The organism is Paenibacillus solisilvae (assembly GCF_042656405.1).
In the GTDB taxonomy this organism is placed as follows: Bacteria; Bacillota; Bacilli; order Paenibacillales; family Paenibacillaceae; genus Paenibacillus_Z; species Paenibacillus_Z solisilvae.
This window is the reverse complement of the sequence record NZ_JBHSOW010000116.1, coordinates 1-43,914: the sequence shown is the minus strand read 5'-3', so window position 1 is coordinate 43,914 and position 43,914 is coordinate 1. Positions and strand designations below refer to the sequence as shown.

Genomic DNA, 43,914 nt, shown 5'->3' with positions numbered 1-43,914 from the left:
CGAAAAAAGCTATTACGAGCAACTCCAGGTTTCATAAAGTTGTGTCTACTATATTGACATAAGCTCAAAACTGCTTATCTAAGTGGAAATATCCAGTATAGATCCCGCAATAGCAGGATTCACTGCGAATAGCTGTATATTTTCCAGTATAGCCCCACAGTCTGCAGCCCTGACAGCAGGCAGCTTCCAGCGTTCTTACGCCAAAACAGGCAGCAGGCAGCCTCCAGCGTTCTTACGCCAAAACCGATAGCAGGCAGCTTCCAGCGTTCTTACGCCAAAACAGCTGACTACAGCACGGCTGCCTGGCACCACCAATCACGGATAAATCCCTTCAGCGGCTTTTTTCCAAGGCAGATACAGGGTGAACCTGCTCCGGCGCGAAGTGTGGCACGGGGAGCTGCGCGATCCGAACACATGGCAGTGCCCCCGGATTGAACCGGCCGCGTCCACGTCTGCTGCGGATTCTCGAACCACTTTGCGGGAACCCCCTGCTCGACATGCCTTGTTTCATGAAAAAAAGCTCCGAGCCTGGGAATATCCCCTGCTTGGAGCTAACTGAACGACTTCGTTCCTAAACACGTCCTGCGGCAAAGGTTAGAAGTAACCGCTCACCTGCTCGATAATTCGAAGCACAATACCGATTAAGAACCCGCATAACGCACCGTTGACACGAATCCACTGCAGGTCCTGGCCCACCTTATCTTCGATCAGCTCTACTAATTGATCATTATCCAGCCGATCTATATTTTCCTTTACGAATGTCCCGATCTTATCATGATTGCGTTCAATCATCGTACTTACCTGCTGCTTCATCCATTGCTCCGCTTCCATGAGCAGGTCCTGGTTCTCCTCCAAACGGTCAATGAAGCGCTCGATGACAGGCCAGACCGTATCCGAGAACGATTCGGACTGGATAAATTCCACGCCCTTCTCGCGCCAAGCCTCGATCATCCCGGCAATTTTCTCGTCCAGCTGAAGCGAGTCCAACAAGCCATCGCGGATGGCATCCAGTTGCCCCGTCTCTGTCAGGCGTTCTACCAGCTGGCTTAATCCGCTGCGCAAACCGTTGATTAGAGCGACACGCTGCTCGGTGTAAGGAACCTTAAGCTCTGCAATCTTTGTCAGAAGGAAGCCCTGAATCATCGTGCCGAGCTTATCCTCATCCAAATATCCAATGAATGCATTGACTGCAAACTGCATAAGCCCGCCTAAGTTCAAGCCCTTAAGAAGCTGCATGGCTGTGACGCCCAGCTGCCGGCGAAGCTCATCCGTTCTCGCCCAGGTCTGCGCACGCTCCAGAAGCAAATCGAAGATCCGCTCATCCGTTCCGTCCTCTGCCGCTTTATGGATCAGCTGGTGCAGCAGTGCACCCAGATCTATACGCTGAACAGCGCCGCGAATTTCACCCGACACGAGCGGAACGACCTTGTCTGTATCAATTCCCCGCAGCGCTTGCTCCAGATAGTAAGGCAGCCTCTCACTGTAGACAGTAGACTTCAGCGCATTGCGGACTGCCGGCAGCAGCTGCGCCGCCAGCTCTATCTGCGACAGCTTCTCAATGATGCTTTCCTTGGCCAGCAGTCGATTCTGAACGACCGCCACAATCCCTTCCGACATCTTCTTGCGATTACGCGGCAGGAGTGCGGTATGCGGAATAGGTATGCCAAGCGGATGCCGGAATAAGGCGGTCACTGCGAACCAGTCCGCCAAGCCGCCGATAACTCCGGCCTCGAATCCGGAATGGAGAAGGCCGGAAGCCCCGCCTGGGAAAGGCAGTGTTGCCGCGAATCCTGCCGCCATTACCGCTAACGATCCGCCTGCAAGCCGTCTATTTTTTTTTGCTGAAGTTGTAGTTGCCATGTTATCCCTCCGTTATCGCTACTTACACCATACCACTTCGCGGTAATCTTATCAAAATAATAGCCCTGCAGACTCTCACGCCGTGTTCAAGGCAGCCGGAAGCAGAGCCGCGGTGCATTCCAGACGCATGATGATCGTTAAAAAAGCTTGGTTCCGTTCTTCCTGAGCGGAGCCAAGCTTTTTCTATTTTCGCATGAACTATTCATAATAAGATAATTCGCTCATGATAATTGCCGATACCCGGTCTTCCTTGACGACAAATTCAAGCACCCATTTATTCTTCTTATCGATATAGCCATGGAACGAAATGTTCCCCTGCTCTCTCGTGTAATAGGAATCTCCATATTTGGCGGCAACATCCTCCATGCGGTCTCCAACCTTTACCTGCTTCGCGGTTGCTGCCTGCGGCCCGAAGGAATAACCTATGATTCTATCATCACGTGACGTATATTGATAATCCTCATACATAATTAGAAAATCCCTATTGCCCTGGTTGAGCGTACGCTCCGGTTTCCCCAGCTTGTCCACCAGGCTCTTCTCCGTAACACCCAAAGCGACAGTTCCGCCTTTCTCCATGGTCAAATCCGTGCTCTCCACGGTATCCACAAAAGATAACGGCGTTGATTGCGGCTTCGAGCTGCAAGCAGAAAGCATCAGAGTAAAGCCTACAAGCGTGATAAGCGTAATTAATGCTAATTTCCTCACGGTATTTCTCCTTCTAAGCCAAAATGATCATTATATAACAATACCATGACCGCAGCGGCATTAACAAATAACGAATAGTCCGCTTTCCTTCCACAAACAAACAACAAAACAACAGCCCAACCTTAACGGTCAGCCTGCTGTTCATCGATCCCTATGTGTCCCATGCTTTACTGGGATGCTTAAGCTTGAGACTTCTCCCCATCCGGTTCGTACTCATAGGCAATGACCACGATATTGCCCGACGTCTGCTTTTGCAAATCTTGCTCGAACTGCTGCAGTTGGTTCACTAAATCCCCGTTCAGCTCTGCTGGCTTATAGCTCATTTGCTTCCCCTCCATTCTCCTCAGCCTACATGTCAGTTACTCTAAGTTTGCACACTTCGAGCAGTGTCTATACAGCGGAATCTGGGAGGAATATCAGTTTTATGTATTCAAGCATGCATGAGCTGCCATCTCTTCGCAGAATCTCTTCGATCCGCGTTACCGCTTATCTCCAATGTCCCGAAGCCCTTCTAGGGTCTCTTTGTAGACCTTCACCAAAGCCTGGACCCTCGTAAAATCTGTATCCTCCGGACCATAACCGTCCATAAACATCCGATGCAGGATCTCCTGAAAAAAAGCAACCCGCTGCTGCACCTGATCCAGTTCCAGATTAAGCACATCATTAAAACTGTGCGCCTCAATAAAATCCGTCATCTCATCCGAAGGCCCGTGATCCGGTTCCGGTTTACGCTCAGTCCGGATACGCCTCCGCTCCTGCGGGGACTGCATATCGATCGAAGTCCGCAGCTCAGATAGCGGGATATTCTCTCTGGCCAGCATGACATGATAATCTTTATTTTTGAAAAGCTCCGCAATGACGAGGCTGCACATATCTTTATTTTGCAATAGAATGCCATCGAAAGGATGCAGCGTCCATACCCCTTGATTGAGAAATAAGTTGAAGGTAAACCAAGCACTGCCGTACTGATACTGAATATTGATCTTGGAATCATCCATGATCTCAAATGTAAACTCCACCATGCGTATACGGCCCCCTTTTAACCATATTATTCCTCTAATTCTATCAAATTGAGAATGGTTAGGATAGGCCGGAGGCGCTCATTGCAACAAAAAACCCCGAAGATCCGGGGCTGGCTCAAGTCATCCGTTAATCATTCAATTCCGCGATCGTCTCTGCTCTCTCACTGCTGGCTACCACCATAAGCACAATTATCAGACATCCCAAAATCACAGGAAGAATCATGGGCGACCCTCACTTTGGCGATGAATACTTTACCATAATTTATGAGGGAGCGGTGCCAGATATGAGTGCAGGACGACCTTTTATTTCAAAATCTCGCTCATTTCGCTCGCTACCGCCGATTGTGGAATGGCCGCTGCCGGTTTAGCCGCTTCATTCAGTCCGAGCCGGCTGCTCATCTGCGCATTAATCGTCGTCATTTTATTCGTGTAATCATTACAGCTGTCAATGATTTTGCGATTCGACTGCTCCGAGGAGTCGATAGCCGCCATCAGATCGGCAATGGCTGTATTGACGGACTCCAGTGACATGGCCGGCTTCGACAACAGCTCATTCGTTTTTTCCGTTGTCGTGCGAAGCAGGCGGGCATTTTCCTTGAATTGATCCTCGATCGTCTTGTTCGTCGCATCAACCGCTGCAATGACCTTCTCCTGATCATTAAGCGCCATCGCAATCATGGCTGAAACCGTAATCAGATTCGCCGTTTTATCGACGGCATTGTTAACGGAATCAATCAATTTATCATTATTGTCGTTAATGATATCCGTTGCGGCAATCGCTTGGTTATACAGCATGATCATTTCGGTCATGGATTGGATCCGCGTGACCACTTTCCTTAACCCCCGCTCCAGGTGAGCCTTGCGCGTCTCATTCTCAGGCTTGGCAATCTCCACCTCAAAGAGATCCTTCAGCTTATTGCCAAGGGCAATTTTCGTCTGCAGCGTATAAATCTCTTCGATGGAGGCGCGTTTGAGCTGCCTCATGTTCACAATATTTTCTTCGAGATGGTCCTTCCCGTCTCTTAGACCCGTAAGGATCGCATCCACGTTCGTGCGGACGGATTGATATTTGTAAATATAGTTCTTGAGCGGACTCTTGCGAAGGAGCTTGCCGAAGAAGTTGACGTTCTTGCTCTGCTGCAGGCTCTCGCACTCATCGCGCAGCTTCAGAATCATGTTCGACACTTCAGCACGGTTGCCCGTCATGAGATCATTGACGGGACGATCCAGCATTTTGAGCGTTTGTCCGGCCTTCTCCTGCGTCTTCATGCCGAGCTTGCCGATTTCGTCCATAAGCGGATCGAGCGTCATCGTATCGGTATTCGCAACCTTTTGAATGAGCTGGGTGGCTTCCTGCACGACCTTTTGCTCATCCTCTTGCTTCAACTGCACCAATTGAACCGCCATATCGAATCACTCCTGCCCTTATTATTGGGATACGTTAGTATTCGGAACTGCTGTAACGCTGGTGAATAAGTTCCGCCTTCATTTGAAGCTCAAGCAAGTCCTTGTGCTCAATGGTGGACACGATGTCAGAGATCTTCGCATCCACATCCCTCAGCCCGTTTAACAACGTTCTGCGGTTCTTGGTCTTCGCTTCCCCGCTTAGTCGCAGAAACGGATTAATGAATCCATTCAAATCTTTCAAAATCAGTCTTCTAACCGTATGATTAACATCTGCGTTATTAAGCTCCTGAAGCGGTGGTATGACCCTGTGCAAACGCGCGAATAAAGCCAGGGATTTCTCCACAATTTCATTATCCAGCGAATTCTGCTGGCCTTCAGATATCATCATATCCTCCAACACATTCAAATACTCCACAACCGGGGCAAATTCCGGATGAATCTCGGATTGACGGCTGGAGGTTGGTTTGCCGGAGCTGCCCCCGTTCTCAGCACCTGGCTTGTCCGTTTGAAACGGGGCAGACGACGCGCTTGTTTGAACATCTGCCAATTGTTGAGCCTTGGCAGCAGGCGCAGCTTGCGGTGCATTAGCAGAATTAGACGCAGCAGCAGCAGCAGGCTGATCCAGCTGTGATTTCTTCTTCGAAGGTATGAAGCTGCCGATCGCAGCGCCAACGACTGGCATCACTAATGAGACAAGCTCAGGCACCACCGGACTGGTTATGACGGCAATAAGATAGCCAATTGCAGCGGCTACTACCATCTTCGTACGAAAAATCACTGGCCATAACCCCCTTAAGACATTAACTTTATTCGGCATGCAATCGATGCAGATTATATCGCAAACTCTATTCCCATTATAAACATACAGCGCTTACTAGTATTGTAGAAATTCAAAGAAGCCGTGTCAAATAAAGAAAAAAGTGTGCTGCGCTGAATACATGAGGCAGCGCAAGGATTGCTCATATTAATCTCACTTCCAAGCAGCAGACAAGCTGTTGTCTCAGCCTCGTTCCCTCGCGCATAACTACAACCTCCTGCCGGCTATAGTGGATTTTTCCACTTATTTTCGATTAATCGCCTCTATTTGACGAGCTAAACTGGATTTTTCCACTTAAAAAATCACTATTGTGCTTCAAAAGCCCTTTTCAGGCTCATTTAGGTGCAATAATCCAGTATAGCTATCCAAACAGTAATAATATGGTTTTTATACTGGATCAAATCCACTATAGCCGACGGGTTTTGGATTTGTCCTCTTAAAAAAGAAAAAACGGCTTACGCCGTTTCATCTCCACTATGCTTCCGAGTATGTGATTGCAATTGCCTGTTAGCTCCTGCTTCTACTCTGTCCTTGCATTTACTCTGTTCATCCTCATTGCCCTGCACTGTTCTTTCTCGATTCGTACTCTGACCTTTCTTATACTCTGTTCATCCTCTATGCTCTGCACTGTTCTTGCTTTTACTCTGTTCATCCTCTATGCACTGTTCTTTCTCGATTCGCACTCTCAGTTCTTACTCTTACCCTGTTCATCTTCCTCTTCCACTTACCCTTGCAGCATAAGCTGGTTAAGCTGCCTTACAGCGTTTTAGCTGTTTCTGCGGCTGTTCTCATCTTCATCGGCTGCTCAATATGGCTGGCCAATATGCCGTATTCAGGCGTTTGCGGAGCAACCTTGCCGCCAAGCGCCAGCTTTACCGCCAAATATGGGAAGTTAACACCCGATAAACAGGTAACGTGCAGGCCGCCGGACATCCGCGGATTTATTTCCAGCAGCTTTGGCGTATCCCCGCTATATTTCATCTGAATGTTGAAGTTATAAGGAATCCGGTACGTTTGTGCGACTCGCTTAGCGATTTCGAGCAGCTCCGGCTTGTCATCGAGCAGACGAAGACGGCCTCCCGCCTTACGGCGAGGAACAGCAGCAAGCAAATTGCCTTCCGCATCTGACAGACAGTCAATGCTGTATTCGAACCCTTCCAGCAGCTCCATGACCATCACATCCTGGAATGTTTCCTGACTGGAGAGAACCTTATAAGCCTCGTCAAAAGAAATCCATTTGGTCACATGGCCAAACAGCTCCTGAAGCGGATTACGGTTATTATCAATAATGCGGAAGCCAAGGCCGCCTTCCGAATTCGTCGGCTTGAAGCACACGCGAAGGCCGCGTCCAGTTAAATCCTCATAAGCCTTCTTGAAATCCGCCGCATTATTCACTACATGATACGCAGGCACTGTCATAATGCCGGTCTCTGCTACAGATTCATAGAATTTATCCTTCTCCATCAGCTTCTCCAGCAGCTCGGTATCCCGGCAGACGATCACTTTCGTCCCAATAGCATCGAATAGATGCACATGCTTAGAGATGTGGAACATCCGCAGACGCGGGATAAACACATCGATCTGGTGACGACGGCAGAACTCCACGCACCACTCGACGTATTCCAAGCCCTGCAGCGCAGGCTCAACCTCCGCATGGTCGCAGCCCTGCAGGGACATATGACGAGGATCCGGATGAGTGCCGTAAATTTCGAACTGAACGCCGTCCTCATTATTGCGGATGGCATTCATGTAGTGGAAAGCAACGGAGAACCAGCGGTTAAAATAAATTTTCATCTTCTTCATCTCGATACATCCTCCAGCGCTCTAGTATCTCTGTACACCTCGTGTACATAACCCAATATTTCATCCGCCGCAAAAACGCCGGAATGCTTCGTAAACCGATAGGCTGTACAGGAAGGATTACGCTGCTGCTCGTTGTACAGCTCTCCATGCCTTGGCGCGATCGCATAATCAGCAGCATCCAATAGGCATCTATCTAGGATAGAGTCTCCCGACGCAATAAGCGGAAGCCCAGGATGCATGCTGCGGATATGCTCAATCGCCTCCCGCTTGTTTACAGCAGCAGGCACGAGGTAGATCTTCCGGCCCTGAATCGAAACTTCCCAACCGAGAGCCCGAGCAATCTCTGCTTTCTCAAGCACGGCTTCGAGAGGCATCCGGTCACGCTGAATCACAAAAGCGAAGAACAGCTCATCACAGAACCGCTCGCCGACTACCCATTCCTCATTCATAATGGGGTCAAAAATCGCTCTTGCCTCTTGTGCGGATGCAGCACCCTGCTGCACCTTCCTGCGGATCCCGCGATTCCACAGCTCATCCACGATCCCGTTCACCATAATATTGCCGCCATTGCTCATGATTGCATATGCAGGGCGAATGGCGCCTTGAAATAAATGGATCCGTTCATATTGCTTGATCGTTCTCGTTGTGACGGGCACGAATATAGCGTCCGTCTGAAGCCTGCTTAAGAGCGACAACGCTTCTTGAGAGATATAAGATAAGGTTTTGCCCTCTGCCTGCTCAGCCGCGATGAGACCTGGCGAATCTGCCGGCACGCCCATCGAGCGAGTCGAATAAATCAACGTTTGGTCCAAATCACTTGCATAAATCATTCCGTTTCCCTCCCCAGCGGTTTGATGATGCCGCAGCAGGAATAAGTGAGTCCCGGAAAGACTTCAACCGGTACACTGCGATCATTAGCAAGCATTAGAATATGCGTTAAATTCGGATTATCCAGCCGGTCAACGAGTATTTTCCAAGGAACTCTCCGCAGCAGCACCCTCGTCGTTTCCCCAACACCCGGCTTGACCAGGTTCACGTCATCGATACCATAGAAAGTCTGAATGGCTTTAATATCCTGCAAGCCTTTCCATGTCACTGGCTCTGGATTTACCAGCATTCCATTGGCAATCTCCCGGGCTTCTTCGGTAAGTGCAAAATAATTCGAGACAATCTGGTTGACAAACAGATTCGATACATCCAGCGGCAGCCATTCCCGATAGAACTTCGCCCCATGAAAATCATCCGGACCGATCAAATCATCCCGCAGCACCGTTCTGCTCATCAGACCCGATACGGTAGAATTCAAGCAAGCGCTCGGAATCAAGAAATCCTCGCGCGTTCCGTAGGTTTCGCAGCAATGTCCCGGATCGGCCAATACGGCCAAATCATCATTCAGCCTAATGCCGTACTGGGCTTCGAAACTCTCGCATGCCTCATTCAGTACGCCGCGAATAGCCCCCTTACCCGTCCAGCCGTCTACGAATTGGAGCGGTGCATCTACGCCATGCCGCTGAAGCATATACAGCAATGCATTCTCGTCGATGCCTTTACCGCGGATAATCGAGATGCTGTAATGAGGCACGGTTACTTTATATTTCATTTCAATGTAGCGCTTGATCAGAATCCCAATTGGCGTGCCCGCCCTGGCAAGCGACACCAATACGACATTCAGGCCTCTATTACTTACAATCAGCTCAGCAGCCACAGCCGCAGCACGGGCGACTTTGGAAGCGGAATGAACAAGCGTATCATGAAACAGTTGAATATAGTCTTCCGTAGGCTGGTACTCAACAGGAAGCATCTCTGAATAATGCGTGCCGGATTGAATCGCTTCTTCTCTGTCCTCGGTCGGTCTCTCCAGCTGTACCTGACTTAAATCCTTCAGCAGGAAAGTTACATCAGTTGGCGGATAGCTGCCTAAAGGCTCGGGAGCTGCTATAGCTTTTTTGCGAATACGTTCCAATAACGCTTCATTCATGCGTTCAGCACCTTCCAATCATGTCGCTTGCCGGTAAAGAATATCAAATGAACATTAACCTTAGCCAGCTTCTTAACGAGATTAATGAATGGCTCAGCCCTCTCTGGCGGCACATCTCGCTCGAATAAAATAAAAATGTCTTCGTATTGATCCGGATCGACGTTATAAACAAAGTTACGTGTGCCCGGATCATCCGGTGAAGGGTAGCCATACCCGCTTTGTATGCCATATTCAGGCCCGCGGCTTGGGTGAATAGGGCTTCTGGTTGTGGACTGATAGACCACATTCCCGCCCATTTCCGCTGCAATTCGCATAGGAACATACATAAATTCGCCTGTTCCCATAACAAGTGTATGTGAATCCTCACGCGTACGCATTCCCCGAAGTCTCCGGGCAATCTCGGTTATCTGAACGGCCGCCGCTGCATTGTCCTGCGACCTCATTCCGAATCGTCCGGTAGCCAGCAAATATGGAGAGTCATTTAATTGTCCGGCCGAATCGACAGAAGCGGCCTCAATGGATGGGAAGATCTCCCCCATATGCAAGACATTCACTCGTGCATCGCCGCGTCCATCCGGCAGCGCTGTGTCCGATGGCTTCAACTCGACTGCGCCTTCTATACTCATGCTGCCCTTCAACAGACAAAGCGGCTTAATCGCAATACCAAGCTCCGCTTCCAGCGCTGCATAAGCCGCTTCATCCTGCTCCGTGCGCCAATCCAGCAGACTTGCCACAAAGTACGTGCTGCGCGGAAATTTCGCCTGCATATCGCGAATGATATTAAGCGACGTCTTCCCGGTCGTCATTTCATCATCTACCAGTACGACGATTTCCTCGCCTGTCAGCAAGCCGGAATGCCTTGCGTAACAGCGGTGGGCAACCGCATGGGAATGCTCCTCATCGAAGTTAATGACAGATGTCAGAGCAGGCAGATCCTCTCTGGTCGTATGGATATACGCTGCCTGATCGGCAAACACCTCGTATACGCTGTGTCCGAGCGCCGTAGCCGTTTCGGCAAATCCGATAAACTGCAGCGGCACGGGCGATGACAGCTGTGCATGGATAATCTTCTTATAGGCTTCTTCCGCAAGCTCCGGATTACGCAGCCCCTGAATAGCCTGCTCCAGCAGCGCATCTGTCTGTGCTTGATACTCGCGCCCTATCAATTCCCGATATAACAGAAGCGCCAGAGAGGCACCGCTAAGCATCGAGGTATAAGGATGAACGGGGATATGCTTGCCCAGCACCTTGCTCACGAATAGAAAAGATCGTTTCTTGTTAATGCGGGCAGCCATCGAGAATAAGACATCAAGGGGCAGATTGAAAGGATTATAGGTCGGTGTAACGGTAACCTGCAGATTACCCAGAATAGGAAACGTATGCTTGTGCGTGCTCGGGCAAGAGTCCGATAAAGTGCTGTTGTTCATGTAACACCCCGTAGATTTTCGACCTGAAAAGGATCCTGTTGGCCCAATTCAAATGCGGTTTTATTTCATTCATTTTGTTGGCATACTCACTCTTCATCACGCCGCGCAAACCATCATTATTGATGACAATGCTCATGGCATCCACATATTCCTCATGCGTGACCGCATAGAGGGCGTGAACGGGTTTAATATGTGTCGGATGGATGATCGTTTTTCCGATAATCCCGTTTTCCTTATCCAGAATGACCTCGCGGATGAGCCCATCCAAGGCATTCGTTATATACTTCGTTCTCAGATCACGTCCAGGCTTGCCCAGCGCCTCCTCGAACGGTGTTAATCGTAGTTGTGGTTTAAGCACTCTCTCCCGGTTCGAGAAATATTCCCACACCGGTCCTGAGATGACATGTCCGGAATCGACGCGTCCGAAGATATTAATAATATCAGCTATGCAATCACGTATAGGCGCTATATCATAAATCGTGCTGTCCGGGCTGCGTCTGAGGCCAAATAAGCTGGAGAAGTCCGTCGCACCGATTCTAACATTCAGAACGTACTGGCGGTACGTTTCTAATATTTTTTTAATCCCAATGAGAGATTCGACTCTGCTCTCCCGGTAGATGACAGAGGCGCTTTCCAATATAGGAAGTCCGTATAAGACGGAAGCAGATGCCGCTCTGTGTTTGTTATAATGCTCGATTTCATGGAAATACGCCCAGCCGTTCTCTTCTGTGAACTTAGGCAGTACAAAGCCGGTAATGAGTGAATTCGTTTCTTCCATCTGTGAGATCATCCGCTTCAATTGATCTACTGAGCGAACCCGGATAAAGAGCAGCGGAACATGATCCTTCGACAGCTCTCCGGTCACCACATGATACTCAATCCGGTCCAGCTGCTGAATCAGCGTCTCCTCCGCAAGCTCGATCTGAAGATCGCCGACAGCGTCTTCCAAGTCAATTACGATAGAGGCTAGTCCTTCATGCTTTCGGTTCAATACATCTTCTGCTATTGTCTCTCTAGTAGCCGGCATATACAAGGCCGCTCCAATAGCGTGGGCAAGCAAATCTTTCTCGGTATGGTTATTAAAATCGATAGGAGGAGAGAAAAATAGGTGTTCCGTTTCTTCTTGTGTTAAATAATCAAATTGTTTCATTGCTTTCTCCTCCTTTTCCCCTATGCATCTCTCTATTGTTCACGCTTTACACTATCTTAATAACCCGCCAGAGAGACGAAATCCCTCCTTGATAGAAACCTTCGGGGTAGCTTTCGCGAAGGCAGCTGGAGGGATTTCATCTTGTCTCTATCTAGGTGAATTCATGCATGTTTTAAACTTCTTTACCTGCTTGATTCTTCTTGCGAACCGAGCTGTAGACGATTGTTCCGACAAACACAACAATCAAGATGATGAAGAAAATAATGTTCGATAAGTGGAAGCCGAAGGCGCCACCAAGCATCTTAGCAGCAATAAGCGCGATCAGCAGGAACGCTGTTTTCTCAAGCTCCGGCACCTTCTCGATCAGCTTGAGGAAGACCTGCGCCACACCACGCATCATAAGGACGCCTAGAATACCGCCGAGGAACAACACCCATACTTCGTCGCTCAGACCGAAAGCAGCAACTACGCTATCGATACTGAATGCGATGTCCATTAATTCTACCATCAGTACAGTTTTCCAGAAAGAAGCGCCCTTGTTCTCGGCTTCTCCTTCTTCGCCGCCCTTGAACAGCCCTTTGTATGCGATGTAGAACAAATACAAGGCGCCAAGCACTTTAATTAACGTGAATTTTACGAGGAAGGTTCCAAGTCCAATCGCAATGAACCTGAAAACATAAGCACCGAGAAGTCCATAGAAAAGTGCCTTCTTCTGCTGATCTTTCGGCAAATGTCGAACCATAACGGCCAGAACGAGCGCGTTATCCGCGGATAACAGCCCTTCCAGCAGCACCAAGCTGCCGATAATACCCCAGCTAACCGGATCCTGCATCGTTGCAACGATTTCACTCCAAGAGAAGAAGTGACCGTAGTTCTCCACGATGCTTGATAGAAAATCGCTAAACCAACCCATAGAAAAATGCCTCCACGACTACGTCTATTTACTTCCGGCCACCCAGCGCATGCCAAATCCATACGCCTGGTCGATTTCTTTGTGGCCGCTGTAGAATTCTACCAGCCTTTCAATACTGAACGTTTCGTTGTTCACATTACGAATCAGCGCAATGGCGCACATCCGTTTGCGATTGTCATGCTCGTTCATGTTCACGACAATATCCGGTCCGCCATTTTGCTTCAGGGTAACAACACCATCGGCTTCCGACCAATTGGTCACCCCTTGATAGATAAAAGTGAAGACAAGAATCCGTTCAATCTCCGCCAGCTTACTGCCGTTGATGCGGAGGTTCTCGCCGCTCTTCACTGAGCCTGTGCGATCATCACCATCAAGCGCAATATAAGGCGCACGTGTTAAGGAACCAAATGAATCGCCGAGGGCTTGTACAACCCCTTTTTGCCCATTTTTCAGCTCAAATAGACAGGCCAGATCCAGGTCCACCGTCTTGCTGCCGCGGCTGAAAAACCCGCCGGACTTCGCCTGCTTCTGATTCCAGTTGAGGTTAATCAGGATCTCTCCAAGACCGCCGGCCGACTTCTTCAGATTAATGCTGTCGCCCTTCTTCTTCAGTTCAATCTTCGTCAGATTGAGCTGAATTGGAGCAGCAGGCGCTGCTGGAGGAGTCGGTGCAGGTGTTGGTACGGGCTGCGGTTTAGGCGGTGCTTCTGTGGCTGCAGCTGCCTCGGACTGTTCCGGTTCATTCATTACATCAAGACCGAAATTCCCGCATAACGCTTGAAGACCGCCGGCAAAGCCTGCTCCGACCGCATTGAACTTCCATTCCCCATTGTATTTATATAACTCTCCTACAACGATTGCCGTTTCAACGGAGAAGCTGTTGCCCAGATCATACCGGAGCACTTCCTGGCCGGTTGAGTCATTCATGAATCGAATGAATGCGCGCTGCACTTGTCCAAAGCTTTGCCCGCGTTTCTCGCCATCATAAATCGTTAACGTAAAAGCGAACTTCTCCACTTGATCAGGAACTCTCGGCAGGGAAAGCTTAAACTGCTTCTTATCGGTTCCCGATTCTACATTCTTATACTCAATGAACGGTGTTAACGGATTATTATAGAAAATAAGATCTTCGTCTCTTGCAACTTTACCGCTCGCACCAAGCAGAAAAGCGGATGTATCTAGTTCTATAGAGGATGAGGACTCCCAGCCGATTCCGATCGTAAGACCTGTAAGACCCGGATTAGCTTTCGTCAAATCTGCTTTCTGCCCTTTGACAACCACATGACTCATTCTTTGTCACCCTTTACGCTCATGATGAAGCGCATTATTGCGCATCGAGACCATAGTTTTTGCAGAGCGCACTCAGACCGCCTGCGAATCCGCTTCCGACAGCTTGGAACTTCCAATCCGCGCCATTACGGTAAAACTCGCAGAATACAACTGCTGTTTCAGTCGAGAATTCCTCGCCAAGGTCAAACCGGAGCACTTCACGGTCCGTCACCGAATCAACTACGCGTACGAATGCATTGGATACTTGTCCGAAGTTCTGCCCGCGAGCTTGATAATCGTAGATCGTTACGGTAATCCCGATCCGGTGAATGTGAGCAGGAATTTTGCTGAAATCGACAACGATTTGCTCATCGTCCCCATCGCCTTCACCTGTCCGGTTATCGCCGGTATGAATGACGGAGCCGGACCCGCCGTTCCGATTGTTGTAGAAAACAAAATCATCGGCGCCTTTAGCCTTTCCATCCTCGTGAAGAAGAAAAGCTGAAGCATCCAGGTCAAAATCATTGCCGCCGCTGTATTTATTCGTATCCCAGCCCAAACCGACCATAACTTTAGTTAAACCAGGATTCGTCTTCGTCAGATCGATGCGCTGTCCTTTAGAAAGGCTGATTGTCATGGGACATACCTACTCTCCGGTCATTTTGGGTATATATAGAGTATGGATAAGGCCACCACGAATGGCGGCCTTGAGGGAAAGCTATTAGTTAACGCCGTAATCGCGGCATAGACCAGCGAGGCCGTCTTTGTAGCCGCTTCCGATTGCGTTGAATTTCCATTCACCGCTGTTGCGGTACAATTCGCCGACAACAACGCCTGTCTCAATAGAGAAGTCTTCGCCGAGGTCAAAACGAATGATTTCTTCGCTGTTCACATCATTCACGATGCGCACATATGCACGGGAAACTTGTCCGAAATTTTGGTTGCGCTCAGTTGCTTCGTAGATTGTGATTGTGAATGCAATCTTTTCTACATTAGCTGGAACAGTAGCCAGCTCGATTTTGATTTGCTCATCGTCCCCGTCTCCATCGCCTGTACGGTTATCGCCTGTGTGAACAACCGATCCGTTCTCGTTCTGCGGGTTGTTGAAGAATACGAAGTTCTTTTCGCCCTCCACTTTGCCTGCTGCGTTCGTCAAGAACAGCGAAACGTCGAGGTCAAAATCTTTACCGCCATCGTATTTATTCGTATCCCAGCCCAAACCGACTGTGATTTTGGACAAACCTGGATTTGTTTTTGTCAAATCAACCTTTTGACCTTTGGATAAATTAATCGCCATTATTAAAAACCTCCCAATTTATAATTGAACAATGGACTTACTTATACTGTTCCGCCAATTGATTAATATGCGAGGAATGCGTCCCCTCACCGATTGCCGAAAACTTCCATTCTCCGTTATGACGGTAAAGCTCGCCGCAAACAAGAGCTGTTTTGCCGGCGTAGCTTTCAGTCAGATTGAATTTAATCAATTCGCTGCTGTTAGAACCGTTAAGGATACGGATGTACGCCGACTGGATCATGCCGAAGTCCTGCTTACGGTTCACGCAATCATAAATATTAACGACTACCAGGATTTTGTGGACGTCCTGAGGCAGATTAACCAAATCGATTTCGATTTGCTCGTCATCGCCCGCGCCTTCGCCCGTTACATTATCGCCGGAATGCACAACCGCACCGTTAGGACTCTTCTTATTATGAAAGCAAACCACGTTCTTATCGTCCGTTAGTTTGCTGTTCTCATTAAGTAGAAGTGCTGAAGCATCACAATCTATATTCGCTTGCTTCTTGCCGCCGAAGAACCCGCGTGATTGTTGAACTGGATCCCAACCTAAACCAACTACGACCTTAGTCAGCCCTGCATTGCCTTTGGTTAAGTCGATTTTCTGACCCTTAACCAGATTTATTGTAGACATTGATTCTTCACCTCCTCTCAAGTAGTTACATGCTTTTACAAAATATACGGTATGGGCGGGAAAACGTTTCAAAAGAATTAAATTATAATTTTTTCCAAAAATTCAAATTGGATTATAGGCTGAACTCGCCGGGATTCAGATTAAGCGCGCTGCAGATATTACGCACAACTGCTTTCTCTTGATCATCAAAATCCCCGTCAGCCGCGCCAATCGCACTGCATACGCCAACGATAAGGCGTCCAACTTCCGGTTTGCTGCTGAATTTGGAAATGGATTTAAGCGCTTCTTGTTTACCGATCTCCGGTGAAAATTCGAAATTCGACACATAATGATTAAACTGGTTGATGACTTGCGTCATATCGAATACCTTAAGCTCTTCGCTAAGGTTCATGTATCCGGCCATTTTATTTTTCTCAGAAGCATCAATCTTGCCGTCGGCAAATGCAACAAGAGCACAGCCCGCAACAATCGCATCCATGAAATCCTTATTTTTGAACTTTTTCACTTGATCCGTAAGTCCTTTTTTCGTGCTGTTCAGCCAATTTTTGAAGTTACTCATTGTTATTGCCTCCTGCGGTTCATTTTGTGTAGTGCTTTACTCACAATAAATTTACTATACCCCAATAAATAGCAAGATTCTACAAATCACACGAAAGTTTAATGATTATTTAAAACCCTTGCTGTCTGTTACAATAGAATAAATGCTGGAAAAGGAGAATTCAATTTATGGCACAGTATATCCGTTTGGAAACGGATCAAGATTTTGAAGAAGCGTTGGAACGCCGCTCCATTCTGCGAGTTTTTAAGGATGATCATATCGTTGATTCCGGCTGCACGCTTGTCCGGTTCGACAATGAACTTGTCGTTTGCCAATCAAGTGTAAGCGAAGTTTCTTATCACTCGCGCAGGGAATGCGAATTTTTTGGCATGCGAAAAAGATAGCCCTTATATGTTTAACCATAAATGTTAAACTTAACACCTCAACATGAAACAGTTTGCAGTCAAGCCTATCTCTCCAAACGAAAAAAGACACCTAAACGGTGTCTTCTGTCTATCCCACTAGGGCATCTATTTCACTTTTGAGCAGCAGGTATCGGTGTACGCTTCTCATAATGGGAACTTTGGTAAGTCCGTTCTTATCTACATAGACTTTCATTTGGTCTTTGGACAGCCCGAGCAGCATTCCTGCTTCAGTCAACGTCAATACAACCTCATTGCTCGTCGCATTAAACGTTTTCTTTGCTTTTTGATTCCAATCCTGAAATGTTTGCATAAATAAGTTGTAACCATCCTTATTCTTCAGTCGTGTACTTCTATTATAACATGGACTAGGGTTCAAATAAGCAAATCACTGAAAATTTCACAAAAAAGACGCTGACTTGGCAAGTCAGCGCTTGTGAACCGGTTTGTTACGGTAGATCAATCAACATAAAAGTAGCGCCTTCGCCGGTTTGGATATCCAGCTTGGCCGCATCTGTAATCCTCGCTGCATCCCGCCTCGCCAGCTCTGCTTCACCGTTTAGCTTAACACTGCCTGCAATGACGAATACATAGATTTTGCGATCTGGCCCTTGCTCGAATGTAAGATTCCTTCCGGCTTCCAGCTCCGATAAATATAACGTAAGATCCTGATTGATAAAGGTTACGCCCTCTGCCTGCATCCTGCTTGAGACAACAGGCAGCAGATCATTCTTCATTGCTTGCGGATCGTATGCCCGCTGCTCGTACGAAGGCGTTAACCCTCTTTCATTGGGAAGAAACCACAGCTGCAGCACATTGGCAATCTCGTCTTCGGAGATATTCACTTCCGAATGCAGAATGCCGGTCCCTGCTGTCATTCGCTGAACCTCACCCGGACGCAGCACTTCTTTGCCGCCCGTGTTATCCTCATGCTGCAATAGCCCCTTCAAGGCTACAGTGACAATTTCCATGTCTCTGTGGGGATGGGTTCCGAAGCCCTTCTTCGGATGAATATAATCATCATTAAATACGCGCAGCGGGCCAAAATTCATGTTATCCGGATCGTTGAATTCACCGAAAGAGAAGCTTAGATTGGCCTGCAGCCAGCCATGATCTGCTGAATATCTGGAATCTGCCGGGTAAATCTTAATCATCTTACCCCTCCGCTCACATTTTATTTATTACTCACTTTATGTAAGTATAATAGTGTGATATATTTAGTGTGTCAAGCTGCAGCAAAAACTTAAGGCGCATGCTTCCGATGCGAGAGGCGTATGCTTCCGATGCGAGTTTTTGTTCTCAAGAAGTATTCATGTATGTATCACAAAAACTAAGCGTATGTTTCCGATGCGAGTTTTTGTTCTCAAGAAGTATTCATGTATGTATCACAAAAACTTTTAGGAGGTACCCTATGGACCACTTTTACATTCGGCATTCTGTCGGGAGCTCGCTCTTATTCGATTCCAAGAAGCATGACGGCAGCTATTCCATCGAGCCGGCAGGCGAGGATGGGTACACCTTTATCATTCACAGTGCCGATGATGCTTTGGCAGAACTGCTGCTTCTCCATTGTAATGAGCTTAATCTGTTCGTCGTTCCCCAGGAAAATCCTCATCAGAAAATCTGGTATTACTCCACGGACGGCCTGGTCGAATTTGATAAAGCCGCACAACAAATCATCATAAGAACTGACCGCCAATTAGGTTATTCTGTCTAGAAATCGGCGGTTCAGGAGGAGCGGAGTATTCAGCCTATGCCCCGCCCGTCCACTGCCAACTAGTGCCAGCCCCAGAAAAAACCATCCCGCTCCCACGCTGCTCTTCCGCCATGCAGCTTTTTAAACGCTTTCTTTACTTCTTTATCAATCGCTTGATTCCCGTTATCATTCACATAAATGAAGGCTTCTCCGAAATTTTCGATAATATGTGAGACCGCCTTGCTTTGATGAAGGATGCCTGCATTTTTGACCTCATTATACATCCACTCTGCGACATCGTTTGCCGTAAACGCCATGACTGTGTCCTCCTTCATGATCCTAAGAGACTATGCAGTAAGAGCATAACGTAAATGATAGCGGGGATACAAATGAATTCCGTTTCATGAAGCGGCACATTGACGACAAATCGGATAACGTGTTGTAAATTAAATAAGAGGGTGTCCCGTCAGGTCTTAATGGACCGTTAAGGGGCACCCTCATCTGTATCACTGATCAAAATAATTTACATTATTATAATATTGCTCTGTATAATCCGTTTCTTCCATTCCGCTCGCTTTAACCGGTTGATTCCTCCAATTCCGCTTCTTCGGATTCTTCCGAATGTGCGGCTGCGGCTGGTTTCTCCACGGATTATTCCGATTCAGCAGCAGCGGCTGATTCTTCCACCGCTTCTTCAGCTTCTTCGGCTTCTACTGCTTCTACTGCTTCTACTGCTTCATCCTCTTCCGTTTCTTCTGTTTCCGTGGACTCTTCTACAGCTTCTTCATCAGTGCTTTCTTCAATGGTTTCTTCTGGTACGGCCTCTTCAGTAGAATCATCAGAAACGTCCTCCGTGCTCTCCAGAACAACTTCCTCCTCTTGGCTCATAGTTCTCACCTCCTAGGTATCGAATACTATAATTGTAGCGCTTTCATAAAAGGATTCAAGAGTGTAAAATGTCGAAATCAGACTAACTCTAAATATATTTTCAGCGCTCCGGTTTCCGTACAGCGGCTCCGCATCTCACCGCCCCGGTCTTACCAGACCTGATTTAGAGACTGCTTGAAGCTTCCATCAGCTCCATGACCGGACACCTATAATTGAAGAAGACAGGCTTCTTCCTACCCGTATCAAACTCATTCTAGATCGATTCTCAGACAAATTCCGGGACTGCTGCAGCCCACCCTTACCCGATGAAATCTTGACACAATCAAAAAGGTAGGCTATATTTGAAAAAACGAACAGGTATTCGGTTACTTACGATGGAAGCACCCGTAAGAGAAGGCGTAAACTCGCCTTTCTTGCTGGTGCTTTTTTTTGTTGTCTGCCGATGCTTTGTTTGCGAGGAGGTTACCTATTATGAGAAAGATCACTGTTAGACGCTTAACCATTCTGCTCCTGGCTGTGCTTGCAGGAATCGCCGTCCCGACTTCCATTCTGGCCGCTTCAATGGAATTCACTTCTACAATTAAGACGGCATGGGACAAGACGCTCGCCAAATCTGACAGCACAATGAAAGCCGGTTTAAATGTGCTGTATTCGGATTTCACAGCCTTGAAGGTATCGGATCAGACTGCCGACGGACAGATCAAAACCATCCATTACGCTAATGAACAGGCGGAGCTTGAGCTGCGCAAACAAATTAAGCTGATAGACGCTGCCAAGCTTCAGCAGCTGGAGCAGCAGGTACAGGCCGCGCGAGATCGCTACAAGCCGCTGTTTGAGACTTACAACTCGGTTAATCAACAAATTACCGCCGCTAGATTGTTGAAGGATAAACGCCTTAATGCCTTTCTCCGATCACAGGCGGACGGTTTGAAGATTGCTGTACAGCTGGCACGACAAGATATTAAAGTGAAGGAGGACGCTCTGAAAGCAGCCAAAGCTCTAGCTTCTCAGAAGATCAAGAAGCTGCGGGACGTATTAGCTGGTGCTGATCCGCTGGAAATTGAGATCCGCGCGCAGAAAAGTGCCGTCAGCTCCTCGAAGAAACAGGCATCCACTTCCTGGACAACCTTTACCCAAACAGTGAGGAAATTAGATGCCTCCGGCACTTATCAGACATTCTCATCTGTGATCAGGTATAATCGCCAAATCACTGCTCAGAAGCAGAACATCCAGACGCTGGAGAAGCGGATCAGCGATATAATCGCCAAAGCAAAAAAACAGCTGGCCGGGTAAGACACTCCATACATCCTCATTCCGTCATTTGGGTATAAGGTAATGGTTGACTGGTGACGCTACTTGAATGATTTCTACCAGCTGCATTACAGGAGGCTATGATGATTGTGAGTAATACAGAAGATACCCGAATATTCATCGCTGTGCCGCTCCCAGACGAGTTGAAAAAGTGGATGGCCGGATGGGCTGAGACGTTGAAGCAGGCGCTGCCGTCATTTCGCAAATGGGTATACGCAGAGGATTATCACATTACGCTGCAATTTCTCGGGGACATACCTAAGAGCCAAGTCCCGCATCTGGCAAAAGCACTCCAAGATGAGCTGGTCTCTCGTCGGACGCACGATGCTTCCTTTGAGCTGAGTGTCGGTGCACTCGGTCTGTTTGGCCGGCCCTCCAGCCCAAGCATATTATGGGCAGGTATTGGCGGCGATACGAACCGGCTGGATGAGCTGCATACTATCGTTTCCAAGGCATTGACTCCACTAGGATTTCCGCCGGAGAAACGTCCCTTTAACCCTCATCTTACGCTTGCGCGCAAATATGAAGGCACTGTTCCTTTTGATGCCGCGCATTGGATTGGGGGACAAGCGCCTGTCACCGTTTCCGGCGAGCCGCTCCGCTTCCAGGTGCGGGAAATTGTCCTGTATGCCAGTCACCTTGGGCGCCTGCCGATGTACGAGCCTGTTGAACATGTTGCCTTGTGAACGATATAAAGGGCAATTCCTCCGCAGCCGGCAGCCGCTTTCTGGAATTGCCCATTCTTTTCTATCCGTCTAATTGGCGCTGCTTTCAGTCTGGCCGCAGCTTATCGGCTGCCTGTTAATAGCTTTTGCTCGTCAACTGATCCAAGCGCTTGAATTCATAACCTTGACTGCGCGCTGCATCAATAATTTGACCCAGCGCTTCGGCATTATCCTTAGATACGGTATGCAGAAGTATAACAGCGCCAGGATGAAGCTGCTTGATGACGCTGTCGTAAGCATACTGCCGGCCTCGCTGCGCCTTCGTATCCCAGTCTTTATAAGCCACTGACCAGAACACGCTGGTATAGCCCTGCGCCTTGCTGACAGCAAGGACATGATCACTGAAGATCCCCCGCGGCGGACGAAGATATTCCATCTGCTGCTGACCCGTTATCTGAGCTGCTCCGTCCTTGACCTTCGACAGCTCGTTTGCGATCTGGCCGCTGGAGATCACGCTCATATCCGGGTGGCTCCAGGAATGGTTGCCTATGAGATGGCCTTCTGCCGCCATCCGTTTAACCAAGTCTGGCTGGTCTTTAATATAGTGGCCGGTTACAAAGAATATTGCAGGGACCTTCTTTTCCTTCAGTACATCCAGCACCTTCGGTGTGAAGCCATTCTCATAACCATTATCGAAGGTTAGATAAAGCTCCTTCTTGGTGGTATCCCCCAGAAAGATTGCCTGATGCCTCTCCAGAATTCCCTTAAACCCCTCTTCGTTAATAGAAGGGCGTGACCCGCCAACGCTCTTCTTAAAGCCAAAATGATACGCGCCGCCAGGCGAAGCGGCTGCCGAAGCCGCTGCTGTATTCCCCGCTGTCATTAAAATCACTGCTGCGCTAATGAATGCTATCCATACCTGCCGTTGTCTTTGTCGTTTCAATTCCTCATTCGTCCCCTGCCCTGCAGCCCCGTTCATGGCTGTTTCTATGTTATTTACAGGGGTATTATGTCACGCCCGCCAGAAAATATGCCCCAAGAAAATGCCTTTTCTGTCATTTCTGCTCCTATTTAACCGGCTCCCGCCCTTACCTCTTAAAGGCACATAGGTCCGATTTCGAACTCAGAGACTGCCAGAGTCTCTGCACTCAGCTCAGACTCATAAGGCTTCCAAGCTGCAAGCTGCTCGGATTGCCCCTCACGGATACGGATGCAGTCAAAGGCCGGGAACTGCACAACAGCCTCCCGCAATCGTAGCCGGCCGGGATATACAAGCCGTCGGCGTGCTGGAATATGCCAAGCAGCACAACATCTCCATTCCGGAGGAGCTGGCTTTAGTCAGCTTCGAGAATTCCGCGCTTGCACACAAATATGGCATCACTTCGATCACTACGAATCTGTACGAAATCGGTAAAGAAGTCGCCAAGGTGCTGTTTAAGCTGCTGAATCGCAAAAAGGATCGGCCGACTCAAAATATTGTCATCCCTTCAGAGCTCGTTATCCGAAGCAGCTGCGGATCGAACAAATCAACCGATTGAACGAACTGATTACTGCGTATACAGCAGCTGCTCAAACCACAATAAAGGCATTCCACAACCGACAAAGGTTTGGGATGCCTTTTTTACTTCAAGGAATCCCTCAAGCTTTAGCGGAGATCTTGTTAATCAATGGCATTGGATCTGTAACGCCATTTTTCAATTCCCAGCCGCTCTGCAGCAGCGTCAGAAGGATGCCTTAGGCCTGCCCTTTTTGGCGGTTTTTCGCCTTGCTCCCGCGTAAAAACACTTTGTTTATCGAATCAACACTTCCTTTGTCAGCCGTGCAGGTAGTTGCTTTGGAACAGCGAATATCCATAGCATGATAACCGAATTGGAGGTATCGATATGAGTTTGTTGAAAACAAGGGATGCAGCGGATTTGCTTGGTGTCAGTCAAACCACCATTAAACGTTGGGCTTCCACTTTTCCGGATTTCTTCCAAAAAGACCGTGCCGGCCACTATATATTCTCGGAGCAGGAAATCGGCCTGCTCATTCATATTAAAGACCGCATCGATCACGGCGAAACCCTGGATCACATCGCTCTAGCGAGCAGCAGTCAAACGCCCGAGACTTCCGCTGAAAAGCCCGAAGCACTTGTATCTGCTGTACCGATGGAAGATATGCTGTCGCGAATCGAGCTGGTCGAACGTTCGCTTGATCATAAAGCGGATGAAGTCGTCTCGATGCAGCTGCTCCAGCACCGCGAGGAGCTCGAGGAGCTCCGCCATATGATCGAGCAGCTGGCCGCCTCCATGGAAACGATGTATGTACCGGGCAATCGTTCGATCTCGGCCCAGGACGAGATTCATCCTCTAGCTGCGGCCAAGCTGCAGGCCCCGCCGAAGAAACGCGGTCTATTGCGCTCTTTTTTCTCGCTGCTGTAACCGGCCTCCAACCGAAACAGGAATCACTCAAGAGGTCAATAACGGCCGCAAATAGTATTGAATCACCCTGACATGACCACTCTGCCGTGCATAGTTTAACTTAAAAGCGCACAGCACGAGAAAGAGTGGGATGAGAGATGGTCACAACCAAGAAAGCACTAATAAACGCTAAAAAGAAGAGAACCGCCAAATCCAAAGCCAACATTAGAAAAACATTTTCCACTGGTATTTTAAGACGAAACCCTGCTGCAGTATACGCCCTGGTTGATGTTCTTAATCTCGGGTCAGCAACAGCCAATGACATTGCCGTTCAAGTGTTCGACTGGTCAAGCGGCGTAGCCGTCCCGCTGCCTGTTGTGCCTTGCAATACGCCGATCTGCAAAGTGACGTTATTCTCAGGCCGCTCCACCTTCTTATATGCCGACGTCTCAAAGGTTGAATTTAAATACGAGGTCCGTATCACCCGCTTGGCGGCGAACAAGAATGTCATCCTAAACGTTACCGGGGTGTCCGGGACACCGTTCACCCCTCAAGCGGGAGGGACGGTGCTCCAGCATAGCCTTGTGGAAGTTAAACGGAAACGGTAAGCAGATATGGAACCGATGCCGCTTTAGAAAGGGAGCTGTGCGCTAGTTGCGCAGCTCCTTTTCCGGCTCCAGTCATGTTATGCTGGAATCGTATCGCACTTTTTCTATATCAATCTCGATCTCTTTTGAAAGGATGGGTTAGGAATGAACATTTCTCTGTTCCGGGCGGCAGAAGCCGGTAAGACAGAAGAGGTTCTGCAGCTTATTGCACAAGGAGCTGATATAAACGAGCGGGATTCGCGCGGACGCACTCCGCTAATGGCCGCCGTTCATGGGAATAAGCCTGCAGCTGTACAAGCCATTATTAATGCGGGAGCAGACATTAACCTGCAGGACAACCGGCAGGATAACCCGCTGCTGTATGCCGGGGCGGAAGGTTTGCTTGAGATTCTGCAAATTCTGATTCGGGCAGGCGCCGATACAAGGATAACCAATCGTTTCGGGGGGACCGCTCTTATTCCAGCTGCAGACCGGGGACATGTGGACAATATACGGGTACTGCTCGAACAGTCCGATGTCGACATTGATCATATTAATAACCTCGGATGGACCGCCCTGCTGGAAGCTGTCTTATTAGGCAATGGCGGCACCAAGCATCAGGAAATCGTAAGCCTTCTGCTTAAACATGGAGCTGACCGGAATATCGCAGATTATGATGGAACCACTCCATTGAAACATGCGCAGCAGCGGGGATTTAGAGAGATTGAGAACCTATTACGAAGTGTTCAGGCCCAATAAACTGCACAATTGAATACTTCACCCTATAGAGGGAAACCCATACATATACAAAGAAAAGGACATATGATCTACATGATGACTGTAGAACGTATGTCCTCTTTATATCCCGCACTCCTGTGCGAGAGAAGTCCGCGGTAAACGCCGGTTACAGCTGTGTGACTGCTTCGTTCGGTTTGTCTGCACCCTCAGTGAGCATAGCGCCCTTCCACTTGAGATAAAGCTCATAGGCTGATCCGCTATCCAGCAGATGTTTGCATGTATATAATCCTTCCTCAACCGAATCTACGCGATCGCTCAGACGAAGTCTCACTGCAGCATTGAGGAGGACTTGATTCATGTAAGCAAGGTGGCCGCCGCCCTGCAGCACTGCCTCCGTAACTTCAATATGCCTTACAGGCGTCCATTCTCCTGCTGTTTCCGGGAGCTGCGTATCTAAGCCGTAGGTTTCAGGATCAATGACATGAAGCCGCGCTTCTCCGTCTTCGACAATATACGCCCGAGTCGGCCGTTCGATGAAAATATCCTCTGAGCCTTCGGCCCCTTGAACGATCAGCGCTTTGCGGTAATTCAGCTTCACAAGCAGCTTTGCCATCCGCTCAAATACTGTATTATGATAAACGCCATACACGAGATACGGGGAGTTGGAATAGTCGACCAGCTTCTCAGCTGTATTCAGTACAGTGCGCATGCCAAGCTCTTCCCGAATCGCCCGGAGCTCCTTGAGCGGCGGACACCATTGCTCTGCAGGCACGAATAAGACCCCTGTCCCCGATGCTGCCCGGATCACCTGCTCACGTGAGAGCTTCTCCGCGTCAATGCCCATTGCGCCCAGCAAATCATGCAGGGTTATACCCCATTTGGGAGGAAGCGACGCCATACCATGAAGCGTTGTCGGCAGACCGGCAGCCGCTAGCAGAAAGGCAGTCGCGAACGTTGCGTAGAACGATTTCTTGCGCCCGTCATAAGGCCCAGCGCAGTCTATTCCCTGCTGGAACGATGCACGATACGCTTGTTTGCGGCAAATTTCAACAAAGGCTTCCATCTCTTCGACGCTCTCCATCTTAATCCGTTCCGCCATCAGGAAGGCGCCGATCTGTGCCTGGCTGGCCTTCTGATTCACAATCAGGTCAGCCGCCAGCAGCGCTTCTTCATAGGTCAAATCGCGGGCGCCTCGTTTCCCCCGTCCGACCTCTTTCATTAATTCTATAATCATCATAAGGCCCCCTTATTTTTGCTCTTGGAGCAGCTGATAGACTTTTACAATGGACGTCGCAACATCAACCATTCTTTTCCGGTCATTCATGGCCTGCTTGCGCAGAAGCTCATATGCCTCAGCCTCGGAAACATTTTTGATTTTACTCAAAATGCCCTTCGCCATATCGATCCACTTCCGCTCTTCAAGTCTCGCCTCCAGCTGCTTACGCTCATTTTGCCACTGCATCCGCTCCATACATTGCTTGGATCCGAAATGCAAAGCCCAATTCAGCTCCTGCTCGCTCATGGATGGCGTCAATATGCCGTCAATCGGTAAATCCTCTTCACAGAACGCCGCAGACATCCCTGCCGTGGAGGCACTGCACCACCAGAGCATCGGCACTCGCTTCCACCTCAGCAGCTTGCTGGCCCAAACCTTGATTTCACCAAGCGGCAAATCAAGAATGATGCCGTCTGCTTCGTCGATTAACTGTTTTGCTTGTTCTTCTATGCTAGCTTGATAGATGTAATAGCCGTTAGCTTCCAGAATAGTTTCAGGTGATTGCGTCTCAGACTCTTGATCCGGGGGACGGGACGCAGGCGGGGACGCCTGATTATCGATCACTAACAAAGAACGCATATTGAAGCGCTCCCTCCTATTCAACTTTTCGCTCACATGTCGTTGTGAATATTTATAGCATATGTTAGGTTTGGTTGTCGATAAGCAAGATGATCCATATATAATGTTAGATATCTTGACATGAACCTTCATAACCATGTATATTTACATTAACGAATCCATTTCCTATCCTTAGGATCCGTATTCGCGGCAATTCAATATCATCACGGATACAACGGTGTATTCGTTTGAACCGGCAATGAAGCCTGTTTTGACTTACGAAGGAGCGTAGTCTGCCCTTTGGAGCAAAACGGGCTTTTTCTGATTTTAAATAGCAGAACGTTTAAAGATTGAAGGGAGAGAAACAACTATGACAACTCCAAAAAAGCTGGTGCTTATTGGTAATGGTATGGCGGGGGTTCGCACACTCGAGCATCTGCTGAAGCTAGCTCCAGGCGCTTATGAAATTACGATTTTCGGCGCAGAGCCTCATCCCAATTATAACCGAATTATGCTTTCCTCCGTTCTGGTCGGCGGTGCCGATCTGAATGAAATCGTCATTAATGATTGGAATTGGTACAAGGAAAACAACATTACGCTGCATACGGGTCATACAGTAACGAAGATTGATACCGCCCGTAAACGAGTCATTACGAATCTCGGACTGGAAGCCGATTACGATTCCGTTATCATAGCAACAGGCTCTAACCCGTTCATGCTCCCAATCCCTGGCGCTGACAAGACTGGCGTCATCGCATTCCGCGATATTAAAGATTGTGAAACGATGATCGAAACCTCGAAATCCTACAAGAAAGCGGCCGTTATCGGCGGCGGCCTGCTGGGTCTGGAAGCTGCCAGGGGCCTGCTCCATCTGGGGATGGAAGTTACGGTTATTCACAAACATGATTATTTGATGGAACGCCAGCTCGATGAAGCAGCTTCCAGAATGCTGCAGCGCGAGCTTGAAGGACAAGGGATGAAGTTCCTGCTTAATAAGCATTCCGCCTCCATTACAGGAAGACGCCGGGTCAACGCTTTGCAATTCACAGATGGCAGCGAGCTCGCAGCGGATCTGGTCGTTATGGCAGTCGGCATCCGGCCGAATATTGCACTGGCCAAAGCTTCCGGGGTGGATATCAACCTTGGCATTGTCGTTGATGATTATATGCGCACGAATATCCCGGATATATTCGCAGTTGGAGAATGCGTGGAGCATCAAGGTATCGCTTATGGGCTCGTCGCACCTTTATATGAGCAAGGCGCTGTACTTGCCAAGCTTCTGGCCGGAGTCGAAACGGCTGGTTATGCAGGCTCGGTTACTTCAACGAAGCTTAAAGTATCCGGGGTGGATGTTTTCTCAGCGGGCTACTTCCGTGAAAAGCCCGGAACTCGCGCCCTGCGCATTCAAGATGACCTTGCAGGCACGTACAAGAAGATCGTTATCCAGGACGGTAAACTTGTCGGCGCTGTATTGTTCGGAGACACCACCGACGGTGCAGAATTATTCGCTACGATTAAGAAAGGCGAATCGGTTGCAGGCAAAGAGAAGGAGCTGCTGCTCGGAATCTCCTCCGATCTGCTCGGACAATCAGGCGGCGGCAACCGGCTGGAATCTATGCCGGATGATGAGATTGTGTGCGGCTGCAACGGCGTCTCCAAAGCGACCATCGCTGAGGCTATTCAGGCTAAAGGCTGCGTGACCGTAGGACAAATCAAATCCTGCACGAAAGCTTCGGCTTCCTGCGGCGGCTGTAAACCGGTAGTCGAAGGACTTCTGACACTCTATGCCGGAGATGCAGTAGGCGAACCGGTTAAAGAAGGCATCTGCGGCTGCACCACTCTGAGCAGAGATGAAATCGTGGAAGAAATTAAGCGCATGAAGCTCATGACCGTCAAAGAAGTCATGCATGTGCTCGACTGGGATAATAAAGACGGCTGTTCCAAATGCCGCCCTTCCCTCAACTACTACCTCGGCATGCTGTATCCAGAGGAGTATATCGATGAGAATGAATCACGCTTCACGAATGAGCGTTATCATGCGAATATCCAGAAGGATGGCACCTATTCGGTCGTCCCACGTATTTACGGCGGCGTGACATCCCCTGCTGATCTTAAGAAAATAGCCGAGGTTGCGGAGAAATACGACGTTCCGATGGTGAAATTCACCGGCGGGCAGCGGCTCGATCTGCTGGGTGTGAAGAAAGAGGATTTGCCTAAAATTTGGGAAGATCTCGATATGCCTTCCGGCCATGCTTACGGCAAGACATTAAGAACGGTGAAAACCTGCGTCGGCTCAACCTTCTGCCGGTTCGGCACACAGGATGCAATCAGTATGGGCATCAAGCTCGAGAAAGCTTTTGAGCGCTTGAATACCCCGGCCAAAGTCAAGCTTGCTGTATCCGGTTGTCCGCGCAACTGTGCCGAAGCCACGATAAAAGATTTTGGCGTCGTTGCTATTGACGGCGGTTGGGAACTCTATGTAGCCGGTAATGGCGGCGTTAAAGTAAGAGCCTGCGATTTGCTCGGCACAGTCAAGACAGAGGACGAGGTCATGGAATGGGCCAGCGCCTACCTTCAATATTACCGCGAGAATGCGCAGTGGAATGAACGGACCGCGAACTGGCTGGAGCGAGTCGGTCTGGATTCCATTAAGAAAGCATTGGAGAAGCAGGAGGATCGCTTAGCGCTGGTAGCCCGTATTGAGAAGACGCTCAGCCTAACGACAGATCCATGGAAAGAAATCGTTGAAAATGATCACCTGCGTAAAAATTTCGAGCCGATCCCAAGCGCGCAAGCACAAACTGTTTAACCTATAAAGCCTATTAAGGAAGGGTGCATCTATATGACAAAGCTGCTGGTGGGCAAGCTGTCCGACATCGATGAAAGAGGCTCACGCACCTTTCGTGTGCAAGACCTGGATATTGCCGTATTTAAGCTGGAGGATGGAAGCATCCTGGCCATTGAGAACCGCTGTCCGCATAAGGGCGGCACATTATCGGAGGGAATGGTGTGCGGCAAGATTGTGCACTGCCCTCTGCATGATTGGAGAATCGACCTGCATACCGGCCTTGTCAATGAACCTGATGACGGCTGTGTGACCACGTTTGAGACTGAAGTTGACCGCGAGAGCGGCTCCATCTACCTGACGATCTAAAGGGGACCTGGACATGGACTACGTGAAACCGGCCGAAGTACTAGAAACGATGATTGAGACCGGAACTTCCAAGGCGAACCTGAATGCTTTCCAACTGCTGATCCGCGCTATTCTCGGAGGCGCAATTCTTGCTTTTGCAACAACACTTGCATTTACAGCCGTTACTCAGACTTCGATTGGTCTTACTGGTGCAATTATTTTTCCCGTCGGCTTTGTTATTATCGTTCTTCTTGGACTAGAGCTCGTTACGGGCAGCTTCGCACTTATTCCATTATCCGTCCTGGAACGAAAGACATCTCTTGGACGTATGCTTGCCAATTATGGCTGGGTAATCATAGGTCATCTCATCGGGTGTGCATTGTATGCCATTCTCTACGACTTGACTGTGACCAAGATGGGAACGGATATGCAGAATCCACTCGCCAAGATGCTGATACAGGTCAGCGAAGCCAAAACATTGGGCTATAAGAAACTGGGCTTCGACGGCATGGTTCTGGTATTCATAAAAGCCATTCTGTGCAACTGGATGGTAACACTGGGCGTAGTCATGGCGATGACTTCCAAGTCCACCTCCGGCAAAATCCTTGCCATGTGGCTTCCTGTTCTTACCTTCTTCGCGCAGGGCTTCGAACATGCCGTTGTGAATATGTTTGTTATACCGGCAGGCATGCTGCTTGGCGCTATTGTAACTATGTCCGATTGGTGGCTGTGGAATCAAATTCCTGTACTCGTCGGCAATTTAGTAGGCGGAGCCTTATTCACCGGCATATTGTTCTACTTCTCGCAAAAGACATTCAAACGTTCGGCGGCAGCACATGTACACACAGGGGCGAAGGATGTTCTTACTCCCGTGCCTGCTGAGAGAAGAGGTCTATAATGAGAATCGCGGCAGGTACGGTTTATATTGTCGGCGCAGGTCCGGGTGATCCTGAACTCATTACTGTCAAAGCGATGCGGCGTATTCAGTCCGCAGATGTCGTTCTCTATGACCGGCTGGCCAACGCTGAATTGCTCGGCTATGCCCGTCAGGATGCCGAGCTGGTCTACTGCGGCAAAGCTCCTCATGCACACGCCATGCCGCAGGAGCAGATCAACGAGACGTTGATCGCTTATGCGCTGGAAGGCAAGAACGTTGTAAGACTAAAGGGCGGCGACCCCTTCGTATTCGGCCGCGGCGGCGAAGAAGCCATGGCCCTTGCCGCAAAAGGGATTGCCTATGAGATTGTGCCGGGCATCACTTCAGCGATCGGCGCTGCTGCCGCCGCTGGAATTCCAGTGACACACCGTGACTATGCCTCCTCATTCGCCTGTGTGACAGGCAGCCGCTGTCATGGCGACAAATCCCCGGTTCGCTGGGATTTACTCGCTCACAGCGTGGATACACTGGCCATTTATATGGGCGTAAGCCAGCTTGGTCATATCCGCGAGGAGCTGCTGAAGCATGGCAAGTCAGCGGCGACGCCTGCAGCTCTAATTGAGCGGGGCACAACAGCTCAGCAGCGTACGATTATCGGAACGCTCGATAATATCCATAAGCTTGCCGTCACCATGAAGCTCAGCAATCCTGCACTCATTATTATTGGCGAGGTTGTACGGGTTCGTGAGCATCTGCTTGCCGCAGAGCAGCAGGCCGTACAGTTAATCGGATGAGATCACGTGATATCATTCATAATCAAAAAGCGCTCCCCGCATTAGCCGGCTCAGCCGTGCGGGGAGCGCTTTTTTAATTGTGGAAAGTTAATGAAAGCAAGCCTGCATGGTCCAAACTTCCATAGAAATTACAGTAAGACTGCCATCCCCGTATACCTGAAGCCCTAAGGAATCCGGACGGCTCAGATAGGCCCTTGTGGTTAAACTCTTTAGCCCATTGGCATAGGCTTCAATCATGGAACGATCCAAATAAACATGAAGCCTCAGGCTTTCACCGCCGAGTTCTAATTTCCCGCCCATCGGATTGGAAACGTTTCCAATTGTACAGTATGTATTCAACAATAGATTAATCGTCCGTTAACAACGTCCGGAAGTACCGCTCCCGATTATTCAGAAAATCCCGGGTCAGATTATAATGATCGGTAGCTTCATAGTCAATCTCGCTGATCTCCCGTTCCGTGAACTGCAGAATCTTTGCCCCGGGGTAACCCATTAATATCGGAGAATGCGTGGCTATAATGAATTGGGCTTGTCCCTGCTGCTCCAGCTCCCAGATGATCCGGAGAAAGGCCAGCTGGTTCTGCGGTGAAAGAGCGGACTCCGGCTCATCCAGAATATAAATGCCTTTGTTCATGAACCGGTTGGTGAAGAACGTAAGAAACCCCTGCCCATGCGACCGTTCGTTCAGGGATATGCCGCCATAAGGATCGTAGGCGGAAGGTCCGACATCCCTGGCCAGCTCATCAATGTAGTTCGCAAAGGTATCGAAGGTTTCCGCCCGGAAATAGAAGCCGTTCTTCACCTTAGGAAGCCAGGAAAGCTTCATGATGGATGCAAGCGAGAGATCATCCTTCTCTCTGGCAACGAGCAGATCCCGGCCGCCGACAATGCTGAAGCCGCATGAAGCGCCGATCGCCTCCAGCAGCGTCGACTTGCCCGTACCATTATCCCCGATAAAGAAGGTCACATTGGAGCTGAACGTATACGTTTCCAGATTCCTCAAGGGTGCAAGATTAAACGGAAAGCTGTTCTGCTCTTCTTCCGCTACCTGCGACCATTCCAGATCAAATTTCTTTAAGAATGGCATATATACCTCCCTACAGCCGAACGAGCACTCTTCCCTTCGACTGTCCTGCTAAGATTATAGGCACATAATCCTTCACCTGTTCGAGCGAAATCTCCTCATGCAGGTTCTCTTCCAGCGATGGTTTGAGCGTATTCGCAATACGCTGCCATACCTGCTCTCTTCTTGCCATCGGAGCCATAACGGAATCGATTCCGATCAGCCGGACAGCCCGGAGAATAAAAGGGAATACCGAGGTGTCCACATCCGTTCCTCCCGTTAACCCGCTCGCTGCAACGACGCCTCCATATTGAATGCCCGGCAAAATGGAAGCTAAAGTCAGACCGCCGACACAGTCAACGGCACCCGCCCAGCGCTGTTTGTCCAAGCTGCGGATGCGGCCGCTCAGCAGTTCATCCCGCGCGATTACCTGAGCCGCGCCCAATCGGAGAAGCTCCTCCCTCATGTCTGCTTTGCCGGTACTTGCAATCACTTCATAACCGAGCTTCGCCAGCATCGACACCGCCATGCTCCCTACACCGCCTGTTGCCCCTGTAACCAGAATAGGGCCGCTTCCCGGCTTAATTCCATTTTCCTCAATCTCCATGACTGACAATGCCGCTGTGAAGCCCGCTGTGCCGACAAGCATCGCTTCCTTGAGGGATAAGCCGGCGGGCAGCTTCAATGCCCATTCCGCCGGAACGCGGGCGATCTCGCTGAACCCCCCGTAATGACTTACCCCAAGCCCGTAGCTCGTGACGATCACCTCATCCCCTGCTTGAAACCTGTCGTTTTGGCTGCTAATAACCGTACCTGCCAAATCAATTCCGGGAATGAACGGATAATTCCTCACAATATTCCCATCCGCCTTACAGGCTAGAGCATCTTTATAATTCACGCTGGAGTATGCGACCTGGATGACAAGCTCGCCGCCTGGCAGGTCATTCAAATGAATCTGACGGGTGTGTATAGCGACTTCAGCCTCATTGCCCGCCTTATCCACGAACAGTGCCCTGAAAGAATTCATCGTTATTATGACCTCCTTAAATTTCCGTTCTATAAGCAGTAGTTCTGGATTCATGCTGTTGCAACTATCATAAACCTTGAACGGCCTAAATGCGAATAGCCGTCGACGGCACGCACTGCCCCACACCGCGCGCAAGGAGGTTCGCGTGGTATAAAAAGGTGGCCTTCATACCGCTCATTCTTCAGGGAACGTTCAAATCCATTTCATCTCTCTTTAAGGTACGGCGTTTACAATAGAGCCATAAGCCAATTCAAGCTTAGTATGAAATGAGGGATTTACCATGAATGCCAAACGAGTGTTTATCATCGGGACAATGGCGGCTGCGATTTCATTTGGCAGCGGAATCGGTTCCGCAAAGACGAGCGCAGATCCACTTGACCGCTCTAACACCATCTATATCGCACAGACAGGCGAGAAATCAGAGGTTCCTACCGATGATCTGCAGCAATTGCTCGGAGTATCGTCGGATCAGGAGATCTATGACGCGCTATATGAGGGAAAATCATTGGCTGACATAGCCAGCGCTAATCATACGGACGTCCAGCATGTCATCGATCTGCAGATCGGAGAATTAACTGCGCAGCTGGATGAACGGCTTGCAAGCGGAAGCCTTTCCCAAACGGACTATGACCTGCAAAAGTCAGAGCTCACGGAACTCATTACAGCCAGCACCTATGCCACGCATGATAAGGCTTAGCTCTGCCTTTACGGCGGCGAAAAACTCCAATCCATGTTGATTAGCGAAGTATTCGCGAGCCGTGGATCGGAGTTTTTTAACATGCTTACATTCACCGCACACTCGCTAAATCTGCATTTAACAGTTGTTTGTTTATAGTAATATGGTATGGCTGGTCTGGTGCTCCCCGTTAATAACTGCCGTTAATATCAATTTCAATTTCATCGTAATACACCCAGCGGCTGCAATGTTCACGGGCTCCGTTATGATCGGCTTAGGTCTAATCAGCATTCTAGCGGCAGGGCAATGGTCCTCCTCGCGAGCCGCGAAAATGAAGCCGGAAATCGCTTCATAAGTGGTCCCGAACAGCGAAGAGCTGAGCCCTCCCCGAAAGGCGGCCCAGCTCTTCGCTGTTCCTGATTCCAATATCGGGGATGCTCCCCGGTATCCAATAACCGGCGGAGCATCCCCATTATTCTTGGACTTATTTAAGCGCTCTAAGACCCAGAGCAAGCGAACCTGCCAGACCGGCATTGTCGCCAAGACCTGGCGGTACGATGTAATCAGCGATACCATCCATCAGAGACTGCGCACTGATGTATCCGTTTAAGTTCTTCTTCACTTCCTCATGAATGAGCGGGAACAGCTGCTTCTGGTGCATAACACCGCCGCCGAGAATGATTTTCTTCGGCGAAATCAGCAGTATCGCATTGGCAACAGCCTGTCCGATATAGAAAGCTTCCATCGCCCATGCCGGATGATCCGGAGTCAGCTCGCTTCCTTTAACCTTCCATCTGCCTTCCAGCGCCGGGCCCGCGGCCGCACCCTCCAGACAATCTCCATGATAAGGACAACATCCTTCGTATGTGTCCTCAGGGTGACGTCTGACCAGCACATGTCCGCCCTCTGGATGAACTAAGCCGTGAACCAGCTTTCCTTCTACAAATACACCGACTCCGACGCCTGTACCGATGGTGTAATACAGACAGCTGTCGAGTCCTTTAGCCGCACCCCAGGTTGCTTCCCCGAGAGCAGCCGCGTTCACGTCCGTGTCCCAGCCAAATGGAACATCGAATACTTTCTTCAGCTCCGGAATGAACGGATAATTGCCCCAGCCCGGCTTTGGCGTTGTCGTTACATAGCCATACTGCGGGCTTGCCTGATTGATATTGATCGGGCCGAACGAACCAACCCCAATGGCCTCAACCTGCTTGTCCTTGAAGTAATCAATGACCTGAGCCAATGTCTTCTCCGGCTGCTCTGTCGGGAAGCTCACCCGATCGTGGATGACTCCCTCTTCATTGCCAATCCCGCATACAAACTTCGTTCCCCCAGCTTCAACTGCTCCGATAATCATTATTGGTCCTCCTAAAAGTTTTTTGCACATTCAGTGAATACTTCTTCGCCAGCAAAAAACTCGCTTCGGAAGCATATGCCTGGTTTTTTGCACATTCAGTGAATACTTCTTCGCCAGCAAAAAACTCGCTTCGGAAGCATTCGCCTCGTTTTTGCGTGGCTCAACCCATAAACCTAAATATACTTCAAATCCGCTCCTCAAGCCAAGACCAAATCGCCTGAAGCGTTAACCATTGGTTGGATAAGCCATGCGAATTGATGAACGGCTCCTGCTCGCGAAAATAATCCGGGTGGCCTCCGATTATCGGTACGCCGCAGGCCGCCTGCGGCGCATACTTATCCACCGACCAGGAGGGAAGCCATTGGTTATTCGCTGTCCAGCCGCCGAAAGTTCCAAGGCGGGAGATCCGGTCGGCGGTTTTAACCGAGGAACCTCTGCCGGGGGCTGCTTCGTCGGCTGCAGCGTACACATACAGAACCGAATGGCGGAGCTCCTGCCGGATGCGGAATTTAGGTGATCCGATCAACACACTCGGACTCGGCATGCCGCCCTCCCGTTCAAGCTGCATGCCGGCGGCATGCACAGCAGCCACACCACCGCCGCTGTGTCCAATCCATATCGTCCGGCCTCTATCCGCATGTCCAGACCGCTGCCTCGCCTGAACAGCCTCGATGGCACGCTTGCCCCCAATGGAGCGACCGTACCGCGATACGCCAAGCCGCAGATCATGGCCGATTTCCCGAAGCTGAGGGATGACCCTGCGGCTCCAATCCCCATATGGGAATAGCAGCTCCGAGTGAACGCTTGCGGCCTTCTTCTCTATCATACGGTGTAGAGCGAGCCGAAAGCTATCCATGAAATGAGGGGCTGTCGCAAGACCGCTCAACAGATACATCGAAACATGTTCATTGCCCATCCTGCTTAGCCTTATCCTTCCCATGCCCCTTATCAAAATCAATCGCTGACAAGATTCTCTCCATGTCGCTTGGATGACTGCTGCGCAGCCACTTCACAAGCAGCGGCGGATTCACATCGCTTAGCGAAGCTATTGCCAGCTTCTGATGCATGGATACCGAGCCTTCCGCGCTTCCGATCAGCTTCATCCCATACGAGTCAGCGGCGGACTCGGCTTGCCGCGATACCAGATTCGAAACCGGCAGACTTACGAAAGAAAACACCGCAATCAAGAGCAGAATCAAAGGCAAGGCCGCCATATCGGATAAGCTGCGGATGCCCCATCCGGCTCCCCGCCGTCTCACCATCCAGCTGTACAGAAAGCCGCCGGCTGCGAGCAGCATCAGTGAAGAACCCACAGCGCCAACCGCACTCCATTCCAGATGGTGCATCTCGTAATGCCCCATCTCATGCGCCATAATCATCATAATTTCCTTATCAGTCAGCTGCTTAAGCGTCGTATCCCACAGCACAATGCGAAGCGAGGAGCCAATGCCATTCACATAAGCATTCATCGCATTGGTCTTGGATGACATATCCACCTCGTAGACACGGTCCGCCGATATGCCCGCCTTTGCTGCAAGATCAAGAATACGGTGCTCCAGTACCGGATCCGATAAACGGGAATAGTGGTTATAAAGCGGATCAATTACAACAGGCTGTATGTACATCATGAACACAATGAAGGGGATGGAAATCAACCACAGCTTAAGCCACCAACGGCCGCCCCGCGAAATCATCCAGAAGGCCGCAGCCGATACCGCAAGCACCGTGACATAGCCGACTCCGAACGCAACCAGCTTATCCCGGATCCAGCCAAGCACAGGCTGAGTCGATATCCCGTAAGCCTTCGATAGGCTGTAGCCGGCAATGCGTAAAGGCAAATAAAGCAGAAACGACGCTGCCTGAACAAGAAGAACGAAGATCGGAAACCGGATATAGATCGGCAGCCTCGTCCGCTCGAGTGCATCCCTCCAATTCCGCGCTAATCCGCCAGCGAGCAGAAATACGTAAATGAGCCATTCCCATGGCCCGCTCATAAAGAAAATCCAATTACTCAGGGCGTTTAATGTTTCGCTATCCTTCAGCTGAGCCGGCGTGAAGAAGGCTGCCGGATCTGCGGGTGTGCCTGAGTATGCAGCCGGCACCGCGTTTGGCGATGTATACCAGGCGTAAGCCGCCATTACCAACGCGTAGCCTATGAGCAGAAGAATGTATTTCGGCATATTTGAACGCTTATCCAGGGTCATGGCATCGTCTCCTAGTTTTCCAATGATGGTTCTCTTATTATAATACAAACAGAAACCCACCGGCAGGGCATGCCTGCTTGGTGGGTTGTTCGTCAGCAGGTACGAGAGCCATGGAGCAGACCTGAGATCCAGCGGTTTTAACGTAGATCCGGATCACCTTTGGGGTTGCCGGATTAGATGCTTAACGCTATTAAATGACCTCCCGCTCATCATTGCCAGGCAGCTCCGGGAACGGGGCATGCGGCTCAGCCTGATACCAGAATGTCGTGGAAGCAATATCGCTCTGCTGAGGCAAATAACGTCCTCCCGAGCGCCATCCAAGATCCTGAATCGTCACCTTGAGGTCGCTGTCAAACCGGATCGGGTCCATCACATGCCAGCGGTACATGCCGAAGCGCTGCTGGCTGCGGTACAGCCCGTCCGGCTTGATGAGCTGATGCATGCCTAGGAAGGCAGTCGAGTACGTCTGGTACTGTCCCTGCGGCTGCTCCCAGTTCCAGGCCCCGCCAAAATAATCCTCCGTCCCCGTTCCGCAGATGGTCGGAAATTCACCGTCTCCATCCAAGTAAAACTTCACTTCCCCTTCTCCCCACCAGCCGGTATTGTTAACCTGCCAAGCCAGATAAGTGCCTACATAATGGCCTTTACCTTTTACCCCGTCAAGTAAGGTGTGGACATCTTTATATGGGACGGGATTGCTCCTTCTCCACTGTGCATGGAAATAAGCCATATCATTTGGAACCTCGGTTAGCGTGTAGTCCACTTGATAATACAGAACCCCTTTATCATTGGCCGTATTCGTCATCGTAAAACGGGCGGACCTGCGGAAAGGCATCTGCCAGTAGCTGTTCATGCCGCCTGCCGGATTCACGGACACCGGGAAGGAGTTGACGTTGCTCCGCTCCTGCCAGCCGTTGCAGAAGAAATCGCCTACAGGCACCTCGACGGACGGCTCCGTTTCATCATCCCAATAGATGCGCAGAATAAATTGCCGCCATAAGTTTGGCGCGGTTGTTAACCATATATGCTGAATGGCACCCGACCCGGTAATCTCTGCCATCGTAAAGGTGGCGCCCGCCTCAATCTCTACGGAAGGCGACACCTTCCAGCCGATGCCCAGATCCCGCGCGCACCCTGCACCTGTTCCTTCCTCCGCCATCCCGCCTTTGCCTTTCTCCCCCGTGAAGTTCTCGGCACTGATTGATCTTGTCTTCGCATCCGATAGTCTTCCCAAATTACCAAGTCCCATATTAAGCCCGTTAAAGCTGCTCATGTTCATTCTCCTCTTCTTATTCAAGAATGGTTGGCCATTGTTCGCTGCTGCACCTAACTATGTAAACGATTGCAGATATTCGAAGTGAAAGACTTTCGCGCAGCAAGGCTGGAGCAGAACCGATCCTTGTATGGACCGTTTCAGATGAGCGAATCCGTAAAGCTACAGATCCTTGTTGCCGTCGATATATTTAAGATTAAACTGGAATACATCAATGGTCCACTTTCCGTCCGACTCGATCAGATGCAGGTTGTACGTGCCCACAAACGTTCTAACGTTCTGGCCTGTGGGGTTCGGGAAATAGTGGCTTGCTATTCCGTAGCAGAAAACATCGGCCCCGCTTCCAGAGAAATCCACGATATAATTGCCTACCTGATGATGAATGGCTTGAAGCTTGGCTAACCCTTCCTCCCAGTCTTGTATAATTGAATCCGCGCTTACGACACTTGGCTCGCCGGCTCCCATGGAGCTCATATCGAAACGCAGCTCCGGCGTGAACAGCCCCCTGACCTTGTCCCAATCCCGCTCATCCGTAAATATAAACAGCTGATTCACGACTCTAATAATCCGTTCCTGATCCGTCATGGCATCCCCACTCCTATATTCATTTTTATGTCAGGGATATTCTACCATGCATCTTCATGCGCGAATACTGCATTTATGAAGAAGGTCATTGTGAAAGCAAGTAAATTCCTTTAATATCAGCATTATCACTATCCTTACAAATGTGGGCCGACAAAAACAAGAGGTGTACGCATGACTTCAACCATTTATCAGCATTTTTATACCATAATCACCCTGCTTAACATTCCGCTTGCGATCGCGGTTATTTTCCTGGAACGGCGTAATGTCGGCGTAACCTGGGCATGGCTTATGGTCCTGCTGTTTCTTCCCGTCGTCGGATTCGGGGTCTACCTGATATTTGGCCAAAATCTGAGCAAGAAGAAGCTTTATCACATTAACAAACGCACGCTGAAGGCGATGAGTGAGCTTATTGAAGCCCAGCGTAAGCAGTTCCGCGAGCATAAAATCATCTATCATGATCCAGCGATAGAGGATTATCAGGAACTCATTTATATGAACCTCACGAGCGGCTTTGCCTTATACTCGCAAAACAATGCAATCGATATCTACACAAACGGTAATGACAAGTTTGACGACCTGTTCCGTGATATTGAAGCAGCCACGCAGCATATTCATCTCATGTACTATATCGTTCAGCCGGACATACTCGGGAACCGGCTCGTCGATCTGCTCACGGCCAAAGCGCAGCAGGGCGTTACGGTTCGTTTCCTGTACGATGATATAGGCAGCACGCATCTGCCGCGTCATTTCTTCGACCGGCTCAAGAAAGCCGGCGGCGAGGTAGCTGCTTTCTTCCCTTCCCGGATTCCTTATCTGAATTTTCGCGTTAATTACCGCAATCACCGGAAGCTCGCCATCATCGATGGAACAGTCGGTTATATCGGCGGGATTAATGTCGGCGACGAATATTTGGGGCTTAACAAGCGGTTCGGCTACTGGCGGGATTCGCATTTGCGGATCAAAGGCTATGCCGTTCAGCAGATGCAGGCGCATTTCATGATGGACTGGAATCTGGCTTCTCATGCCAAAATTAACCGTGACATGGATGAGCTGTTCCCCATTGTAGAGGACTGCGGACAGGCGGGTATCCAGATCGTATCCAGCGGGCCCGACCAGGCGATGGAGCAAATCAAAAACGCTTATATTAAAATGATTAACTCGGCTAAAGAAAGCATCTACATCCAGACCCCTTATTTTATCCCGGACGAAAGCTTGCTGAATGCGCTGAAGCTAGCCGTTCTCTCCGGCATCGACGTGCGGATCATGCTCCCAGCCAAGCCTGATCATAAGATGGTGTACTGGGCTTCATATTCCTACTTGGGGGACTTGCTCAAAGAGGGGATGCGGTGTTATCTGTACGAGAAAGGTTTTCTTCATGCGAAAATGATTGTCGTGGACGGGAAAGTCGCCTCCATCGGAACGGCCAACTTCGATATCCGCAGCTTCAAGCTCAATTTTGAAATCAATGCGATCATGTATGATTCGGAAACCGCCTGCATCTTGAAACGGGTATTCGAGACGGATATGGAGAACAGCGCGGAGCTCACTTATGAGGCTTATACAACCAGGTCCCTCTTCCAGCGCTTCAAGGAATCCTGTACCAGACTGCTCTCACCGATTCTTTAACGCTATGAATAGAGCGCTCCCGAGCAGCTAATGAGCTGCCGGGGAGCACTCTATTCATAAACCAGGCAGACAAATTTCAACGGTCGTCCCCTCGTCTACCTTACTCTCAATACTCATTCGTCCCTTATGGGAAGCGATAATTTTCCTTACAATCATCATGCCGAGGCCATTGCCATCGGGCTTAGTGGTATGAAACGGCTCTCCGATTTGCCGCAGCACCTTATCCGTCATTCCTTCGCCGTTGTCGCTGATCCGAATGCGCTGGAAGGGGCCCGGAGCCGTATCTGCGTCTATTTCGATCGTCCCCCCGAAAGGCATGGCTTCCATCGCATTTTTCAAAATGTTAAGGAACATCTGCTTAATCTGATTCCGGTCGCACCTGATGACCAGGCTTTCTTGGAAGTTGCTGTTAATGATAATCCCGTTCATCGTGGCTTGAAAATCAAACACATGCAGAACCTCCTGCAGAATAGCCAGGCACTGTTCTTCTTTGAACACCACACTCTGCGGCTTCCCTAAAATCATAAACTCGCTCACAATGAGATTCATACGGTCCAGCTCAGACATCATCGTCGAATAATAATCAGGCCTGATCTGCTTGCCGGATAGCTGCATCATGCCCTTCACCGTCGTGAGCGGATTTCGGACCTCATGGGCGATACTTACCGCCAGTTGACCGGCGAAGATCAGCTTCTCCGTATTGCGAAGCATGGCCTCCGTCGATTTGATCTCTGTGATATCTCGCAGGCTGGCTACGGCACGATTAATCACCTGGTCGAACCCGCGTATCGGCACCACATCGAGGATATAGTACCGCGGCTGATCATGCTTCCGAATACAGATCTCAACCCCGATACATGCTTCATCCTTCACAAGGACGCGTTCAAAATAAGCACCAACCGTTTCCAGCTCATACACCGATGAGTCGACATAACTTGCCTTATCCCAACTATCCGCTTGAAGGATCGCTAAGCAAGTATCATTAATCTCAATGATCGATCCCGTCTCATCCGTTACGATAACGCCATAATAATTCGTTTCAAGCAGCACATGATTGAGGATTTGAAGCTGCAAATTTTGTCTGCGCAGCAAGAGCTCCCTCTGGGCGGAATCCGCTATCGTGCTTAAGAGCGCAATTAAATGAGGATGAGCAAACCCGATATCCGTCATGAATGAAATCGTCCCTGCGACCCGCCGCCCGTCTTCCCAATAGAAAGGGACTGTACAGCAGGCAAGTCTGGAAAGCATGTGATAATAATGATCCTCACCGATAAGCTCGAAAGGCCGCCCGTAACGCAAACACATCATAACGGAGTTAATCTCGTTCTCATCAATCATGGATACACCTTCAACGATACCAAGCTCGTTAACGGCATCTAATATGGAGGGGTCTCCCTGGAAAGCGAGGATATTGCCTTGATCATCCGAAATTCCAATAAGAAAGGGGGACCCCGGCACAGAGGTTAGAAATTTATCCACAAAGAACTGCAGAATACTGATAAATTCTCTGTATTTCACGAGTTTGTCAGCCAGTTCTTCAGCTGTTATTCTGTGCTTCTGAGGAAGCGGCATAGCAGGATCTACGCTCCGGCCTTGAAGCTGCTGCTTAGCTTCTAAAATCCAAGTTTTTTCCATTTGTTCTATACCTTCTAACCTTCATGTTTGGGGTGATATACAAATCTTGGCGGGATTGTTATTTTCAATGATAACAATCTTAACATGGATTATCCATACCTGAAGTATAGAACTTATCACTTTTTAGTCATCCAAATGTTTCAAATGGCTAAATGCCGGCAGCTTATTTTAGACTGACTGGATAACGATACTGGAAAATCAGCCTGCCTGCACAAAAAAAGCCGACCTCACAAGTGATATTATCCCCTTCAAGTAGACACTCAGAAAAAAACCTTATGGTACCATAAGGAATGAGTGAACT

Annotated in this window: 50 protein-coding genes; 14 read left to right on the top strand and 36 right to left on the bottom strand. The window is 49.5% G+C overall.

All coding sequences use genetic code 11. The features are described from left to right. Nucleotides 1-315: 315 nt before the first annotated feature. The 18 genes from ACFPYJ_RS29410 to ACFPYJ_RS29325 all read right to left on the bottom strand — a co-directional run bounded on the left by ACFPYJ_RS29410 (nucleotide 316) and on the right by ACFPYJ_RS29325 (nucleotide 16,841). Nucleotides 316-474: a hypothetical protein gene (locus ACFPYJ_RS29410; RefSeq protein WP_379191815.1), complete on the bottom strand. Its 159-nt coding sequence runs from the start codon at nucleotides 472-474 to the stop codon at nucleotides 316-318. 120 nt (nucleotides 475-594) lie between these two features. After that, a complete protein-coding gene (locus tag ACFPYJ_RS29405) occupies nucleotides 595-1,860 on the bottom strand; it encodes a DUF445 domain-containing protein (RefSeq protein WP_379191814.1) in 1,266 nt (421 codons plus the stop codon). 198 nt (nucleotides 1,861-2,058) lie between these two features. Then, a complete protein-coding gene (locus tag ACFPYJ_RS29400) occupies nucleotides 2,059-2,565 on the bottom strand; it encodes a YajG family lipoprotein (RefSeq protein ID WP_379191813.1) in 507 nt (168 codons plus the stop codon). 179 nt (nucleotides 2,566-2,744) lie between these two features. Beyond that, nucleotides 2,745-2,888 carry a hypothetical protein gene (locus tag ACFPYJ_RS29395; RefSeq protein ID WP_379191812.1) on the bottom strand — a complete coding sequence of 48 codons (144 nt, stop codon included), beginning with the start codon at nucleotides 2,886-2,888 and terminating at the stop codon, nucleotides 2,745-2,747. A 156-nt stretch (nucleotides 2,889-3,044) separates the two neighbouring features. Further along, on the bottom strand, nucleotides 3,045-3,587 hold the full coding sequence (locus ACFPYJ_RS29390) for a hypothetical protein (protein WP_379191811.1): 543 nt from the start codon (nucleotides 3,585-3,587) through the stop codon (nucleotides 3,045-3,047). A gap of 303 nt (nucleotides 3,588-3,890) precedes the next feature. Continuing rightward, the gene (locus tag ACFPYJ_RS29385; RefSeq protein ID WP_379191810.1) at nucleotides 3,891-4,994 is read right to left on the bottom strand and encodes a toxic anion resistance protein; all 1,104 of its coding nucleotides are present in this window, start codon (nucleotides 4,992-4,994) and stop codon (nucleotides 3,891-3,893) included. A 34-nt stretch (nucleotides 4,995-5,028) separates the two neighbouring features. After that, nucleotides 5,029-5,772, bottom strand: a complete 744-nt coding sequence (locus ACFPYJ_RS29380; protein WP_379191809.1) for a hypothetical protein — start codon at nucleotides 5,770-5,772, stop codon at nucleotides 5,029-5,031. A gap of 795 nt (nucleotides 5,773-6,567) precedes the next feature. Then, nucleotides 6,568-7,614 (bottom strand): ATP-grasp domain-containing protein, encoded by a 1,047-nt coding sequence (locus ACFPYJ_RS29375; RefSeq protein ID WP_379191808.1) that lies wholly within the window; start codon nucleotides 7,612-7,614, stop codon nucleotides 6,568-6,570. Continuing rightward, on the bottom strand, nucleotides 7,611-8,444 hold the full coding sequence (locus tag ACFPYJ_RS29370; RefSeq protein WP_379191807.1) for an HAD family hydrolase: 834 nt from the start codon (nucleotides 8,442-8,444) through the stop codon (nucleotides 7,611-7,613). Before ACFPYJ_RS29370 ends, ACFPYJ_RS29375 begins: the two co-directional genes overlap by 4 nt. Further along, complete coding sequence (locus ACFPYJ_RS29365; RefSeq protein WP_379191806.1) at nucleotides 8,441-9,592, bottom strand: cysteine protease StiP family protein; 1,152 nt, start codon at nucleotides 9,590-9,592, stop codon at nucleotides 8,441-8,443. Before ACFPYJ_RS29365 ends, ACFPYJ_RS29370 begins: the two co-directional genes overlap by 4 nt. Then, a complete protein-coding gene (locus tag ACFPYJ_RS29360; RefSeq protein WP_379191805.1) occupies nucleotides 9,589-11,019 on the bottom strand; it encodes a phosphoribosyltransferase family protein in 1,431 nt (476 codons plus the stop codon). Before ACFPYJ_RS29360 ends, ACFPYJ_RS29365 begins: the two co-directional genes overlap by 4 nt. Next, the gene (locus tag ACFPYJ_RS29355; RefSeq protein ID WP_379191804.1) at nucleotides 10,952-12,169 is read right to left on the bottom strand and encodes an HpcH/HpaI aldolase/citrate lyase family protein; all 1,218 of its coding nucleotides are present in this window, start codon (nucleotides 12,167-12,169) and stop codon (nucleotides 10,952-10,954) included. The genes ACFPYJ_RS29360 and ACFPYJ_RS29355 overlap by 68 nt, the downstream gene beginning before the upstream one ends. A 172-nt stretch (nucleotides 12,170-12,341) precedes the next feature. Continuing rightward, nucleotides 12,342-13,082 (bottom strand): TerC family protein, encoded by a 741-nt coding sequence (locus ACFPYJ_RS29350; RefSeq protein WP_379191803.1) that lies wholly within the window; start codon nucleotides 13,080-13,082, stop codon nucleotides 12,342-12,344. Nucleotides 13,083-13,106: 24 nt separating this feature from the next. After that, nucleotides 13,107-14,372, bottom strand: coding sequence for a TerD family protein (locus tag ACFPYJ_RS29345; RefSeq protein ID WP_379191802.1), 1,266 nt, complete (start codon nucleotides 14,370-14,372; stop codon nucleotides 13,107-13,109). A 34-nt stretch (nucleotides 14,373-14,406) separates the two neighbouring features. Then, entirely contained in the window at nucleotides 14,407-14,988 is a 582-nt protein-coding gene (locus ACFPYJ_RS29340) for a TerD family protein (RefSeq protein WP_379191801.1), read from the bottom strand. Between the two features lie 84 nt (nucleotides 14,989-15,072). Then, a complete protein-coding gene (locus ACFPYJ_RS29335; RefSeq protein WP_379191800.1) occupies nucleotides 15,073-15,648 on the bottom strand; it encodes a TerD family protein in 576 nt (191 codons plus the stop codon). A 37-nt stretch (nucleotides 15,649-15,685) separates the two neighbouring features. Further along, complete coding sequence (locus ACFPYJ_RS29330) at nucleotides 15,686-16,282, bottom strand: TerD family protein (protein WP_379191799.1); 597 nt, start codon at nucleotides 16,280-16,282, stop codon at nucleotides 15,686-15,688. Nucleotides 16,283-16,394: 112 nt separating this feature from the next. Further along, on the bottom strand, nucleotides 16,395-16,841 hold the full coding sequence (locus ACFPYJ_RS29325; RefSeq protein WP_379191798.1) for a tellurite resistance TerB family protein: 447 nt from the start codon (nucleotides 16,839-16,841) through the stop codon (nucleotides 16,395-16,397). Between the two features lie 167 nt (nucleotides 16,842-17,008). Here ACFPYJ_RS29325 and ACFPYJ_RS29320 point away from each other — a divergent pair, with 167 nt between their 5' ends. Continuing rightward, entirely contained in the window at nucleotides 17,009-17,224 is a 216-nt protein-coding gene (locus ACFPYJ_RS29320) for a hypothetical protein (protein WP_379191797.1), read from the top strand. 109 nt (nucleotides 17,225-17,333) lie between these two features. On the opposite strand, the gene ACFPYJ_RS29315 is transcribed toward ACFPYJ_RS29320, so the two are convergent. Then, nucleotides 17,334-17,555: a DNA-binding protein gene (locus tag ACFPYJ_RS29315; protein ID WP_379191796.1), complete on the bottom strand. Its 222-nt coding sequence runs from the start codon at nucleotides 17,553-17,555 to the stop codon at nucleotides 17,334-17,336. 136 nt (nucleotides 17,556-17,691) lie between these two features. Next, nucleotides 17,692-18,396: a pirin family protein gene (locus ACFPYJ_RS29310; protein ID WP_379191795.1), complete on the bottom strand. Its 705-nt coding sequence runs from the start codon at nucleotides 18,394-18,396 to the stop codon at nucleotides 17,692-17,694. A gap of 257 nt (nucleotides 18,397-18,653) precedes the next feature. Between ACFPYJ_RS29310 and ACFPYJ_RS29305 the strand changes: the two genes are divergently transcribed. Next, nucleotides 18,654-18,959 carry a hypothetical protein gene (locus ACFPYJ_RS29305; RefSeq protein WP_379191794.1) on the top strand — a complete coding sequence of 102 codons (306 nt, stop codon included), beginning with the start codon at nucleotides 18,654-18,656 and terminating at the stop codon, nucleotides 18,957-18,959. A 59-nt stretch (nucleotides 18,960-19,018) separates the two neighbouring features. On the opposite strand, the gene ACFPYJ_RS29300 is transcribed toward ACFPYJ_RS29305, so the two are convergent. After that, nucleotides 19,019-19,255, bottom strand: coding sequence for a DUF6953 family protein (locus ACFPYJ_RS29300; protein WP_379191793.1), 237 nt, complete (start codon nucleotides 19,253-19,255; stop codon nucleotides 19,019-19,021). Nucleotides 19,256-19,589: 334 nt separating this feature from the next. Then, nucleotides 19,590-19,826, bottom strand: a complete 237-nt coding sequence (locus tag ACFPYJ_RS29295) for a hypothetical protein (RefSeq protein WP_379191792.1) — start codon at nucleotides 19,824-19,826, stop codon at nucleotides 19,590-19,592. A gap of 471 nt (nucleotides 19,827-20,297) precedes the next feature. On the opposite strand from ACFPYJ_RS29295, the gene ACFPYJ_RS29290 reads away from it, so the two are divergent. Continuing rightward, nucleotides 20,298-21,119: a hypothetical protein gene (locus tag ACFPYJ_RS29290; RefSeq protein WP_379191791.1), complete on the top strand. Its 822-nt coding sequence runs from the start codon at nucleotides 20,298-20,300 to the stop codon at nucleotides 21,117-21,119. Between the two features lie 107 nt (nucleotides 21,120-21,226). Continuing rightward, entirely contained in the window at nucleotides 21,227-21,823 is a 597-nt protein-coding gene (thpR, locus tag ACFPYJ_RS29285; RefSeq protein WP_379191790.1) for an RNA 2',3'-cyclic phosphodiesterase, read from the top strand. A 115-nt stretch (nucleotides 21,824-21,938) separates the two neighbouring features. Here thpR and pdaA read toward each other — a convergent pair whose 3' ends face one another. Together pdaA and ACFPYJ_RS29275 are read right to left on the bottom strand one after the other, a co-directional pair. Beyond that, nucleotides 21,939-22,685 carry a delta-lactam-biosynthetic de-N-acetylase gene (gene pdaA / locus ACFPYJ_RS29280; protein WP_379191817.1) on the bottom strand — a complete coding sequence of 249 codons (747 nt, stop codon included), beginning with the start codon at nucleotides 22,683-22,685 and terminating at the stop codon, nucleotides 21,939-21,941. Nucleotides 22,686-22,897: 212 nt separating this feature from the next. Next, a complete protein-coding gene (locus tag ACFPYJ_RS29275) occupies nucleotides 22,898-23,038 on the bottom strand; it encodes a hypothetical protein (RefSeq protein ID WP_379191789.1) in 141 nt (46 codons plus the stop codon). Between ACFPYJ_RS29275 and ACFPYJ_RS29270 the strand changes: the two genes are divergently transcribed. From ACFPYJ_RS29270 to ACFPYJ_RS29255, 4 genes are all read left to right on the top strand, one after another. After that, nucleotides 22,978-23,340: a substrate-binding domain-containing protein gene (locus tag ACFPYJ_RS29270; protein ID WP_379191816.1), complete on the top strand. Its 363-nt coding sequence runs from the start codon at nucleotides 22,978-22,980 to the stop codon at nucleotides 23,338-23,340. The genes ACFPYJ_RS29275 and ACFPYJ_RS29270 overlap by 61 nt on opposite strands. Nucleotides 23,341-23,685: 345 nt before the next feature. Further along, complete coding sequence (locus tag ACFPYJ_RS29265) at nucleotides 23,686-24,225, top strand: MerR family transcriptional regulator (RefSeq protein WP_379191788.1); 540 nt, start codon at nucleotides 23,686-23,688, stop codon at nucleotides 24,223-24,225. A gap of 137 nt (nucleotides 24,226-24,362) precedes the next feature. Further along, entirely contained in the window at nucleotides 24,363-24,812 is a 450-nt protein-coding gene (locus ACFPYJ_RS29260) for a hypothetical protein (protein WP_379191787.1), read from the top strand. Nucleotides 24,813-24,956: 144 nt separating this feature from the next. Next, nucleotides 24,957-25,550 (top strand): ankyrin repeat domain-containing protein, encoded by a 594-nt coding sequence (locus ACFPYJ_RS29255; protein WP_379191786.1) that lies wholly within the window; start codon nucleotides 24,957-24,959, stop codon nucleotides 25,548-25,550. A 145-nt stretch (nucleotides 25,551-25,695) separates the two neighbouring features. Here ACFPYJ_RS29255 and ACFPYJ_RS29250 read toward each other — a convergent pair whose 3' ends face one another. Then, the gene (locus tag ACFPYJ_RS29250) at nucleotides 25,696-26,766 is read right to left on the bottom strand and encodes an anthranilate phosphoribosyltransferase (RefSeq protein ID WP_379191785.1); all 1,071 of its coding nucleotides are present in this window, start codon (nucleotides 26,764-26,766) and stop codon (nucleotides 25,696-25,698) included. Nucleotides 26,767-26,775: 9 nt separating this feature from the next. After that, the gene (locus ACFPYJ_RS29245; protein ID WP_379191784.1) at nucleotides 26,776-27,384 is read right to left on the bottom strand and encodes an ANTAR domain-containing response regulator; all 609 of its coding nucleotides are present in this window, start codon (nucleotides 27,382-27,384) and stop codon (nucleotides 26,776-26,778) included. Between the two features lie 349 nt (nucleotides 27,385-27,733). Here ACFPYJ_RS29245 and nirB point away from each other — a divergent pair, with 349 nt between their 5' ends. Genes nirB through cobA form a run of 4 tightly spaced genes read left to right on the top strand, consistent with a single transcriptional unit; the run spans nucleotide 27,734 to nucleotide 32,167 of the window. Next, entirely contained in the window at nucleotides 27,734-30,172 is a 2,439-nt protein-coding gene (nirB, locus tag ACFPYJ_RS29240) for a nitrite reductase large subunit NirB (protein ID WP_379191783.1), read from the top strand. Nucleotides 30,173-30,205: 33 nt separating this feature from the next. Then, nucleotides 30,206-30,517 carry a nitrite reductase small subunit NirD gene (gene nirD / locus ACFPYJ_RS29235; protein ID WP_379191782.1) on the top strand — a complete coding sequence of 104 codons (312 nt, stop codon included), beginning with the start codon at nucleotides 30,206-30,208 and terminating at the stop codon, nucleotides 30,515-30,517. Nucleotides 30,518-30,530: 13 nt separating this feature from the next. After that, entirely contained in the window at nucleotides 30,531-31,394 is an 864-nt protein-coding gene (locus tag ACFPYJ_RS29230; protein WP_379191781.1) for a formate/nitrite transporter family protein, read from the top strand. Further along, nucleotides 31,394-32,167, top strand: coding sequence for a uroporphyrinogen-III C-methyltransferase (gene cobA / locus ACFPYJ_RS29225; RefSeq protein ID WP_379191780.1), 774 nt, complete (start codon nucleotides 31,394-31,396; stop codon nucleotides 32,165-32,167). Before ACFPYJ_RS29230 ends, cobA begins: the two co-directional genes overlap by 1 nt. Nucleotides 32,168-32,254: 87 nt before the next feature. Here the strand turns inward: cobA and ACFPYJ_RS29220 are convergent, their stop codons facing one another. From ACFPYJ_RS29220 to ACFPYJ_RS29210, 3 genes are read right to left on the bottom strand one after another with little or no spacing between them, the layout of a single operon-like run. Next, on the bottom strand, nucleotides 32,255-32,509 hold the full coding sequence (locus ACFPYJ_RS29220) for a GH32 C-terminal domain-containing protein (protein WP_379191779.1): 255 nt from the start codon (nucleotides 32,507-32,509) through the stop codon (nucleotides 32,255-32,257). Between the two features lie 4 nt (nucleotides 32,510-32,513). Beyond that, nucleotides 32,514-33,254, bottom strand: a complete 741-nt coding sequence (locus ACFPYJ_RS29215) for an AAA family ATPase (RefSeq protein ID WP_379191778.1) — start codon at nucleotides 33,252-33,254, stop codon at nucleotides 32,514-32,516. Between the two features lie 10 nt (nucleotides 33,255-33,264). Beyond that, nucleotides 33,265-34,257 (bottom strand): oxidoreductase, encoded by a 993-nt coding sequence (locus ACFPYJ_RS29210; RefSeq protein ID WP_379191777.1) that lies wholly within the window; start codon nucleotides 34,255-34,257, stop codon nucleotides 33,265-33,267. 280 nt (nucleotides 34,258-34,537) lie between these two features. Here ACFPYJ_RS29210 and ACFPYJ_RS29205 point away from each other — a divergent pair, with 280 nt between their 5' ends. Continuing rightward, nucleotides 34,538-34,954 carry a hypothetical protein gene (locus tag ACFPYJ_RS29205; protein WP_379191776.1) on the top strand — a complete coding sequence of 139 codons (417 nt, stop codon included), beginning with the start codon at nucleotides 34,538-34,540 and terminating at the stop codon, nucleotides 34,952-34,954. A 132-nt stretch (nucleotides 34,955-35,086) separates the two neighbouring features. Here the strand turns inward: ACFPYJ_RS29205 and ACFPYJ_RS29200 are convergent, their stop codons facing one another. The 6 genes from ACFPYJ_RS29200 to ACFPYJ_RS29175 form a co-directional block, all read right to left on the bottom strand. Beyond that, entirely contained in the window at nucleotides 35,087-35,359 is a 273-nt protein-coding gene (locus ACFPYJ_RS29200) for a hypothetical protein (protein ID WP_379191774.1), read from the bottom strand. A 58-nt stretch (nucleotides 35,360-35,417) separates the two neighbouring features. After that, nucleotides 35,418-36,290, bottom strand: coding sequence for an ROK family protein (locus ACFPYJ_RS29195; RefSeq protein WP_379191773.1), 873 nt, complete (start codon nucleotides 36,288-36,290; stop codon nucleotides 35,418-35,420). Between the two features lie 184 nt (nucleotides 36,291-36,474). Continuing rightward, nucleotides 36,475-37,206, bottom strand: a complete 732-nt coding sequence (locus ACFPYJ_RS29190; RefSeq protein WP_379191771.1) for a hypothetical protein — start codon at nucleotides 37,204-37,206, stop codon at nucleotides 36,475-36,477. After that, entirely contained in the window at nucleotides 37,196-38,494 is a 1,299-nt protein-coding gene (locus tag ACFPYJ_RS29185) for a M48 family metallopeptidase (protein WP_379191770.1), read from the bottom strand. Before ACFPYJ_RS29185 ends, ACFPYJ_RS29190 begins: the two co-directional genes overlap by 11 nt. A 190-nt stretch (nucleotides 38,495-38,684) precedes the next feature. Continuing rightward, nucleotides 38,685-39,767 carry a glycoside hydrolase family 172 protein gene (locus ACFPYJ_RS29180; RefSeq protein ID WP_379191769.1) on the bottom strand — a complete coding sequence of 361 codons (1,083 nt, stop codon included), beginning with the start codon at nucleotides 39,765-39,767 and terminating at the stop codon, nucleotides 38,685-38,687. 162 nt (nucleotides 39,768-39,929) lie between these two features. After that, on the bottom strand, nucleotides 39,930-40,352 hold the full coding sequence (locus ACFPYJ_RS29175; RefSeq protein ID WP_379191768.1) for a nuclear transport factor 2 family protein: 423 nt from the start codon (nucleotides 40,350-40,352) through the stop codon (nucleotides 39,930-39,932). Nucleotides 40,353-40,523: 171 nt separating this feature from the next. On the opposite strand from ACFPYJ_RS29175, the gene cls reads away from it, so the two are divergent. Then, the gene (gene cls, locus ACFPYJ_RS29170; protein WP_379191767.1) at nucleotides 40,524-41,978 is read left to right on the top strand and encodes a cardiolipin synthase; all 1,455 of its coding nucleotides are present in this window, start codon (nucleotides 40,524-40,526) and stop codon (nucleotides 41,976-41,978) included. Nucleotides 41,979-42,032: 54 nt separating this feature from the next. Here cls and ACFPYJ_RS29165 read toward each other — a convergent pair whose 3' ends face one another. After that, a complete protein-coding gene (locus ACFPYJ_RS29165; RefSeq protein ID WP_379191765.1) occupies nucleotides 42,033-43,613 on the bottom strand; it encodes an ATP-binding protein in 1,581 nt (526 codons plus the stop codon). Nucleotides 43,614-43,914: the final 301 nt, after the last annotated feature.

Excerpts from the sequence above, each read along its gene's own strand:
- ACFPYJ_RS29405 (WP_379191814.1), bottom strand. The coding sequence starts at position 1,860 with ATGGCAACTACAACTTCAGCAAAAAAAAATAGACGGCTTGCAGGCGGA.
- ACFPYJ_RS29395 (WP_379191812.1), bottom strand. The coding sequence starts at position 2,888 with ATGAGCTATAAGCCAGCAGAGCTGAACGGGGATTTAGTGAACCAACTG.
- ACFPYJ_RS29390 (WP_379191811.1), bottom strand. The coding sequence starts at position 3,587 with ATGGTGGAGTTTACATTTGAGATCATGGATGATTCCAAGATCAATATT.
- ACFPYJ_RS29385 (WP_379191810.1), bottom strand. The coding sequence starts at position 4,994 with ATGGCGGTTCAATTGGTGCAGTTGAAGCAAGAGGATGAGCAAAAGGTC.
- ACFPYJ_RS29375 (WP_379191808.1), bottom strand. The coding sequence starts at position 7,614 with ATGAAGAAGATGAAAATTTATTTTAACCGCTGGTTCTCCGTTGCTTTC.
- ACFPYJ_RS29370 (WP_379191807.1), bottom strand. The coding sequence starts at position 8,444 with ATGATTTATGCAAGTGATTTGGACCAAACGTTGATTTATTCGACTCGC.
- ACFPYJ_RS29365 (WP_379191806.1), bottom strand. The coding sequence starts at position 9,592 with ATGAATGAAGCGTTATTGGAACGTATTCGCAAAAAAGCTATAGCAGCT.
- ACFPYJ_RS29360 (WP_379191805.1), bottom strand. The coding sequence starts at position 11,019 with ATGAACAACAGCACTTTATCGGACTCTTGCCCGAGCACGCACAAGCAT.
- ACFPYJ_RS29355 (WP_379191804.1), bottom strand. The coding sequence starts at position 12,169 with ATGAAACAATTTGATTATTTAACACAAGAAGAAACGGAACACCTATTT.
- ACFPYJ_RS29350 (WP_379191803.1), bottom strand. The coding sequence starts at position 13,082 with ATGGGTTGGTTTAGCGATTTTCTATCAAGCATCGTGGAGAACTACGGT.
- ACFPYJ_RS29345 (WP_379191802.1), bottom strand. The coding sequence starts at position 14,372 with ATGAGTCATGTGGTTGTCAAAGGGCAGAAAGCAGATTTGACGAAAGCT.
- ACFPYJ_RS29340 (WP_379191801.1), bottom strand. The coding sequence starts at position 14,988 with ATGACAATCAGCCTTTCTAAAGGACAGCGCATCGATCTGACGAAGACG.
- ACFPYJ_RS29335 (WP_379191800.1), bottom strand. The coding sequence starts at position 15,648 with ATGGCGATTAATTTATCCAAAGGTCAAAAGGTTGATTTGACAAAAACA.
- ACFPYJ_RS29330 (WP_379191799.1), bottom strand. The coding sequence starts at position 16,282 with ATGTCTACAATAAATCTGGTTAAGGGTCAGAAAATCGACTTAACCAAA.
- ACFPYJ_RS29325 (WP_379191798.1), bottom strand. The coding sequence starts at position 16,841 with ATGAGTAACTTCAAAAATTGGCTGAACAGCACGAAAAAAGGACTTACG.
- ACFPYJ_RS29320 (WP_379191797.1), top strand. The coding sequence starts at position 17,009 with ATGGCACAGTATATCCGTTTGGAAACGGATCAAGATTTTGAAGAAGCG.
- ACFPYJ_RS29315 (WP_379191796.1), bottom strand. The coding sequence starts at position 17,555 with ATGCAAACATTTCAGGATTGGAATCAAAAAGCAAAGAAAACGTTTAAT.
- ACFPYJ_RS29310 (WP_379191795.1), bottom strand. The coding sequence starts at position 18,396 with ATGATTAAGATTTACCCGGCAGATTCCAGATATTCAGCAGATCATGGC.
- ACFPYJ_RS29305 (WP_379191794.1), top strand. The coding sequence starts at position 18,654 with ATGGACCACTTTTACATTCGGCATTCTGTCGGGAGCTCGCTCTTATTC.
- ACFPYJ_RS29300 (WP_379191793.1), bottom strand. The coding sequence starts at position 19,255 with ATGGCGTTTACGGCAAACGATGTCGCAGAGTGGATGTATAATGAGGTC.
- ACFPYJ_RS29295 (WP_379191792.1), bottom strand. The coding sequence starts at position 19,826 with ATGAGCCAAGAGGAGGAAGTTGTTCTGGAGAGCACGGAGGACGTTTCT.
- ACFPYJ_RS29290 (WP_379191791.1), top strand. The coding sequence starts at position 20,298 with ATGAGAAAGATCACTGTTAGACGCTTAACCATTCTGCTCCTGGCTGTG.
- pdaA (WP_379191817.1), bottom strand. The coding sequence starts at position 22,685 with ATGACAGCGGGGAATACAGCAGCGGCTTCGGCAGCCGCTTCGCCTGGC.
- ACFPYJ_RS29265 (WP_379191788.1), top strand. The coding sequence starts at position 23,686 with ATGAGTTTGTTGAAAACAAGGGATGCAGCGGATTTGCTTGGTGTCAGT.
- ACFPYJ_RS29260 (WP_379191787.1), top strand. The coding sequence starts at position 24,363 with ATGGTCACAACCAAGAAAGCACTAATAAACGCTAAAAAGAAGAGAACC.
- ACFPYJ_RS29255 (WP_379191786.1), top strand. The coding sequence starts at position 24,957 with ATGAACATTTCTCTGTTCCGGGCGGCAGAAGCCGGTAAGACAGAAGAG.
- ACFPYJ_RS29250 (WP_379191785.1), bottom strand. The coding sequence starts at position 26,766 with ATGATGATTATAGAATTAATGAAAGAGGTCGGACGGGGGAAACGAGGC.
- ACFPYJ_RS29245 (WP_379191784.1), bottom strand. The coding sequence starts at position 27,384 with ATGCGTTCTTTGTTAGTGATCGATAATCAGGCGTCCCCGCCTGCGTCC.
- nirB (WP_379191783.1), top strand. The coding sequence starts at position 27,734 with ATGACAACTCCAAAAAAGCTGGTGCTTATTGGTAATGGTATGGCGGGG.
- nirD (WP_379191782.1), top strand. The coding sequence starts at position 30,206 with ATGACAAAGCTGCTGGTGGGCAAGCTGTCCGACATCGATGAAAGAGGC.
- ACFPYJ_RS29230 (WP_379191781.1), top strand. The coding sequence starts at position 30,531 with ATGGACTACGTGAAACCGGCCGAAGTACTAGAAACGATGATTGAGACC.
- cobA (WP_379191780.1), top strand. The coding sequence starts at position 31,394 with ATGAGAATCGCGGCAGGTACGGTTTATATTGTCGGCGCAGGTCCGGGT.
- ACFPYJ_RS29215 (WP_379191778.1), bottom strand. The coding sequence starts at position 33,254 with ATGCCATTCTTAAAGAAATTTGATCTGGAATGGTCGCAGGTAGCGGAA.
- ACFPYJ_RS29210 (WP_379191777.1), bottom strand. The coding sequence starts at position 34,257 with ATGAATTCTTTCAGGGCACTGTTCGTGGATAAGGCGGGCAATGAGGCT.
- ACFPYJ_RS29205 (WP_379191776.1), top strand. The coding sequence starts at position 34,538 with ATGAATGCCAAACGAGTGTTTATCATCGGGACAATGGCGGCTGCGATT.
- ACFPYJ_RS29195 (WP_379191773.1), bottom strand. The coding sequence starts at position 36,290 with ATGATTATCGGAGCAGTTGAAGCTGGGGGAACGAAGTTTGTATGCGGG.
- ACFPYJ_RS29190 (WP_379191771.1), bottom strand. The coding sequence starts at position 37,206 with ATGGGCAATGAACATGTTTCGATGTATCTGTTGAGCGGTCTTGCGACA.
- ACFPYJ_RS29185 (WP_379191770.1), bottom strand. The coding sequence starts at position 38,494 with ATGACCCTGGATAAGCGTTCAAATATGCCGAAATACATTCTTCTGCTC.
- ACFPYJ_RS29180 (WP_379191769.1), bottom strand. The coding sequence starts at position 39,767 with ATGAGCAGCTTTAACGGGCTTAATATGGGACTTGGTAATTTGGGAAGA.
- ACFPYJ_RS29175 (WP_379191768.1), bottom strand. The coding sequence starts at position 40,352 with ATGACGGATCAGGAACGGATTATTAGAGTCGTGAATCAGCTGTTTATA.
- cls (WP_379191767.1), top strand. The coding sequence starts at position 40,524 with ATGACTTCAACCATTTATCAGCATTTTTATACCATAATCACCCTGCTT.
- ACFPYJ_RS29165 (WP_379191765.1), bottom strand. The coding sequence starts at position 43,613 with ATGGAAAAAACTTGGATTTTAGAAGCTAAGCAGCAGCTTCAAGGCCGG.